At 68.1% G+C, this 43,154-nt stretch carries 44 protein-coding genes and 1 pseudogene (1 of these 45 cut by a window edge); 26 read left to right on the top strand and 19 right to left on the bottom strand.

Annotated elements, in window-relative coordinates:
* The 6 genes and pseudogenes from CDO46_RS26280 to fliF form a co-directional block, all read right to left on the bottom strand.
* Window positions 1–310 (bottom strand): annotated as a pseudogene (locus tag CDO46_RS26280) (fimbrial protein FimV); the annotation flags it as partial.
* On the bottom strand, window positions 307–762 hold the full coding sequence (fliJ, locus tag CDO46_RS26275) for a flagellar export protein FliJ (protein ID WP_087841505.1): 456 nt from the start codon (window positions 760–762) through the stop codon (window positions 307–309). The gene fliJ and the pseudogene CDO46_RS26280, both read right to left, overlap by 4 nt.
* Window positions 763–782: 20 nt before the next feature.
* Window positions 783–2,150, bottom strand: coding sequence for a flagellar protein export ATPase FliI (gene fliI / locus CDO46_RS26270; protein ID WP_303395860.1), 1,368 nt, complete (start codon window positions 2,148–2,150; stop codon window positions 783–785).
* A gap of 46 nt (window positions 2,151–2,196) precedes the next feature.
* The gene (locus CDO46_RS26265) at window positions 2,197–3,009 is read right to left on the bottom strand and encodes a flagellar assembly protein FliH (protein WP_087841503.1); all 813 of its coding nucleotides are present in this window, start codon (window positions 3,007–3,009) and stop codon (window positions 2,197–2,199) included.
* Window positions 3,002–4,015, bottom strand: a complete 1,014-nt coding sequence (gene fliG / locus CDO46_RS26260) for a flagellar motor switch protein FliG (RefSeq protein ID WP_087841534.1) — start codon at window positions 4,013–4,015, stop codon at window positions 3,002–3,004. Before fliG ends, CDO46_RS26265 begins: the two co-directional genes overlap by 8 nt.
* Before the next feature lie 156 nt (window positions 4,016–4,171).
* The gene (gene fliF, locus CDO46_RS26255; protein WP_087841502.1) at window positions 4,172–5,827 is read right to left on the bottom strand and encodes a flagellar basal-body MS-ring/collar protein FliF; all 1,656 of its coding nucleotides are present in this window, start codon (window positions 5,825–5,827) and stop codon (window positions 4,172–4,174) included.
* A gap of 202 nt (window positions 5,828–6,029) precedes the next feature.
* Here fliF and fliE point away from each other — a divergent pair, with 202 nt between their 5' ends.
* Window positions 6,030–6,383, top strand: a complete 354-nt coding sequence (gene fliE / locus CDO46_RS26250; RefSeq protein ID WP_087841501.1) for a flagellar hook-basal body complex protein FliE — start codon at window positions 6,030–6,032, stop codon at window positions 6,381–6,383.
* A 9-nt stretch (window positions 6,384–6,392) separates the two neighbouring features.
* Here fliE and CDO46_RS26245 read toward each other — a convergent pair whose 3' ends face one another.
* From CDO46_RS26245 to CDO46_RS26210, 8 genes are all read right to left on the bottom strand, one after another.
* Window positions 6,393–6,734: an EscU/YscU/HrcU family type III secretion system export apparatus switch protein gene (locus CDO46_RS26245; protein ID WP_087841500.1), complete on the bottom strand. Its 342-nt coding sequence runs from the start codon at window positions 6,732–6,734 to the stop codon at window positions 6,393–6,395.
* Complete coding sequence (locus CDO46_RS26240; RefSeq protein WP_087841499.1) at window positions 6,731–8,008, bottom strand: flagellar hook-length control protein FliK; 1,278 nt, start codon at window positions 8,006–8,008, stop codon at window positions 6,731–6,733. Before CDO46_RS26240 ends, CDO46_RS26245 begins: the two co-directional genes overlap by 4 nt.
* Window positions 8,009–8,105: 97 nt before the next feature.
* On the bottom strand, window positions 8,106–8,450 hold the full coding sequence (locus CDO46_RS26235; protein WP_087841498.1) for a flagellar protein FliT: 345 nt from the start codon (window positions 8,448–8,450) through the stop codon (window positions 8,106–8,108).
* Window positions 8,450–8,857 carry a flagellar export chaperone FliS gene (gene fliS, locus CDO46_RS26230; protein ID WP_243724574.1) on the bottom strand — a complete coding sequence of 136 codons (408 nt, stop codon included), beginning with the start codon at window positions 8,855–8,857 and terminating at the stop codon, window positions 8,450–8,452. The genes CDO46_RS26235 and fliS overlap by 1 nt, the downstream gene beginning before the upstream one ends.
* A gap of 136 nt (window positions 8,858–8,993) precedes the next feature.
* On the bottom strand, window positions 8,994–10,454 hold the full coding sequence (gene fliD / locus CDO46_RS26225; RefSeq protein WP_087841496.1) for a flagellar filament capping protein FliD: 1,461 nt from the start codon (window positions 10,452–10,454) through the stop codon (window positions 8,994–8,996).
* Window positions 10,455–10,486: 32 nt separating this feature from the next.
* On the bottom strand, window positions 10,487–10,849 hold the full coding sequence (locus CDO46_RS26220; RefSeq protein WP_087841495.1) for a flagellar protein FlaG: 363 nt from the start codon (window positions 10,847–10,849) through the stop codon (window positions 10,487–10,489).
* Between the two features lie 272 nt (window positions 10,850–11,121).
* Window positions 11,122–12,537, bottom strand: a complete 1,416-nt coding sequence (locus CDO46_RS26215) for a flagellin (protein ID WP_087841494.1) — start codon at window positions 12,535–12,537, stop codon at window positions 11,122–11,124.
* A gap of 258 nt (window positions 12,538–12,795) precedes the next feature.
* Window positions 12,796–13,917: an ATP-binding protein gene (locus tag CDO46_RS26210; protein WP_165963216.1), complete on the bottom strand. Its 1,122-nt coding sequence runs from the start codon at window positions 13,915–13,917 to the stop codon at window positions 12,796–12,798.
* A 324-nt stretch (window positions 13,918–14,241) separates the two neighbouring features.
* On the opposite strand from CDO46_RS26210, the gene flhD reads away from it, so the two are divergent.
* The 12 genes from flhD to CDO46_RS26150 all read left to right on the top strand — a co-directional run bounded on the left by flhD (window position 14,242) and on the right by CDO46_RS26150 (window position 27,058).
* Window positions 14,242–14,556: a flagellar transcriptional regulator FlhD gene (gene flhD, locus CDO46_RS26205; RefSeq protein WP_087841533.1), complete on the top strand. Its 315-nt coding sequence runs from the start codon at window positions 14,242–14,244 to the stop codon at window positions 14,554–14,556.
* A 36-nt stretch (window positions 14,557–14,592) separates the two neighbouring features.
* Window positions 14,593–15,150: a flagellar transcriptional regulator FlhC gene (gene flhC, locus CDO46_RS26200; protein ID WP_087841492.1), complete on the top strand. Its 558-nt coding sequence runs from the start codon at window positions 14,593–14,595 to the stop codon at window positions 15,148–15,150.
* A 252-nt stretch (window positions 15,151–15,402) separates the two neighbouring features.
* Complete coding sequence (gene motA / locus CDO46_RS26195) at window positions 15,403–16,263, top strand: flagellar motor stator protein MotA (RefSeq protein ID WP_087841491.1); 861 nt, start codon at window positions 15,403–15,405, stop codon at window positions 16,261–16,263.
* A gap of 23 nt (window positions 16,264–16,286) precedes the next feature.
* Entirely contained in the window at window positions 16,287–17,195 is a 909-nt protein-coding gene (gene motB / locus CDO46_RS26190) for a flagellar motor protein MotB (RefSeq protein WP_087841490.1), read from the top strand.
* Between the two features lie 39 nt (window positions 17,196–17,234).
* A complete protein-coding gene (locus tag CDO46_RS26185) occupies window positions 17,235–18,197 on the top strand; it encodes a chemotaxis protein (RefSeq protein ID WP_087841489.1) in 963 nt (320 codons plus the stop codon).
* A complete protein-coding gene (gene cheY / locus CDO46_RS26180) occupies window positions 18,187–18,582 on the top strand; it encodes a chemotaxis response regulator CheY (RefSeq protein ID WP_087841488.1) in 396 nt (131 codons plus the stop codon). Before CDO46_RS26185 ends, cheY begins: the two co-directional genes overlap by 11 nt.
* Complete coding sequence (locus CDO46_RS26175; RefSeq protein ID WP_087841487.1) at window positions 18,582–19,334, top strand: protein phosphatase CheZ; 753 nt, start codon at window positions 18,582–18,584, stop codon at window positions 19,332–19,334. The genes cheY and CDO46_RS26175 overlap by 1 nt, the downstream gene beginning before the upstream one ends.
* A 12-nt stretch (window positions 19,335–19,346) precedes the next feature.
* The gene (locus CDO46_RS26170; RefSeq protein WP_087841486.1) at window positions 19,347–21,173 is read left to right on the top strand and encodes a chemotaxis protein CheA; all 1,827 of its coding nucleotides are present in this window, start codon (window positions 19,347–19,349) and stop codon (window positions 21,171–21,173) included.
* A 194-nt stretch (window positions 21,174–21,367) separates the two neighbouring features.
* Complete coding sequence (gene flhB / locus CDO46_RS26165; RefSeq protein ID WP_087841485.1) at window positions 21,368–22,537, top strand: flagellar biosynthesis protein FlhB; 1,170 nt, start codon at window positions 21,368–21,370, stop codon at window positions 22,535–22,537.
* Window positions 22,534–24,621, top strand: coding sequence for a flagellar biosynthesis protein FlhA (flhA, locus tag CDO46_RS26160; protein WP_087841484.1), 2,088 nt, complete (start codon window positions 22,534–22,536; stop codon window positions 24,619–24,621). Before flhB ends, flhA begins: the two co-directional genes overlap by 4 nt.
* 37 nt (window positions 24,622–24,658) lie before the next feature.
* The gene (gene flhF, locus CDO46_RS26155) at window positions 24,659–26,293 is read left to right on the top strand and encodes a flagellar biosynthesis protein FlhF (RefSeq protein ID WP_087841483.1); all 1,635 of its coding nucleotides are present in this window, start codon (window positions 24,659–24,661) and stop codon (window positions 26,291–26,293) included.
* Window positions 26,294–26,335: 42 nt separating this feature from the next.
* Window positions 26,336–27,058, top strand: coding sequence for an RNA polymerase sigma factor FliA (locus CDO46_RS26150; protein ID WP_087841482.1), 723 nt, complete (start codon window positions 26,336–26,338; stop codon window positions 27,056–27,058).
* A 9-nt stretch (window positions 27,059–27,067) separates the two neighbouring features.
* Here the strand turns inward: CDO46_RS26150 and CDO46_RS26145 are convergent, their stop codons facing one another.
* From CDO46_RS26145 to flgA, 3 genes are all read right to left on the bottom strand, one after another.
* Entirely contained in the window at window positions 27,068–27,424 is a 357-nt protein-coding gene (locus CDO46_RS26145) for a hypothetical protein (RefSeq protein WP_087841481.1), read from the bottom strand.
* Between the two features lie 2 nt (window positions 27,425–27,426).
* Window positions 27,427–27,711: a flagellar biosynthesis anti-sigma factor FlgM gene (gene flgM / locus CDO46_RS26140; RefSeq protein ID WP_165963218.1), complete on the bottom strand. Its 285-nt coding sequence runs from the start codon at window positions 27,709–27,711 to the stop codon at window positions 27,427–27,429.
* A 178-nt stretch (window positions 27,712–27,889) separates the two neighbouring features.
* A complete protein-coding gene (flgA, locus tag CDO46_RS26135) occupies window positions 27,890–28,609 on the bottom strand; it encodes a flagellar basal body P-ring formation chaperone FlgA (RefSeq protein WP_087841479.1) in 720 nt (239 codons plus the stop codon).
* Between the two features lie 176 nt (window positions 28,610–28,785).
* Here flgA and flgB point away from each other — a divergent pair, with 176 nt between their 5' ends.
* The 12 genes from flgB to CDO46_RS26075 all read left to right on the top strand — a co-directional run bounded on the left by flgB (window position 28,786) and on the right by CDO46_RS26075 (window position 40,429).
* Window positions 28,786–29,205, top strand: coding sequence for a flagellar basal body rod protein FlgB (gene flgB, locus CDO46_RS26130; protein ID WP_087841478.1), 420 nt, complete (start codon window positions 28,786–28,788; stop codon window positions 29,203–29,205).
* Window positions 29,206–29,221: 16 nt separating this feature from the next.
* Entirely contained in the window at window positions 29,222–29,632 is a 411-nt protein-coding gene (gene flgC / locus CDO46_RS26125) for a flagellar basal body rod protein FlgC (protein ID WP_087841477.1), read from the top strand.
* A 52-nt stretch (window positions 29,633–29,684) separates the two neighbouring features.
* On the top strand, window positions 29,685–30,344 hold the full coding sequence (locus CDO46_RS26120) for a flagellar hook assembly protein FlgD (RefSeq protein WP_087841476.1): 660 nt from the start codon (window positions 29,685–29,687) through the stop codon (window positions 30,342–30,344).
* 57 nt (window positions 30,345–30,401) lie between these two features.
* Complete coding sequence (gene flgE / locus CDO46_RS26115) at window positions 30,402–31,661, top strand: flagellar hook protein FlgE (RefSeq protein ID WP_087841475.1); 1,260 nt, start codon at window positions 30,402–30,404, stop codon at window positions 31,659–31,661.
* Entirely contained in the window at window positions 31,661–32,404 is a 744-nt protein-coding gene (gene flgF / locus CDO46_RS26110; RefSeq protein WP_087841474.1) for a flagellar basal-body rod protein FlgF, read from the top strand. Before flgE ends, flgF begins: the two co-directional genes overlap by 1 nt.
* Window positions 32,405–32,475: 71 nt before the next feature.
* Window positions 32,476–33,258, top strand: coding sequence for a flagellar basal-body rod protein FlgG (gene flgG / locus CDO46_RS26105; RefSeq protein ID WP_087841473.1), 783 nt, complete (start codon window positions 32,476–32,478; stop codon window positions 33,256–33,258).
* Window positions 33,259–33,268: 10 nt separating this feature from the next.
* Window positions 33,269–33,976: a flagellar basal body L-ring protein FlgH gene (locus CDO46_RS26100; RefSeq protein WP_087841472.1), complete on the top strand. Its 708-nt coding sequence runs from the start codon at window positions 33,269–33,271 to the stop codon at window positions 33,974–33,976.
* An 11-nt stretch (window positions 33,977–33,987) separates the two neighbouring features.
* Window positions 33,988–35,109, top strand: coding sequence for a flagellar basal body P-ring protein FlgI (locus tag CDO46_RS26095; RefSeq protein ID WP_087841471.1), 1,122 nt, complete (start codon window positions 33,988–33,990; stop codon window positions 35,107–35,109).
* A complete protein-coding gene (flgJ, locus tag CDO46_RS26090) occupies window positions 35,109–36,194 on the top strand; it encodes a flagellar assembly peptidoglycan hydrolase FlgJ (protein ID WP_087841470.1) in 1,086 nt (361 codons plus the stop codon). Before CDO46_RS26095 ends, flgJ begins: the two co-directional genes overlap by 1 nt.
* 126 nt (window positions 36,195–36,320) lie before the next feature.
* Window positions 36,321–38,222, top strand: a complete 1,902-nt coding sequence (gene flgK / locus CDO46_RS26085; RefSeq protein WP_165963219.1) for a flagellar hook-associated protein FlgK — start codon at window positions 36,321–36,323, stop codon at window positions 38,220–38,222.
* A 20-nt stretch (window positions 38,223–38,242) separates the two neighbouring features.
* On the top strand, window positions 38,243–39,457 hold the full coding sequence (gene flgL / locus CDO46_RS26080) for a flagellar hook-associated protein FlgL (protein ID WP_087841468.1): 1,215 nt from the start codon (window positions 38,243–38,245) through the stop codon (window positions 39,455–39,457).
* A 72-nt stretch (window positions 39,458–39,529) separates the two neighbouring features.
* Complete coding sequence (locus tag CDO46_RS26075; protein ID WP_087841532.1) at window positions 39,530–40,429, top strand: response regulator; 900 nt, start codon at window positions 39,530–39,532, stop codon at window positions 40,427–40,429.
* 256 nt (window positions 40,430–40,685) lie between these two features.
* Here CDO46_RS26075 and CDO46_RS26070 read toward each other — a convergent pair whose 3' ends face one another.
* Both CDO46_RS26070 and CDO46_RS26065 read right to left on the bottom strand, forming a co-directional pair.
* On the bottom strand, window positions 40,686–41,318 hold the full coding sequence (locus CDO46_RS26070; protein WP_087841467.1) for a response regulator transcription factor: 633 nt from the start codon (window positions 41,316–41,318) through the stop codon (window positions 40,686–40,688).
* Entirely contained in the window at window positions 41,315–42,937 is a 1,623-nt protein-coding gene (locus tag CDO46_RS26065) for a response regulator (protein WP_087841466.1), read from the bottom strand. Before CDO46_RS26065 ends, CDO46_RS26070 begins: the two co-directional genes overlap by 4 nt.
* A 74-nt stretch (window positions 42,938–43,011) precedes the next feature.
* On the opposite strand from CDO46_RS26065, the gene CDO46_RS26060 reads away from it, so the two are divergent.
* A protein-coding gene (locus tag CDO46_RS26060) for a protein-glutamate O-methyltransferase CheR (RefSeq protein WP_243724575.1) crosses the window boundary here: on the top strand, window positions 43,012–43,154 show its beginning. 736 nt of this gene lie beyond the right edge of the window; 143 of the gene's 879 nt are visible here — the first part of the coding sequence; its start codon is at window positions 43,012–43,014; its stop codon lies beyond the right edge, outside the window.

The following is a 43,154-nucleotide window of genomic DNA, read 5'->3' as shown; positions in this document are numbered from 1 at the left end:
TGGCGGCGGCCGGCGTCATGGCCGGGTCCACGGGCGGCGCGGCCGCGGGAGCGAGGTAGCTCGCCCACTGCGACAGCCAGGGCAGGTCCGGCGCGATCGCCGGATCGGCATCGTCCTGGCCGCTGGCGGCATCGGCGTCCGCCGCCTCGGGCTGGGCCGGGGGTTCCGTCCGGGCGGGGGCCGGGGCCTCGGACGCCGTCGCCAGCACGTCCTCGAAGGGAAGGCCGGCGGGCGTGCCGTCGCCGGACCCCGCCGAGGCGGGGGCGGGCGCCGCGGCGGGCTGGACGAAGGAGACGGGCAGCGCGCTCACAGCGCGTATCCCGTCGCGGCGCCGAAATGCCGGCGATGGGCGAATTCGTCGATCTGCTTCTGTACGCGCCGGGCCTCGGTCGACTCCTGGCGCTGGGTTTCCCGCTGGGCCAGGATCTCCAGGGACTTGAGCTTGCGCTCTTCGTCGAAGAACGCCGCCCGGGTGGCGTTCATGTGGCCGGCGCAGCGCTCGACTTCCTGCGCCTGTTGTTCGACGGCGTCGGTCAGTTGCTGGATGAAGCGGGCGTAATTGCCGACCAGCGTGCCGTCCAGGCCTATGCCTGTCTGGTTGCGCATGCGCGATTCGTAGTCCGAGCGGTAGTTCTCGATCAGCACCAGGCGTTCCCGGGCGCGCGAATGTGCCGCGGCGGCCTGGGCGAATTCCTGGGCGGCCTTGTTCTTGCGTGCTTCCGCAAGTTCGATCAGCGTGGCGAGCGTGGTGGTGGACGTCATGGCGGGCCTCTGGAGGCGGGTCAAGTGCCGGCGCCGAAGTGTTCGGCGATGGCGGTCATCAGGGTCAGGCTGTCGGCATAGGGCGCGCGCGCCTGCATGTCCTGCTGCAGGAAATTGCCGATGGTGGCGTGCGCGGCGATGGCCTGGTCGAGTTCGGGATCGGTTCCCGGCACGTAGGCGCCCACCTGGATCAGGTCGCGCGAGCGCTGGTAGCGCGAGAACAGCTTTTTCAGGGTGCGCGCATGGCGCTGCTGCTCGGCGCCCACGATGTTGTGCATGGCCCGCGAGATCGATTGTTCGATGTCGATCGCGGGATAGTGGCCGGTGTCGGCCAGTGCCCGGTTGAGCACGATATGGCCGTCCAGGATGGCCCGGGCCGAGTCGGCGATGGGGTCCTGCTGGTCGTCGCCTTCGGTCAGCACCGTATAGAAGGCGGTGATCGAGCCGGCGCCGTGGGTGCCGTTGCCGGCGCGTTCCACCAGCGCGGGAAGCTTGGCGAATACCGATGGCGGATAGCCCTTGGTGGCGGGCGGTTCGCCGATGGCCAGCGCGATCTCCCGCTGGGCCATCGCGTAGCGGGTAAGCGAATCCATGATCAGCAGCACGTTCTTGCCCTGGTCGCGGAAATGCTCGGCCAGCACGGTGGCGTAGGCCGCGCCTTGCAGGCGCATCAGCGGCGCGGCATCGGCGGGCGCCGCGACCACGACTGACCGCGCCAGTCCTTCCGGGCCCAGGATGTGGTCGATGAATTCCTTGACTTCGCGGCCGCGTTCGCCGATCAGGCCCACCACGGTCACGTCGGCCTCGGTGTAGCGCGCCATCATGCCCAGCAGCACGCTCTTGCCGACGCCGGAGCCGGCGAACAGGCCCATGCGCTGTCCGCGTCCCACCGTCAGCATGGCGTTGATGGCGCGCACGCCGACGTCCAGCGGGCGCTCGATGGGCTGGCGTTCGATGGGATTGATGGGCCGCGCGGCCAGCGGCGCGCGCTGGGCGGAAGTGATGGGGCCCAGCCGGTCCAGGGGGCGCCCGGCGCCATCCACCACGCGCCCCAGCAATGCATCGCCCACGGGCAGGTGCTTGGTGATTTCCTCGGCCGGGAGTTCCGCGTCGGCTGCCTGGTCGGCCGGCGGGTAGGAAGGGGGCGACCGCTGCGGCTCCAGCGGCATCACCAGCGACCCCGCCGTCAGTCCATGGACTTCGCTGGATGGCATCAGGAACAGGCGCTCGCCGTTGAAGCCCACTACTTCGGCCTCGGCGGCGCGATCGTGGGCCTGCACGATCCGGCAGGTGCTGCCCACCGGCAGCTTCAGCCCCACGGCTTCCATGACCAGTCCGGCCACGCGCGTCAGGCGGCCCGATGCGGCCACGGGCGACGCGGTCCGCACGCGGGCGGTGCAGCCTTCGAGGAAACGGGCCAGGCTGGCGGGGGCGTCATGCACGTTCGTCGCTCCAGGCGCTGTCCTGTCCCAGCGTGGCCAGGGTCCGTTTCCAGCGCGTGCCCAGGGTGGCATCGATGTCGGACTGCTGGGTGGAGATCCGGCAGCCGCCGGCCTCGACGCCGGCGTCCTCGACGATCTTCCATTGGCCCAGTTCCAGTTCCTCGCCCAGGTGGGCGCGCACCAGTTGCACGTCGGACGGGTGCAGCAGCAACTGCTTGCCGGTTTCGCCGCCCATGAGCTGGTTGAAGGCGTCGCGCACGACCGCCAGGATCACATTGTTGTCCAGCGCCAGTTCGCGCTGGATGACCTGGCGCGCGATCTCGGCGGCAAGTTCCAGCAGCCGGGGAGCCAGGTCGGTCTCGAAGCGGTCGAACACACCCGAGGCGGCGTGCGCCATCGCCTGCAGTTGCTCGGCCTCGCGCCGGGCCGCGGCGCTGCCATGGTCGTAGCCCGCGGCATAGCCTTCGTCGAAGGCCGCCGTCTTGATGCGTTCGACCTCGGCCGGATCGACGGCCGGTGCCGGTGCCGGCGCCGGGGCTACGGGCGGCTGGGCCGCCTCGGCCACGGCAGGTTCCGGCGCCGTGGTTTCCTGCCGCGCGGCCTGTTCGCGCGCGCGGCGGTCGGCTTCTTGCCGGGCGGCGGCCAGCGCCGCCTCGATGGCGCGTTTTTCGTCGGGGGTCTGCGGCCGGCGCCGGGTCTCGCCCTGCATGGACGCATCGCCGAAGGTATCCAGGCGCCAGACGGGCAGGTTGCGGCCCTCGTCGGCGCGCAGGATGCGGCGGGCGCCCAGCAGCGGCTCAGACATACTGTTCCTCGCCCATGCCGTTGATGGCCAGGTCGCCGGACTCGGTCAAACGGCGCGCGATCTTCAGGATTTCCTTCTGCTGCGCCTCGACCTCGGATATCTTGACCGGGCCGCGCACGTCCAGGTCCTCGCGCAGTTGCTGCGCGGCGCGGGCCGGCATGCAGCGGAACACCTTGGCGCGCATCTCGGCGCTGGCGCCCTTGAGCGCGAGGATGAGCGAGTCGGGCGTGACCTCGCGCAGCAGGAGCTGCATGCCGCGGTCGTCGGCGTCGATGAGATTCTCGAAGGTGAACATCTCGTCGATGATGCGTTGCGCCAGCTCCGTGTCGACCTGCTTGACGATGGACAGGATCTGGTGCTCGGACGACGAACCCACGTAATTGAGGATGTCGGCGGCGGTCTTGACGCCGCCCAGCTTGCGGCGCTTGATCTGCTCGTTGCCCGACAGCATCTTCAGCAGCACGTCGTTCAGCTCGCGCAGCGCGGCCGGCTGGATGCCGTCCAGCGTCGCGATGCGCAGCAGGACGTCGCCGCGAACGCGTTCCGCCAGGTGATTGATCACCCCGGCCGACTGGTCGGCCTCCAGGTGTACCAGGATGGAGGCGATGATCTGCGGATGCTCGTGGCGGATCAGTTCGGCCACGCTGGCCGGATCCATCCACTTCAGGCTCTCGATGCCCGAGGTGTCGCCAGTGTGCAGGATGCGGTCCAGCAGGAACCCCGCCTTGTCCGCGCCCAGCGCCTTGGTCAGCACGCTGCGCAGATAGGCGTCGGCATCGGCGCCCAGGCCGGTGTGCGCGCCGATGTCTGTCTCGAAGCGCTGGATCACCTGGTCCATCGCCTCGCGCGGGATGCCTTGCATCCCGGCCATTGCCGTGCCCAGCTTCTGCACCTCGCGCGGCGACAGATACTTCAGCACCTCGGCCGCTTCTTCCTCTCCCAGCGACAACAACAGGATCGCCCCATCGGCCACCCCCTGGTCGGGTTCGGTATTGACCACGTTCATCATCGGCATATCACTTCGTTGCACCCGCCGGCAGCCAGCGACAGCACCGACGCAACAATCCAAGAAACGGGTACTAGACCCAGGATGCGGTGGATCCGGCTCCGCCGGTCCACCCGCATCGCCCCCTGGGGGGCGCGCGAAGCGCGTAGGGGGGGGCTAAACATCGTTCACCCACTGCCGGATCACCGTGGCCACGACCTGCGGGTTCTCGCGTGCGAAGCGGCGGACCTTCTCCAGCGGATCTTCCGGTTGTTCCCCGGCGGCATCGGCGGCCTGGGCTTCGGCCATCATCGTGGGACCGTCGGCCGCGAAGACGGGCTCGGGCGGCGGCGGAGGAGCGGTCATCTGCTTGATGGCCGGACGGATCACCCCGATGATCAGGTACAGCACCGCCAGCGCAAGGACCATCGCCACGCCTATGTCGCGTGCCAGGTTGACGAACTCCGGCTGCTGCCAGAATGCCGGCTCGGAAGCGGCTTCGGCGGTGGCTTCGTTGAACGGGATGCTGATGACCGATACCGAATCGCGGCGCTGCGCGTCGAAGCCGACGGCCTCGTTGACCAGGGCCTTGATCTGGGCCAGTTCGGCATCGCTCAGCGGCGTGCTGACCGTCTCGCCCTTGACCACGCTGGTGCGGTGGTTGACCACCACGGCGGCCGACAGGCGCTTGATGCGGCCCACGGGCTCGCGCACGTAGCGCACGGTCTTGTCCAGCTCGTAGTTGGTGGTGTCGGCCCGCTTCACGTTCTGCGCGGGTAGCTGGGCCTGCGCGCCGGGAGCGGGCGGATTGGTGGCCGCGCCCCCGGTCGTCGGGGCGACGGCGACGCCCGGCGGCGTGTTGCTCAACGTGCCCGGTACGCCTCCGTCCATGCCCTGCGCCGGTTCGCGCGACTCCGAGCTCTGCCGGCTGCGGATCGCGGCCTGGTCGGGCGAGGCGCCATTGGGACGGTAGATCTCGTCGGTCTGCTCGTGCCGGCTGAAGTCCAGGTCGATCGCGACCTGCGCGCGCAGGTTCTGGGCGCCGACGATGGGCGAGATCAGTTCGGAGATGCGGCGGGTGTACTGGCGCTCCAGCGTGCGCAGGTATTCCAGCTGCGTGGCGTCCAGGCCGTTCGGATCGCTATCGTTGGCCGACAGCAGGGTGCCGGTCTGGTCCACCACGCTGACCGCGCCGGGCGCGAGTTCGGGAACGGAGGACGAGACCAGGTGGACGATCCCGGCGACCTGGCCGCGTTCCAGCACGCGGCCGGGTAGCATCTGCACCAGCACCGACGCCGTGGGCCGGTTTTGCTCTCGCATGAAGATGCTGGGCTTGGGAATGGCCAGGTGGACCCGGGCGCTCTTGACGGTGCCCAGGCTCTGGATCGAACGGGCCAGTTCGCCCTCCAGCGCGCGCTGGTAGTTGACCTGCTCCTGGAACTGGGTGAGGCCCAGGCGGCTGTTGTCCATCAGCTCGAAGCCGACGTTGCCGGCGCGCGGCAGGCCCTGCGAGGCCAGGCGCAGCCGGACTTCGTGGACCTGGTCGGGCGCCACCAGGATGACGCTGCCACCGTCGGCGACCCGGTAGGGCACTTTCTGCTGTTGCAGCGCGGCGACGATGGTCCCGCCGTCCTGGTCGGACAGGCCGCTGAACAGGACGCGGTACTCCGGGTCGCGGCTCCACAGCAACGCGGCCACCACGATGGCCACGAGCAGGGGGATGCCGATCAGCAAGGCGAGCCGGTGGCGCGTGGGCAGCCTGCCGAACGACTCCAGGAGCTTGTTACCCCGTGATGCCCCGGCGGCGGGTTGGTTCTGCGTGTCGTCGGCCATGTAATGAAGCGGGGCGTTGAATGCCAGATAAGAAAGAAGGGGCGCCGGAGCGTCCCATTTCCCAGGACTTGTATTATTTGATGCAGAATGTCACAGCCAAGGAAGGAATAGACGGGTTTTGCCCCGGTACTTCCCGGTCTGGATCCTTCCCGCCGCGGCTACCATCGCAGTCTCCAAAGAATTGCCCCATGGGAAACCGCATATGGACCGCATCCAGGACGTGCTCGCATCCTCCACCGGGCAAGCCGGCTCCACCGGCATGGCGCGCGCGGCGCAGATGCTGGCGCGGCCCGATGCCCTGATGGGCGGCGGTGCGGCCGCCGGCGCGGCGCCGGCATCCTTCGCCAACGTCCTGGTCGACGCGATCCAGGGCGTGCAGCGCGCCCAGTCCGAGGCCAGCGCCGTCCAGAAGGCCTACCAGCAAGGCGATCCCGAGGTCGGCCTGGAAACCACGATGATCGCGATGAACAAGGCCAGCCTGTCGTTCCAGATGCTGGCGCAGGCGCGCAACCGCGTGATCGCGGCCTACAACGAAGTCATGAACATGCAGGTCTGAGCCCGGCCTCTACGGGACCTGGCGTCCGTCCGGACCGGCGCCCGCGGCGGCGCCGGCTTCCTCGTCCTGCCTGTACACCCAGGCCAGCACCTCCGCCACCGCCACGTACAGCGAGGGCGGGATGCGGGCATCCAGGTCCACCTTCATCAGCAGATCGATCAGCTCGCGCGAGCTGTGCACGAACACGCCCGCTTCCTTGGCGCGGCGCAGGATTTCCTCGGCGATCGCGCCGCTGCCCTTGGCCACCACGATGGGCGTCTTGCGCTCCTTTTCATAGCGCAGCGCCACCGCCTGGATGCGCTTGGGGTCGAGCGGGTCGTCGGCGGGCGATTCGGCGGCGGGGTGGGTCATGTGCGGGCCGGCGAGCGGGACGCCGTGGCGATCTTGAGGTCGGACATGCGCAGGCCCCGGCCATCCAGCGCCTGCTGCAGGTCCAGGCCGCTGGCGGCAAGGCGGGCCTGCAGGTCGCGCAGGCGCTGGCCGCGCAGTGTACGGGTGTCGGGCTGGATGGCGATGCGGGTATCGGTGCCGTCGAGCGCGATGTCTACCTGCATCGTGCCCAGATTGCGTGTCTGGACCGAGATGCGGACGCGCCAGGCCAGCGGCAGCTCGGGGTCGGCGCCCCTGCCTTCGTCGGGCTCGATTTCCAGCGTGAAGGGTTGTTCCGCCCAGGCGCCTTGCAGGAACAGGCGGCCGCTGGCCAGCGCCGCGATCTGGTCGTGCACGACCTGGCGCACGTCGGGCGGGATGGCGGCCAGGGCCGCTTGCAGACCCTTGGCCGCGCTTTGCTCGGGCGTGGCGGGCTCGGCCGCGGGCGTGGGAGTGCCGGCCTGGGGAGCCGGGTCGCGGGCCTGCGGCGCGGGCGAGAGCGCCGCCTGCGGTTCGGCGCGCAGCGCTTCGATGGGCAGGCGCCCTTCGCGCCACTCCTGCAGGTGGGCTTCGTAGAACAGTCCGGACTGCTGCACGGCCTGCCGGATCTGGCGCGCGGCTTCGTCCGGCAGCGTGCCCGCCGGGATGCGCAGGGCGTCCAGGGGCACGCTGCGCTGCGTCCCGCCGGTCTCGTCGACCAGCGCGAGCAGCAGGCGGGCCGAGCCGCTCAGCATCACCTTGGTGTCGCCGGTCTCGAGCTTGAGTTCTGCCAGCGACGGCATGGGCACCGGCGAGACCCCGCGCACCGCGCGCGCGGCCATCTCCGGTGAAGCCGCCTCGGTGTCGGCCGTGGCGGCAGGCAGGGGGCTTTGTCCCCGGCCGCCGCCATCGCCCGGCGATCGCGGGCCGCCGATACGGCCGCCGTCCTCGCCGTGCAGGAAGGTGCGGTCGTCCAGCAGCCGCAGCACCACGGTCATGCCCGGACTCAGTGCCTGGCGTGTATTGATCAGATAGGGCTTGCCCGCGATGTTGACCAGCGCTTCGGTATCGCTGTTGGCCTGCAGCACCGTGGCCCGGACCAGCCCGTGCGGCAGTCCCGGCGAGCCGGGAGGGCGCGTGCCGCCTGCCGCGCTGCCGCCGGACACGTTCAGCAGCCGCGCGAGCACCGCCTCGCGGGCGTCTTCGCGATAACGCTCCCAGCTCTGCGCGGGGGAGACGCCGCTGATCGGCTGCGTCTGGCGAGTGTCCGCTACCAAGCGCCGTCTCCAGATATGTCGGGGCTATGCATGTCGTTCCGTCCCATGGACGCCCGGCCTGGCGGGCTGCGGCCCGCCAGGCGCGGCGTCGGCCCGTTCAGCGGTACATCTGCACGCCGAAGGCATGACGCCGGGGCCGGAGTATCTGCTCCAGTTCCCGCATCCACGGCTCGGCGATGTTCCGGGTGGCGGCGTCGTTGGCAAGGATCTCGCGTATCAAGTGCATGCAGGTTTCGCGTTCGGCGGGCGGGCAGGTCTCGATGGGGCATCGGCGCAATTGTCCCACGAGCCCGGCACAGGCCGATTCGCTGGCCGTGACGGCATCCCAGTCGCCCCGTTGCGCCGCGGCCAGCATCGTGCGGCTGATCTCGGCCAGCTGACCGTAGAGCACCGCCAGCTGGGCGGGATCGGGCGCCATGCCGTTGTCCTTGTGCATCGTCATCAGGCGGCCGCCTGGCTGTCGGGCTGGATCGAGGCCCAGGCCTCGCGCAGGCCGTCCAGCAGGCGCACGCTTTCCAGGATGGGGGCGGGGTCGTTGTCGATGCCGGCCTGCATCGTGCGCCGAAGCATGTAGTCGTAGAGGGCGTTCAACTGCCCGGCCAGGTCGCCGCCGGCCTTGTGGTCCAGGCTCGCGCGCAGGCCTTCGTCCAGGATGCGCGTGGCGCGGCTGAGCGCCCGGGTCTTGCCGAGCGGGTCGTTGGCCTCGATGCAGCCGATGGCCTTGCGCAGCGATTCCAGCGCGCCATCGTAGAGCATCAGGATCAGCGCATGGGGACTGGAGCTGGATACCCCGGTCTCCACCCCGACGCTGGCATAGGCTCTTGCCCCGAAATTTCCGAATCCCGACACGTGCGACTCCTGCTGAACGCATAGGGGCATGCCGCGTGCGCGGCAGCCCTGACGGATTTAACGGCCTGGCGCGCCGGGCTTAAAGCGGGAATTGGCGTGGCAAAACCGCCGAGTTCCCATTGGCGCGCCCGCCACGTTACTTGTTGAGGTTCTTCAACGCCTCGATCTGCTGGGTCAGGAAGCTGCCGGTGTTGTTGAGCTGGGTCAGCAGCGAATCGAGCGCCGTGAACTGCTGGCGGTAGCGCGCCTCGATCTGTTCCAGGCGATTGCTCATCTGGTTCTGCTGGGTCTCCAGGGTCTTGATCGTGCTTTTCAGGCCGTCGGTGCGGCTGTCGATCACGCCCTTGCTGTCGGTGTAAGGCGACAGCTGGGCGGTGAAGCGCTCGACCAGGCTTTGCGAGCCTTCGCCAAAAGGCTTGGGGGTGAACAGCCTGGACACGGCGCTGGGATCCGCCGCCATGGCCTTGTTGAACTTGTCGGTGTCCAGCGTCAGCGCCCCGTCCTGGTCGAAACCCACGCCCAGCGAGGCCAGCGTCGTGTAGGGGCCGGTGGCGCCCTGCATCGGCGAGAAGACTTCATTGCGCATGCGGGCGGTCAGGTCGCGCACCAGTCCGTCGCCGGCCAGCGGCCCGGTGGTGCCGGCCTTGCCCCGGGTCTCGCTGGGCGCGTTGGCCGATAGCGCCGCCGCCACGTTCAGGAAGGAGTTGTAGGCGGTGACCAGCGATTGCAGCGCCGCCGCGCCGCCGCTGGGTGACGGATTGGTGGCGATCGTGGTGGTGCCGGACTTCTGCAGGGTGATGGTGACGCCGTCGAGCACCGATGTGACGGTGTTGGTGGCGCTTGTCACTTCCATGCCGTCCAGCTTGAATTGGGCGTCGGCGCCGGCTTGAAGCCGGCTCATGCCGGCTGGCGAGCCGCCGCTGGAATAGGACGGGGCGGTGGCCGGGTCGTAATCGAAGAAGTCCAGCGAACGGGTACCGCCCGCACCCGAGTCCGAACTGGTCACCTGGAAGGCATTGGCCGCGCCGGTGGTGGTGGACGTCAATACCAGCCGCGATCCGGAGCCGTCGGTGACCAGCGAGGCCGTGACGCCCATTTCCGCCTTGTTGATGGCATCGCGCAGGCCGGACAGGGTGTTGTTGGTGGCATCGATGACGATGGACTTGGCCTCGGCCTCGCCGGCGACGAAGCTGCCGTTCTCGACCTTGCCGAGTTTGAAGGTAAGGGTGCCCGCGTTCAATTGCGCATCGTTGGCCAGCGCGCCGCTGACGGCCTTCTCGGCCTGGGCCAGCGACGTGACGTCGAGCTTGTGGCTGATCTTGCCGGCCTTGTTGTCGGCCGTGATGAAGGCGACCGACGAGTCCGACGAGCTGCCGACCAGGCCCGTGAATTTTTCCGGCGTCAGGCCGGAGGCCGCCGTCAGCAACGAAGACAGTGAGCTCTTGAGCTGGCCCAGCGCAGAGATCTTGGTCTGGGCCGAGGTGGCCTGGGCCTGCAGCTTGGTCAGCGGCACCTTTTCGGCCGCCATCAGGTTGGTCAGGAGGGTGGACAGTTCGAGGCCGGAGCCCACGCCAAGGGCGGATCCTACGCTAGCCATGGAGTATTCCTGGTATCGGGTTGGCGGGCGGTTCAGGCCTTGCGGCTGAACAGGGCGCCCTTGATCTGGTCCAGCGAACGGCTGAGCGCCAGCGCTTCCTCGGACGGGATCTGCCGGATCACGTCCTGGGTGTCGCTGTCGATCACCTTGACCACGACCTTGCCGCTGTCGTCGTCGATGCTGAAAGTCAGGTTGTGCGCCGCCAGCGGAACGAAGCGGTTGAAGGCGTCGACCGCGGCCCGCAGTTCCCCCACGTCCGGCACTTGAGCCGTGGCCGGCAGCGACGGGTCGAGCAGGTTGGTCGAGCCCGCGGGCGCGATGGGCCTGGCGGCCGACGCGGCGGCCGTTGCCAGGCTGCGCAGGTCGGCGGCGGTATCGATGGCGTTGATGCTCATGTGGGTTCCGTGGCGTTGAGGGGCGATGCCGCCGGGGGCGACGCGATACGTTGATTAACGGGAAGGAGAAGGAAAACTTGAGGGAAGGGAGCTTGCCCCGGAGGATGGCCGCAGGCAAAAAAATGCCCCCACGCTTGCCGCTACGCGGCGGCGCTGCCCCCCGAGGGGGCGCTTTTTGCCTTGGGGCGGCCCGGCGGCAAAAAAATCCCCGCCCGGCGCAAGGCGGGGCGGGGACGGCCGCCGGAAGGAAACCGGCGGAAGTGCCGCAATGCTTAGCCGCGGAGCAGCGTCAGCACGTTGTTGGGCAGCGAGTTGGCCTGTGCCAGCATCGCGGTGCCGGCCTGCTGCAGGATCTGGCCGCGGGTGAGCGCAGCGGTTTCCGACGCGAAGTCGGCGTCCTGGATGCGGCTGCGCGACGAGGACAGGTTCTCCGAGGTGGTTTCCAGGCTGGAGACCACCGAGGTGAAGCGGTTCTGGATCGCACCCAGCGAGGCGCGCGCGTCGCTGACCGTGGACAGGGCAGCGTCCAGCGCGGACAGGGCATTGGAGGCGCCGGCGACGGTCGAGATGTCGATGGCGTTCAGGGCGGTGCCCGTCTGGGTGATGGTGCCGGTCAGCGCGAAGACGCCGTTGCTGCTGATCGAGCCGGTCACGCCGGTGGGAGCCTTGTACGAGACGTTCAGCGTAGCGCCCGTGATGCCGGCGGCGGCCAGGCCGAAGTCGGCCAGCGTGGAGCCGACGGCGGTGCCCAGCGTCAGGGCGCCGATCGTGATGTTGCGGCCGTCGGCGGCTTCGAGCTTCAGGCCCGAACCGGTGTCGATGGCGCGCACGCCGGTGGTGGCCGATTGCGCGTTGATCGCGGTCAGGGCGTTTTCACGGTTGGTCGCGGCGTTGGTGGTCGCGGTCAGGTTGATCGTCAGGCCGTTCAGCGTGAAGCTGGCGGTGCCGGCGGTCGTGGTCGTGACCGCCGACGTGCCGGTGGCTTCGGTGGCGTTGGCGGTGACGCTCAGGCCGGCGATGCCTTGCGTGTTCAGGGCATTGGCGATGGCCTTGGCGTCGTTGGCGATGCTGCCCAGGTCGAACGTGCCGGCCGAACCGAAGGTGACGGTCTGCGCCGCGGCGGTATCGCTGGCGGTACCGATCGACAGGTTGGTCGCGTTGAAGCCGTTGTACTGGCCCAGCGTCGAGGCCCTGGCATCGGCGATGTTGGAGATGGTGATGGTCTGGCCGGCGTTGGCGCCGACCTGGAATTTCTGGGCGGCGAACGAGCCGTCCAGCAGCTTGGTGCCGTTGAAGTCGGTGTCGCGGGCGACGCGATCGATTTCGGCGGTCAGCTCGGCCACTTCCTTCTGCAGCGAGGCGCGGTCATCGGCCGAGTTGGTCGAGTTGGCCGATTGCACGGCCAGCGTGCGGATGCGTTGCAGGTTGGTGCCGATCTGGCTCAGCGCGCCTTCGGCGGTCTGTGCCAGCGAGATGCCGTCGTTGGCGTTGCGCACGGCCTGGTTCAGGCCGTTGATCTGCGTGCTCATGCGCTCGGAAATGGCCAGGCCGGCGGCGTCGTCCTTGGCACTGTTGATGCGCAGGCCGGTCGACAGGCGCTGCAGGGCGGTGTTGACGGCGCTCTGCGAGCTGTTCAGGTTGCGCTGCGCGTTCAGCGAAGCGATGTTGGTGTTGATGACTTGTGCCATGACCTATCTCCGTGAGGGTGAGTCATATGGTGTTTCAGGGAGGGGCCCTGGGGGCCCGACGATGCATCCGCGGCTGGAGGTCCTTCCGCAATTGCGCCAGGGCCATCGCTGGCTGCATGCAATGCCGGCGTGGCCGCGTTGAGGCAATTAACGGGGCGGCGATTTGAAAACTTTAGGCGGGGAAGGGGGCGGGATGGAAAAAAATACCGCTAAAGTTTCGCCGCCGCGGTCCGATTGCGGGCGGTGCCGGAGCGGGCTTCAGGCCGGTGTTTCCAGCGTGAAGTAGAAGGTCGCGCCTTGTCCGGGCGCGCTTTCGGCCCAGATCTGCCCGCCGTGGCGGTTGATGATGCGGCGGACGGTGGCCAGGCCGATGCCGGTGCCGGGAAAGTCGCAGGTGCGGTGGAAGCGCTGGAAGGCGCCGAACATGCGTTCGGCGTTCTGCGCATCGAAGCCGGCGCCGTTGTCGCGTACGAAATAGATGGTGCTGTTGCCACGCAGGAGGCTGCCGAACTGGATGTGGGCCTCGGCCCGCTTGCCGGTGAATTTCCAGGCATTGCCCAGCAGGTTGTCCAGCACGATGCGCATGAGCCCGGCATCGCACTCGGCCAGCGCCGAGGCGGGCAGTTCGTACTCGACCTGGCGGTCGGGCTGGCTGCGGCGCAGGCTGGCCAGGACCTCGCGAGCGATGGCCGCCAGGTCGACCCGGGCCTTGAGCAGGCTGCTCTGGTTGATGCGGGCGAGCTGAAGCAGGTCGCCGATCAGGTCCTCCATGCGCTGTGCGTTGTCCACGATGTGCCGCAGGTGCTTGGCGTCGGTTTCGTTGGCCTGGCCGGCCAGCCCGCGCTCGAGCAGCCCGGCGAAGCCGGCGATCTGGCGCAGCGGCGCGCGCAGGTCATGGGAGACGGAGTACGAGAAGGCTTCCAGTTCCTCGTTGATCACGCTCAGCAGGTGGGTGCGCTGGGCCACCCGCTTTTCGAGTTCGTTCTGGATGCGGCGGGCGGCTTCCTGCTGTTCCATGTGCTGCGTGATGTCCTGCGCGTAGCCGGACACGGCGATCGACTCACCCTCGTCGTTGCACAGGCAGCTCATCTGGATCTCGAACCAGCGCGGCTCGCCCTTTACCGTCCAGATCTGCTCGAAGCGCTTGCGCGTGCGGGATTCCAGTAGTTGCCGATGGCGTAGCGCGTGGACGCGGGCGATCGAGGCAGGCATGAGCTCTTCCATGGCCTTGCCCAGGCAGTCTGCCGCCCGGGCGATGCCGAGCATGTCGGCGTAGGCCTGGGAGACGTACCGGTAGCGGCCTTCCCGGTCCACGACCCAGGTGGCGACCGGGAGCGATTCCAGCGCGGCTTCCAGCAGGGCATGGTCGTTCCCGGCCAAGCTCGCTACCTGCTGGATGGGTGGAACCGCATTTCGCATTTACGTGTTCAAATGAAACAAGTGATACAGAATCTGTAAGAAAAATTCTTACATGCGGAGTTTACCTAAGCAGACGCGAATTCCAGCGGGGTTCCAATGCCAATTTGGTAACAAGTGTCCAATAATTTACATATTGAATTGGTCCCTGCGCCGGCGGAAATAGCCGGCCAGGATACTTGTTTTTTCTTTCCCGTTTGCGGGATTACCCTGAAAGGAATCGCGATGACTCAAGTTTGCGACGTGGTCGATGTGGACGTATCGGCTCCCCAGGCCGCGACTTCCCCCATGTCCCGGCTGAGCGAAGAGATCCGCGATGCCAATCTGACCTATCTCATGCTGGCGCAGCAGATGCTGCGGGTCGATCGCAGCGAGGCGCTCTATCGCCTGGGCATCACGAGCGAGGTGGCCGATATCCTTTCTTCGCTGACCACGGCCCAGTTGCTCAAGATCGCCGGCTCCAGCATGCTGCTCGCCCGATTCCGCTTCGACGACTCGCTGGTCTGGAACCTGCTGTCCTCGCCCAAGCGCGACGATGTTTCCCCCCGTATCCATGCCGCCATTCTGATGGCCGGACGTACCGCCGCGATGGCCGCATCCTGAGCCACGCCATGTCTTGCAGCAGTATCCGGAGGCAGCATGGCTCGCGCTAAGAGCGTGCTGTCCGAGGCGCGCCAGATCGAGATCGCGTCCGAACTCATCCGCCTCGATGCCCGGTTGCAGGTGCTCGAGGCGGAGGTGCAGCTGTCGCGCGAGCGCCTGCTGCGCCTGTACCGCGAGATCCGCGGAAAATCTCCCCCCAAGGGCATGCTGCCGTTCTCCACGGACTGGTTCATGACCTGGCAGCCCAACATCCACGCTTCGCTGTTCATGAACATCCACCGCCACCAGGTGGGCCTGGACGACGCGACGGCGGTCGAGGCGCTGATCCGTGCCTATCGCCTGTACCGGGAGCAGATCGGGCAACTGGGCCTGCCCGAGGTCCTGTCGATCACGCGGGCCTGGCGCCTGACCCGGTTCTTCGACGCCGGCATGCTGGGCATGACGGCCTGCACCTGCTGCGGCGGCGAATTCGTCACCCATACCTTCGAGCTGGCCCACCAGTACGTCTGCGGGCTTTGCCATATGCCGTCCCGTGCCGGCAAGACCCGGCGCACGGCCAACGCCGCGCAGGCCGCCAAGGCGGCCCCCCGCTGATGCCGGCCACGGGAGCTTCCGCTCTCAAGTTTTGTTTTTGCCGGCCGAAAACCCGTTCATGGCTTCGCGCAATGTGCCACCGAAGCCTGATTGCCCCACGCACGTCGTTCCCCAGACTCCTGGCCCGGCAAGGCCCCGATGCTCCGCATCGAGGCCCTTTGCCCAGACCCAGGATGCGGTGGATCCGGCTCCGCCGGTCCACCCGCATCGCCCCCTGGGGGGCGCGCGAAGCGCGTAGGGCGGGACATCCACATGCTCGTCATCATCGGCTACATCATCGTTGGGGCGTCTGTGCTGGGCGGATATGCCATGCATGGCGGCTCGCTGGGCGCGCTGTTCCAGCCGTTCGAACTCGTCATCATCGCCGGCGCGGCCCTGGGCGCGTTCGTGTGCGGCAACTCCAGCAAGGTAGTGCGGGCGACGCTGAAGGCGCTGCCGACCACGCTGCACGGCTCGCGCTTCACCAAGCAGCGCTACCTCGACCTGCTGGCGCTGCTGTACGAGATCCTGAACCGGGTGCGGCGCGAAGGCCTGATGTCCATCGAGGCCGACGTCGAGGAGCCCCACAACAGTCCGTTGTTCCAGAAATACCCCGCGCTGGTGGCCGACGAGCACCTGGTCGAGTTCGTGACCGACTACCTGCGGCTGATGGTAAGCGGCAACCTGAATCCGCTGGAGCTGGAAGCCCTGATGGACCAGGAAATCGACACCCACCACCAGGAGGCCAGCGTGCCGGCGCATGCCATCCAGCGTATCGCCGACGGGCTGCCGGCCTTCGGCATCGTCGCCGCGGTCATGGGCGTGGTCAACGTGATGGGATCGGTGGGCGAGCCGCCGGCCGTGCTGGGCGCCAAGATCGGGGCGGCGCTGGTCGGCACCTTCGTCGGCATCCTGCTGGCCTACGGCATCGTCGGTCCGCTGGCCTCGGTGCTGGAGCAGAAGGTAAGCGAAAGCAGCAAGCAGCTCGAATGCATCAAGGTGGCCCTGCTGGCGAGCCTGAACGGCTATGCGCCCGCGCTGGCCGTGGAGTTCGGCCGCAAGGTGCTGTTCTCGACCGAGCGTCCCACGTTCGGCGAGCTGGAGGACACGGTGCGGGGCAAGTCCGCGGCATGACGGCACGGTAGGGAGTCGCGATCATGGCAGGCAAGGACGGCGCAGCGCCGATCATCATCAGGCGGTCCCGCAAGCGGGCCGGCAAGGCCCATGGCGCGGGCATGTGGAAGATCGCCTATGCGGACTTCGTCACCGCCATGATGGCCTTCTTCCTGCTGATGTGGCTGCTGACGACGTCGGCCCAGGCCGACCTGGAGGGCATCTCCGAATATTTCCGTACGCCCCTGCGCGTGGCGGTCACGTCCGGGAGCGTGGCGGGCGATCCGGTCAGCGTGCTGACGGGCGGCCAGCATGTGAGTCCCCGCATCACGCCCCAGCGCCGGGCCAGCGACGAAGAGCAGGAGGCCCGCGAGCGCCGCAAGCTGGAGGGCCTGAAATCCGAACTCGAGAGCCTGATCTTCACGCAGCCCACGCTGACCCAGTTCAAGGACCAGATCCTGCTGGATTTCACCGACGAGGGGCTGCGGATCCAGATCGTGGACGAGAAGAACCGGCCCATGTTCGATACCGGCAAGACCGTGCTGAAGGACTACAGCCGCGTCATCCTGGACGAGCTGGCCCGCGTGCTGAACGGCGTCGAGAACAAGATCTCGATTTCGGGCCATACCGACTCGACGCCCTATGCTGGCGGCAATGGCGGCTACAGCAATTGGGAACTCTCGGCCGACCGCGCCAATGCGGCACGGCGCGAAATGCTGACCGCCGGGATGCAGGAGGACAAGGCGTTGCGCGTGGTCGGGCTGTCCGACTCCGTGCCCTTCAACCGTGCCGACATGAAGGCGGCCGAGAACCGGCGCATCAGCATCGTGGTGCTGAACAAGCGCAGCGAGGAATTTCTCAAGAAAGGCGGCGTTTATGTCGATGTACCCGCCATTCCCGGCAGGTTGAACGACGGGACGCCGTTGCGGGTGTCCGCTCTGGAATCGCAATGATCACTGGGCCGGCTTGGGCCGGCCGGTATGGAGGATGCTATGGGTGCCGGTGACAATCGGTTGATGGAAATGGTGGACGAGAAGGCCCGGCTGGCCGGTTCCAACAAGATGGAGCTGCTGCTGTTCTCGCTGGGGGGCAGCGAGGTCTTCGGCATCAACGTGTTCAAGGTGCGCGAAGTGTGCGAGACGATTCCGATCACCCGCACGCCGAACGTGCCGCGCGGGGTGGAGGGCATCATTTCGCTGCGCGGCGCGATCCTGCCGGTCATCGATCTGGCCACCACGATCAACATGAAGGTCGACGCGCCGCGCACCAAGCTGCTGATCACCGAGTTCTCCAGCCATACGCAGGCCTTTCTCGTGGCGGACGTGGACCGCATCGTGCGCATCGACTGGGACAAGGTCAAGTCGCCGCAGTCCATGCCATCGAACAACACGTCGTTCATGACGGCGCTGACCGAGCTGGCCGATGGCAAGCTGGTGTCCATCCTGGACGTCGAGCAGATCCTGGCCTCGGTCATCGGCGAGGACAAGATCCCGTCCGAGATCCAGCAGGTCGATGCCGACATCAAGGCGAACGTGTTCTTTGCCGACGATTCCTCGCTGGCGCGCAAGAAGATCACGGAGGTGCTGGACCGGATGGGGCTGCCGCACCAGCATGCCACCAACGGCGCGGACGCCTGGGACAAGCTCAAGGGCATCGCGGCCCGGGCCGAGGCCGAGAAGCTGCCGCTCGACCTGATGCTGGGGCTGATCCTGGTCGATGCCGAGATGCCCGAGATGGACGGCTACGTGCTGACCCGCCACATCAAGTCCGATCCCCGCTTCGCGAAGATTCCCGTCGTGATGCATTCGTCGCTGTCGTCGGTCGCCAACAAGAAGCTCGGGCAGCAGGTGGGCGTCGATGCCTATGTCGCGAAATTCCACCCCTCGGAACTGGCTAGTATGATCGCCGCTCAACTCACACACATCAAGGCCAGAAAGGGAGCAAATGAAGCCTGACGATTTGAAGTTCCTTATCGTCGACGATTTTTCGACGATGCGGCGCATCGTCCGCAATCTCTTGAAGGAACTCGGCTACAACAACGCCGACGAGGCCGAGGACGGCCAGATCGCATTGAGCAAGCTGCGCAGCGGCCTGTTCAATTTCGTGGTCAGCGACATCAACATGCCGAACATGAACGGCTTCGAGCTGCTGCGCGAGATCCGCGCCGACGACCAGCTCAAGAAGCTGCCCGTGCTGCTGGTGACCGCCGAGGCCAAGAAGGAAGACATCGTGCTGGCCGCCCAGATCGGGGCGAACGGCTACATCGTCAAGCCCTTCACCAAGGCGACGCTGGAAGAGAAGCTGACCAAGATCGTGCAGAAAATGAGCGGGAGCACGTAATGGCCCATACCGGCGATACCGAAGACCTCGAAGCGTTGTTCGACCAGATTTCGTCCGAGACCCTGGCTCGGCTCGACGCCGAACCGGCGGCCGACGCGGCCCCGGCCGCGGATCCCGCCGCGAGCGCGGGCGAGGCGGCGGCCGAGCAGTCGCCGGAGTTCTACCAGCGGGTCGGCATGCTGACCCGGCAGTTGCACGACGCGTTGCGCGAGCTGGGCTACCACCAGAAGGTGGAGCAGGCCGTCCACTCGCTGCCCGACACGCGCCAGCGCCTGGACTACATCGCGCGGCTGACGGGACAGGCCGCCGAACGCGCCCTGTCCAACGTCGAGAAAGGCCAGGAGATCCAGGAGGGCGTGGAGCGGGAAGGCGCTCGCCTGAGCGGGCGGTGGCGCGAGCTGTACGAGCGCCGGCTGGGCGTCGACGACTTCAAGCAGGTGGCGGCCGACACCAGTGCCTTCTTGGACCGTACCCAGGAGGATGCCCGAGCCACCCAGGCGCTGCTGACCGACATCATGATGGCGCAGGATTTCCATGACCTGACGGGCCAGGTCATCCAGAAGGTGCTCAAGCTCGCCCAGGACTTCGAGGACGAGCTGGTCAAGCTGCTGATCGAGAGCACGCCTCCCGAGAAGCGCAATGCCGCGCACAGCGAATGGATGAACGGCCCCGTCATCGACGCCTCCAGCCGCGACGACGTGGTGACCAACCAGGCGCAGGTCGACGACCTGCTGGAAAGCCTGGGATTTTGAGCGAGTAAACGAGTGTCAGCCTTCTCCGACATGCAGGACCTGCTTGCCGATTTTCTGACCGAGGCTTCGGACCTGCTCGACGACGTCGACATCGGCCTGGTCGAGCTGGAGCAGCGTCCCGACGACGCCGGCCTGCTCAACCAGGTGTTCCGGGGTTTCCACACGGTCAAGGGCGGGGCCGGGTTCCTCGAGGCGACGCCGCTGGTGGAGTTGTGCCACCGGGGCGAGAACCTGCTGGACCTGCTGCGCGGCGGCTCGCTGCGCATCACGCCGGAAATCATGGACGTGATCCTGGCCGCGACGGGAGAAGTGCGGCGCATGTTCTCGGAAATGGAGCGCGGGGCGATGCCCGAGCCGGCGCCCGCCGGGTTGCTGCTCGCGCTCGAGGCCGCCGCCATGGGCGAGACGGTCGACACCAGCACGCTGCGGACGGATTCCCTGCCGGCCGCGGCCGCGGCCGAGGCCTCGCGCGTGCTGGCCCACGCCGCCGCGCCGGCCCCGCGGGCGGACAGCGAGCCGGACTGGCTGGGCTACTACCGCGCCGCATTCGGCGACCCCCCGGGGATGCAGGTCGAGGCCCCGGCGGCGGCCGAGGCAGGCGCGCCGGCATCGTCGCGGCCCTATCGCCCCGAGATGCTGGCCCCCGCGGGCGGCGCGCAGGCCGTGGCCAAGGACGCGACGATACGCGTGGATACGGCGCGCTTCGACCAGATCCTGAACCTGTCGGGCGAGATCGGCCTGACCAAGAACCGGCTGTCGTGCCTGCGCGACGCGCTCCTGGGCACCAGCCGCCGGGACGACGCGGCGGCCGAGACGCTGGATGCGGTCTTCAGCCAGCTGGATACGCTGGTTTCCGACCTGCAGTCGGCCGTCATGATGGCGCGCATGCAGCCGGTCGGCCGGGTGTTCCAGAAGTATTCGCGCCTGGCGCGCGACCTGGCCCGCCAGCTGGGCAAGGACGTGGAGCTGAACATCACCGGCGGCGAGACCGAGGTCGACAAGACCATCCTGGACGAGCTGAACGACCCGCTGGTGCACCTGATCCGCAACGCCGTCGATCATGGCATCGAGACCATGGTCGAGCGCCGCTCGGTCGGCAAGCCCGCGCGCGGCACGGTCCACCTGTCGGCCCGCCAGACGGGCGATTCCATCGTGATCGAGGTATCGGACGACGGCCGCGGCATGGATCCCGACGTCATCCGCCGCAAGGCCATCGAGAAAGGCGTCATCAGCGCGGAAGACGCCGCCGTGCTGGACAACGCCCATTGCCTGCAACTGATCTTCCTGCCGGGGTTCTCCACCCGCAGCGAGGTCAGCGACCTGTCGGGGCGCGGCGTCGGCATGGACGTGGTCAAGACCAACATCGAGAAGCTCAAGGGGCAGATCGACATCCAGTCCGCGCCGGGCATGGGGTCGCACATCGTGATCTCGCTGCCGCTGACGCTGGCCATCCTGCCCGTGCTGATGCTCAAGCTGGTGGACCAGCCCTACGCCATTCCGCTGTCCGTCGTGCGCGAGATCATTCCGCTGCGCCAGGAGGAAATGCACACGGTGGGCAGCAACCAGGCCTTGACCATACGCGGCGAGATCCTGCCGGTCATCGACCTGGCCGTCCTGCTCGGGCGCCAGCGCGAAGAGCCGCCGTCGCTGGCGGTCGTGCTGGCCTACGGCGAACGCCAGCTGGTCCTGGGCGTGGACGGCTTCATCGGCCAGGACGAGGTCATGATCAAGCCGCTGGAAGGCATCCACCCCAAGGGCGTGGCCGGCGCGACCCTGTCGGGCGACGGCACGCTGGTGCTGGTCCTGGAGATGAAGCAACTGCTGGAAGGGGTGTTTTGACCCCCGGGCGCCGGCAGGCCTGCCGCGGGCGCGAGTAGCGGCGCTTTCCGGGGTCTGTTTCGGGCTTTGTCCGCGCAGGCCATCGCGAATAATCCATACGCCTACATGGCTGGGGCGGCGCGCGTTCGCCTGGCTGGCGTGAGGCCGCCGGGGGCGCGGATAGCGCGCCGGCGTTCGTCGATATCCGGAATACCGTGGCAGATAACCAGGAAAGCGGCCAGGAAAAAACCCTGGCACCGTCCCAGCGGCGGCTGGACCAGGCCCGCGAGGAAGGGCGCGTCGCGCGTTCGCGCGACCTGTCGGGCGCGGTCGCGACCTTCGCCTGCGTGGCGGCGCTGGCCTTGGCGGGGGCGGGCATCGCCGATCGCGCCATGACCTGGATGAAGACTGCTTTCGCCACGGCGGCGGGAACGGCCGCCGTCACGCGCGACGATGCGATGCTGCTGAAGTCGTTGAACGAAGTGCTGGCCGATGCACTGCTGGCGATCGCCCCCATCCTGGCGGCCGGCATGGCGGCGGGTATCCTGGGTTCGATCGGGTTGGGCGGGCTGGTGCTGTCCGGCAAGGCGCTGGGCCCCGATTTCAGCCGGCTGTCGCCGCTCAAGGGCTTCGGCCGTATCTTTTCCCTGGCCGGGCTGGGCGAACTGGGCAAGTCCATCCTGAAGGTCCTGGTGCTGGGCGGCGTGGCCGGGCTGCTGGTCTGGCATGGCTCCCAGGGCTGGCTGGCACTGGTCCTGCCGTCGCCTCCGCGGGCCCTGGCCGAGCTGGGCGGGATGCTGTCGAATCATGCGCTGGTGCTGGCTGGCGCGCTGTTCGTCATCGCGGCGGCCGACGTGCCGCTGCAATGGTGGAACCACCACAAGAACCTGCGCATGACCTTCGAGGAAGCCAGGCAGGAGAACAAGGAAACCGAGGGCGACCCTCACGTGAAGGGGCGCATCCGCCAGTTGCAGCGCGATCGGGCGCGCTCGCGCATGATGCAAGCGGTGCCCACGGCCGACGTGGTGGTGACCAATCCGACCCACTATGCGGTCGCGCTCAAGTACGACGACAAGCGAATGGGGGCGCCGCGCGTGGTGGCCAAGGGGACGGACGGCGTCGCCGCGCGCATCCGCGAGCTGGCCGGGCAGCACAAGGTGGCGGTGCTGGAGAGCCCCAGGCTGGCCCGCGCCCTGTATCGCCACGCCGACATCGACCAGGAAGTCCCGGTGGCGCTGTACCGAGCGGTCGCGCAGGTGCTGGCGCACGTCTACCAATTGCGGGACTACGTGTCCGGACCGCCGCCCGAGCTGCAGCCGGTCGAGATCCCCGCGGGTTGGGATCCGCTGGATGACGCGCCGCTGCGTCGCGGAGGGCGGGCATGAGCGGCCGCAGCCTCAAGCTGGGCGGGTTGGAGTTCAATTCGGCGCAGCTGCGCGAACTGCGCATGCCGGCCTTCATCCTGCTGGTGCTGGGGATGATGCTGCTGCCCCTGCCGCCGCTGATGCTGGACCTGCTGTTCACCTTCAACATCGCGATCTCGCTGCTGGTGCTGATGGTGGCCACCTATACGAAGCGGCCGCTGGATTTCGCGGTATTCCCCAGCGTGATCCTGGTCACCACGCTGCTGCGCCTGTCGCTGAACGTGGCGTCCACGCGCGTGGTGCTGCTGCACGGCCACAGCGGCCCCGATGCCGCGGGCAAGGTGATCGAGGCCTTCGGACAGTTCCTGGTAGGCGGCAACTTCGCCGTGGGCGTGGTCGTTTTCCTGGTGCTGGTCATCATCAACTTCGTCGTGATCACCAAGGGCGCGGGCCGGATCGCCGAGGTGTCGGCGCGGTTCACGCTGGACGCCATGCCGGGCAAGCAGATGGCGATCGACGCCGACCTGAATGCCGGGCTGATCGACGAAGCCACCGCCCGCAAGCGCCGTAGCGACGTGGCCCAGGAAGCCGACTTCTACGGCGCGATGGACGGCGCGTCCAAGTTCGTGCGCGGGGACGCCATCGCCGGCATCCTGATCCTGTTCGTGAACATCATCGGCGGCCTCCTGATCGGCGTGGGCCAGCACGGCCTGAGCTTCGCGGAGGCCGGACGTGCCTACGTGCTGCTGTCCATCGGCGACGGCCTGGTCGCGCAGGTGCCGGCGCTGCTGGTGTCCATTGCCGCCGGCCTGATCGTGTCCCGCGTGGGCGAGGGCGAGGACATCGGCACCGAGGTGGGCAAGCAGTTGCTGGGCACGCCGCAGGCGATCGCCCTGTCGGCCGCGATCATCGGCATGCTGGGCCTGGTGCCGGGCATGCCCAACCTGGCATTCCTGACGCTGGCGGCGGGCCTGGGCGGGCTGTCCTGGCGCATGGCGCGGCTGCGCAGGCGCCAGGCCGAGACGGCGGCCGCGCCGCCCGTGGTCGACGAGCCGGCGGAGGCGCAGGAGGCCAGCTGGGACGACGTCACCCAGGTCGATACGGTGGGGCTGGAGGTCGGCTACCGGTTGATCCCGCTGGTGGACAAGACCGGCGACGGCGACCTGTTGAAACGCATCAAGGCCCTGCGCAAGAAATTCGCCCAGGACGTCGGCTTCCTGCCAGCGGCCGTGCACATCCGCGACAATCTCGAATTGCGCCCTGGCGGCTATCGCATCACGCTCAAGGGCGTGGCGATCGGCGAGGGCGAGGTGCAGACCGGCGGCTTCCTGGCCATCAACCCGGGCCGTGTGACCCGCGAGATCCCGGGTTCTCCCACGCGGGATCCGGCGTTCGGGCTGCCGGCGCTGTGGATCGAGGCCACCGCGCGGGAGGCGGCGCAGGCCGCCGGCTATACCGTGGTCGACATCGGCACCGTCATCGCGACCCACCTGTCCCATCTGCTGCACAACCACGCCGCCGACCTGCTGGGCCGCGCCGAACTGCAGGCGTTGTGCGACCACTTCACGCGCGGCACGCCCAAGCTGCTGGAAGACCTGGTACCCAAGCTGATCTCGATGGCTACGCTGCAACGGGTCCTGCAATCGCTGCTGGACGAGGGGGTCCACATCCGCGACTTCGGCACCATCGTCGAGACGCTGTCCGAGCACGCGGTCCATATCCAGGATCCGGTCGAACTGGTCGGGGCGGTGCGAGTCGCGCTGGGGCGGGCCATCACCCAGGGGATTTTCGGCGCCAACGGCGAAGTCGACGTGCTGGCGCTGGACCCCGAGCTGGAGCGCATACTCCAGACCATCAGTTCCAAGGCCGGTGAGATCGGCGCCATCGAGCCCGGCCTGGCCGAACGCCTGTTGAGCGAAGCCGCCGCCGCGGTCGAGAAGATGGATGCCGTGGGCAAACCCGCCGCGCTGCTCGTGCCCGACCGCCTGCGCCTGGCCCTGGCTCGTTTCTTCCGCCGTTCCGTGCCGCGCCTGAAGGTGCTGGCGCATTCCGAGATTCCCGAATCCCGCCTGATCCGCGTCGCATTGACGCTGGGAGGGCGCTGAGCATGTCCATCCTCTCTAGCTTCCAGGTATCCGCTCCATGAAGTTCCGCAAATTCATTGCTGCCTCCACGCGGGATTGCCTGCGCATGATGCGCGAAGCCCTGGGCGCCGATGCCATGATCGTGTCGACCCGGCGTACCACGGCAGGGGTCGAGGTGGTCGGCATCCGCGCGCAGGACATGCCCACGGCAGACGAGGTCGCGGGCGAGGTGGCCCACGTGGCCGTCGCCTCGGCGTCGGCAGTCGATCCTTCTCGGGAGGAACAGGCTGCCCGGCCGGCCCTGTGGGACGACATGGAGGACGAATCGGTGCGCCTGTCGCCGGCGGCCCGGGTGCTGGCGCAGCATGACGAGACGCCCGGGCGCGCGACACCGGCCACCCAGGCGCAGCCGGACGCCGCCGCGGCCGAGCCGCCGCGCGTCGAATGGCCGCGCCTGCAGGAAGGCCAGATTCCGCACCTGGTACGCGCGGGCGGCGACTATGCCGATCCGGCGCACGCCATGGCGGTGGCCGCCGCCGACGGCGGCGCGGACAAGCCCGTGCTGCGCCTGGGCGTGAGCCGTCCGGCCGCGGACCGGCGCGCGGCGCCCCGCGCCAACGGGACTGCCGATCGTCCGGCGCGGCCCACGGGGCAGGCTGCGCCCGCCAAGCCGGCGGCTCCCGCGACGGTGACCGCCAGGCTGGATGAACAGGATCGCGCCGAACTGGCGAGCCGGGTAGCCGATCCCATCGTCAGCGAGATGCGCTCGATGCGCGGCTGGCTGGCGCACCAGATGGACGCGATGGCCTGGCGCGACAGCACCCAGCGCCACCCGCTGCGCCGCGAGCTGTGGCGGCGCATGGTCGACTGCGGTTTCACGCCGGAGCTGGCACGCAGCGTCGCGTCGCGCCTGCCGGCCTCCCAGGGCGTGGACGACGTCGAGCGCTGGCTGGCCGAAGTGCTGGTCCGCAATCTTGCCTGCGTCGACGCCGAAGCCAGCATCGTCGCCCAGGGCGGGCGCTACGCCATCGTCGGCCCCACGGGGGTGGGCAAGACCACCACCACCGCCAAGATCGCGGCCCACTGCGTGGTCAGGTACGGCGCTGGCGCGCTGGGATTGATCTCGACCGACCAGAACCGGATCGGCGCGGTGGACCAGCTTCACACCTTCGGCCGCATTCTCGGCGTCGAGGTCTATGCGGCCAAGGGCGCCAGCGATCTCGACGTCCTCCTGGCCAGCATGGCGGACCGCAAGCTGGTCCTGATCGACACGGCAGGCATGAGCCAGCGCGATACGCAGATCGCGCGCCACCTGCAGGCCATCTCTGGCGAAGGAGTCAAGCGGCTGCTGGTGATGCCCGGTGGCTCGCATGCCGAGCAGGCGGAGGACATCGTGAACGGCTATTCGGCCGGCGGGCTGGCGGGCATGGTGGTGTCCAAGCTGGACGAAGCCGTGCGCCTGGGCGGCGTGCTGGACGCGGCCATCCGCCATCGCGTGCCGTTGCACTACATGACCAACGGCCAGCGCGTGCCCGAGGACATCCATGTCGCCAACGCGCGGCTGCTGGTGCACCGGGCGCTGCGCGTGCGCAACGCGCCGGTGTTCGCGCTGGAGGCCGAGGAGCTCGACTGGGCGTGCGCGGCCGCGATGCCGCCGGTGGAGTCCGCATCGTCGCAGCCGGCGCAGGCCTGACCATGGGACACCCCCGTCCCGAATTTTCCCCGCGAGAGATGAATGTATACGCGTGAAGGAACCCTGGCGCGCGAGACCAACGTCGAACAGTACGTGCCCATGGTGCGCCGGATGGCCCATCACATGGTGGCACGGTTGCCCGCCAGCGTGCAGATCGAGGACCTGATACAGGCCGGCATGCTGGGCCTGCTGGATGCGCTGGGCCGCTTCGAGGAAGGGCTGGGCGCGCAGTTCGAAACCTACGCGACCCAGCGCATACGCGGCGCCATGCTCGATGAGCTGCGCCGGGGCGACTGGCTGCCGCGCAGCGTCCGGCAGGTCCAGCGCAAGATCGAGGCGGCCATGCATCGCAGCGAGCAGAAGCTCGGCCGCTCGCCCACCGACACCGAGATGGCGGCCGAGCTGGAGGTGGGGCTGGCCGAGTACCAGCAGATGCTGGTCGATGCCCGCGGCGTGCAGTTGTTCCACTACGAGGATCTGGAGAGTGGCGAGGATGCCGACGACTACCTGGATCGGCATATGTCCGCCGACGGTTCGGGCGATCCTCAATCGAGGCTGTCGGACCGCCGTTTCCGCGAGGCGGTGGTGAACGGCATTGAGCGCCTGCCCGAGCGCGAAAAGCTGGTGATGGGTATGTACTACGAGCAGGAAATGAACTTCAAGGAGATCGCCGCGGTGCTGGGCGTGACCGAGTCGCGGATCTGCCAGTTGCATTCGCAGGCGGTTTCGCGTTTGCGCACGCGCCTGAAGGAGTGGGGGCGCTGAGGCTCGTGTTCAGCGCGACAACTGGCCGGAGGCGGAGTAGGACAGCTCGGCCCCGCTGATGCGCGCCAGTGCAGCGTAGCGGGCCGAGGCCGACACGGTATTGAGCGTGGACAGTTCGGCGCCTATTTTCAACGGGAGCGCTGCTTCGGCCAGGCGTTCGCGCCAGGCCTGCCGCACTTGCGGCTCGGCGGCCTGCAGGCCGGGCAGGGCACGCGGGATGGCGCGCTGCACTTCCAGCACGCGCAGGCTGAGGTCCTGGGTGGCGGCGTCGATGCGCTGGGTGTCCGCGCCGGCGACGGCCTGGGCCAGCGACTTGCCGGCGGCGCAGCAGCGTTCGACGATCTGGGAGAATTCGTCGGGGGTCATGATTAGCGCGCCAGGCCGCTTTCGATTTCCAGCAGGCGGTCGGCGACGACCTCGGCGTTCACGGTGAATTCGCCGTTGCGAATGGCCTGCTTGATGCGCTCGACGTTCTCGGCGTTGAAGGGAGCTTCGCCCGCCGGCACCTGGTTGGTGGCCAGCGCCGACAGCTGGACCTGGTCGAGCCCCGATCCGCCGGCGGGCGCCGGGGCGGGCGTCGCGGGACGGGCTTCCGTGCCTGGGGCGGACCGGGAAACCTTGATTGAATCGGGACCCTTTGGGGTGATCTTCACGTTGACTCCATCTTGCTGCCGCTGTGGAGTGGTCGCGCCAACCCCGGCAGATGAGGCAATTATCGGCGCCTGCGTCCCGAACTTTAGCATCGGCGCGCCGGGCGCGGGCGTATTGCGCTACAGGATGTAAGCACTGCGTGGGCGGCTTCAAGAGCCGGCGCCGCCCGGGGAACATGCCCTAGAGATTGACTTCGATTTCCCGGTCCTCGCGCAGGATGCCCGCCACGGTGCGGCCCGAATCGAGCTGGACGCGCGCCGTCTGGCCCGGGCTGGCCGGGTGCAGCATCCGGCCGGTGGCCTTGATGACGAAGCCCGCTCCAGTCAGCACCACCTGCACGGGGTCTCCCGGTCCGAGGTGGGCACGCGACTGCACGGCCGATGGCGGAATGGGTTCGCCCGCCTTCAGCGGACGCGTGACGGTCGAGCCCTCGAGCTGGCGTGGATCGGTGGCGACGCCGCGGGGCCAGGCCGCCACGTTCACCTCGGCCAGCGACCAGTCGCTTTCGCGCAGCACGGTCCCGGCGGGCAGGGGGCGGCTGGGAACGGGCACGGGCACGAGCAGCGCGACCTCGGCCGGGATGCGGATCTGCCAGGGCTGGTGCGCGCAGCGCAGGCCGATCGAGGTCTTGCCGGTGGGCCTGCCGCCGGCAGGCAGGAACACCTGGGGCGCGCAGGGGGCCTGGGCGATGCGTTCAGCGGCCTGCTCCTGGATGTGGATGTCCAGGCGGCCGCCCAGCGTGGCGGCCGCGGCGGCGGCGCGCGCTTCGAGCAACTGGCGGCCGCGCTCGAGCAGGTCGGCGGCGGACGGCGAGGTGCCGGGCGTATCCGCCCAGGCGGGAAGCTGCGCCAGGCAGGCCAGCAGGAGCGCCGCGACGGTCGCGCGGCCGGACCGTTTCATGGAGCGGCTCTCCGGGATTTTCGAGGGACGCGACACTCTATCGCGCCCCGGGCGGCCGGAAGGTGAAAACAAGGATGAAAAAGATGCCTTACTCCGCCTTTGTTCATGGCAGGGAATCCGAATAATGGCGATACCTGCGAAAGGGCCCGGTACCGCACGCAAGGACAGGAGGTCATGTGATCAGCCGCATAGGCGACGAACTGATGTTCAACGCGCAAGCCCTGGAGCTGCGTGCCCGCCGCCAGGAGGTCCTGGCGGCCAACCTGGCCAATGCCGAGACGCCCAACTACAAGTCGCGGGACTTCGATTTCGGCGCCGCGCTGCGGGCCGCCACGGGCACGCCGGAGCCCGATGCCGCGCAGGCGCCGCTGCGGATGGCCGCCACCGATGCCCGGCACCTGCGGGGCGACGCCGGGGACGGCCTGCCGGTGGCATTGAAGTACCGCACGCCCACGCAGGCCTCGATCGACGGCAATACCGTCGATCCGGACCTGGAGCGCACGCGCTTCGCCGACAACGCGCTGCGCTACGACGCCGCGCTGCGCATGTTGAACGGGCAGGTCCAGACGCTCCAGCGTGCGATCCAGAACAACTGAACGAGGCACTATCCCCATGTCCATGAGCAAGGCATTCGAGATCGCCGGTTCGGCACTGACCGCCAACAGCCAGCGCCTGAACGCGGTGGCCAGCAATCTCGCCAACGCCGAAAGCGTGAGCGGGCCGGACGGCCAGGTCTACCGTGGCCGCAAGGTGGTGTTCGAGTCCTATCTCGTCCCGGGCGCCGTGGCCGGCGGCAACGGCGTGCGCGTAAGGGAAGTGCTGACCGATCCCTCGCCGCCCAAGCGCATCTACGATCCGAAGCATCCCATGGCAGACGCCGAGGGCTACATCAGCATGCCCAACGTCGAGGTCGTCGATGAAATGGTCGACATGATCGCCGCCTCGCGCGCCTACCAGACCAACGTCGAGGTCATGAACACCGCCAAGACCTTGATGCAGAAAACACTGACGCTGGGCACCTAGCCCCAGACGCCGGGCCGCCCGCGGAACGGGCGCCCTTTAGCAAGGAATCCGCATGGCCGTTTCCAACGTCAACAGCAACACCGGGGCCGGAGCCTCGGGCAACTCCCTGGCCGCGTCGTCCGCGGAGGAGCTGTCCAACCGCTTCCTGACCATGCTGACCGCGCAGATGCGCAACCAGGACCCGCTCAACCCGCTCGACAACGCCGAGCTGACGTCGCAGCTGGCCCAGATCAGCACGGTCACCGGCATCAGCCAGCTCAACACGACCATGCAGTGGCTGGGCTACAGCATGGGAAGCCTGCAGGCCACCCAGGCGGCATCGTTGATCGGCCGCAAGGTCATGCTGGCCGGCGACGGCCTGACCCTGGCCGACGGCAAGGCCGAAGGCGGCTATGTGCTCAGCATCCCGGTCGAGAGCGCCGAGCTGGTCGTGAAGAACGCCGACGGCATCGAGGTCGCGCGCAAGAAGCTGGCCGACGTCGATGCCGGCGTGCATGCCTTCACCTGGGACGGCAAGAATGCGAAGGGCGACACGCTGCCCGACGGCGACTACAAGTTCGAAGTGCAGGTCGGAGAAGGCACCAAGGTGGGGGCGGCGCCGCCGCTGAGCGTGACCCAGATCACCTCGGTGCGTCCGTCCTCGGGCTCGACCACGGTGGTCGATGCCAAGGGCAATCTCGTCAACCTGTCCGACGTCTACCAGGTCTGGTAGTACGGCGCGTCCCGCCCCGCTTCCGGATACAAATCAGATAGTGCAAGGAATCCAGCGATGAGCTTCCAACAGGCATTGAGCGGCCTGAACGCCGCCGGCAAGAACCTCGACGTGATCGGCAACAACGTCGCCAACGCCAACACCGTGGGCTTCAAGGCCGCGCGCGCCGAGTTCGCCGACGTCTACGCGTCGACGGTGCTCGGCACCTACTCGAACAACATCGGTATCGGTACGAAGCTCAACTCCGTCACCCAGATGTTCACCCAGGGGGCGATCTCGGTCACGTCCAATCCGTTCGACGTCGCCATCTCGGGAGAAGGCTTCTTCCGCATGGACAACGCCGGGTCCATCGTGTATTCGCGCAACGGCCAGTTCCACCTGGATGCCAACGGCTATGTGGTCAACGCCAACGGCCTGCGCCTGACGGGCTATGTCGCCGACGCCAACGGCAACATCAATGCCGCCCAGCCCCAGCCGTTGCGGCTGACGGTCAGCTCCATCGAGGCACGCGGCACCTCCGAGGTCACGCAAGGCTCGGTGCTCGATTCCCGCGCCGACGCGATCGACCGCATCGTCAAGCCGTTCAATCCCGAGGACTCGACCACCTACACCCATGCCACGTCCATCGCGGTCTATGACTCGCTGGGCAATACGCACACGCTGTCCACGTTCTACGTGAAGCGTGGACCGGGCCAGTGGGAGGTCTATACCGCGTTGAACGGCAAGGTGACCAACACCGACACGGACGGCGACGGATTGCCGAACGGCGCGCCGCTGGTATTCGACGCATCGGGCAAGATCGACCTGGCTGCCTCGAACAACGGCGTGTTCCAGGTCAACGTCGACGCCGCCACGCTGGGCACCGGCGCGACCGGGCTGAGCATCAACTACAACATGGCGTCCACTTCGCAGACCGGCCAGGCCTTCAGCAACGAGCTGCAGCGCCAGGACGGCTACACCTCGGGCCGCCTGACCAGCTTCACGATCGACGAGAACGGCATCCTGAAGGCCAACTACTCCAACCAGCAATCGCGGGCGCAGGGCCAGATCACGCTGGTGTCCTTCGTCAATCCCCAGGGCCTGGTCTCGGCCGGCAGCAATAATTTCCTGGAAACGATCTTGTCCGGCGGCCCGCGCATCGGCGTCCCGGGTTCGAGCAACTTCGGCACCGTGACTTCCGGCGCGCTGGAGGATGCCAACGTCGACCTGACCGGCGAGCTGGTGAACATGATCACCGCCCAGCGGGTCTACCAGGCCAACGCGCAAACGATCAAGACCCAGGATTCGCTGATGCAGACCCTGGTCAACATGCGCTGATGGACAGGGCCCTCTACATTGCCGCGACCGGCGCCCGCGAACTGATGCGGCGCCAGGACGTGCAGACCAACAACCTGTCGAACGCGCTGACGCCGGGGTTCCGCGCCGAGATCGCGGCCCAGCGGACGGCGCCGGTGGTCGGCGGCCCGGGCCTGCGGACGCGGGCCTATGCGGTGGAATCGACACCCGGCGCAGACCTGTCGGCCGGCGCGATGATGGCGACCGGGCGCGAACTGGACGTCGCGATCCAGGGCGACGGCTGGTTCGCCGTGCGCACGGCGGATGGCGGCGAGGCCTATACCCGCGCGGGCGGCTTCCAGACCACGGCGGACGGCATGCTGGTCGACGCGGCCGGGCGCCCGGTGCTGGATCCGAACGGCGAGCCCATCCTGATTCCGCCCGATACCAAGGTGCAGGTCAATACCGACGGCTCGATCTCCTCCGTCCCCGAGGTCGACCGGGTGCAGGCCGCCCAGATCGCCAACCTCAAGCTGGTGAACCCGCCGGGGAATACGCTGGCGCGCGGCGCGGACGGCCTTTTCCGCCTGCGCCAGGGCGGCATCGCGCCGGCGGCCGACGGGGTGCGCGTGGCGGGCGGCATGCTCGAGGGCAGCAACGTCAACGCGGTGGAGACCATGGTGGGCATGATCGCGGCGGCGCGTCACTACGACGTGCAGATACAGCTCATGCAGAACACCGACCAGAACCAGCGCTCGGCCACACAGATATTGAGCATGACCTGACCGCGGGGCCTCCCCGGGCGGTGAAGGAATTTTGCGTAGTGCGGCGCACGCCGCGATAAGGATCGAACATCATGATGCGTTCCCTCTGGATCGCCAAGACCGGCCTGGATGCGCAGCAGACCCAGCTGGACGTCATCTCGAACAACCTCGCCAACGTCAGCACCAATGGCTACAAGCGTTCGCGCGCCGTGTTCGAGGACCTGCTCTACCAGACCATGCGGCCGGCCGGCACGCAGACCACGCAGCAGAACCAGGTGCCCGCGGGGCTGACGCTGGGAACCGGATCGCGGCCCGTGGCCACGGTGCGCAACTATGCGCAGGGTGCCCTGCAGCAGACCAGCAGCAGCTTCGACCTGTCGGTCAACGGCGCCGGCTTCTTCCAGGTGCAACTGCCCGACGGCACGCTGGCCTACACGCGCGACGGCAGCTTCCAGATCGACAGCCAGGGCCAGCTCGTGACCAACAACGGCCTGGTCATCGATCCGGGCATCGTGGTGCCGGAGGGCGTCAAGGAAGTCGCCATCGGCCAGGACGGGGTGGTGACCGCGACGGTGGCGGGCCAGACCCAGCCGGTCCAGCTGGGCCAGCTGCAACTGGCCACCTTCATCAATCCGCCGGGCCTGCAGCCGCTGGGCCAGAATCTTTTCGGCGAGACCGCGGCCTCGGGCGTGCCGGTGGTCAACGTGCCGGGGTTGAACGGGGCGGGCCTGATCAACCAGGGGTATGTCGAGGCGTCCAACGTCAACGTGGTCGAGGAACTGGTCGGCATGATCCAGACCCAGCGCGCGTACGAGATCAACTCGCGGGCCATCACCACCGCCGACCAGATGCTCCAGCGCATCTCGCAGCTCTGAGGAAGGCGGGATGAAGCAAGCGTTCAGGCCCCGTCGTGTCCGTGGCGCCAGGGCCCTTGCCGGGATGACGATCCTGGCGGGGCTGGCCGCGTGCGCCACGCCCAAGGTAGACATCGACGGGCCGACCACCGCCCGGCCGCTGGACCCGGTGGCCTACAACGCGAATCGCCGGCCCACCGGCGGCATATTCGGTTCCGCACCCGGCTATCGCCCGCTGTTCGAGGATGTGCGGGCGCGCAACATCGGCGATACGCTGGTCGTGCGGCTGGAAGAGCACATCAATTCGTCCCAGCGCAACAATACCTCGGCGCAGCGCTCGGCTTCGGCATCGGCCGGAATCCCTTCCATCAACAAACTGCCAGGGTCCGGCATCCTGCGCGGCCTGGGCGTGGAAGGCGAGAGCGAGAACCGCTTCAACGCCCGGGGCGAGACCGGCGCGTCCAACATCCTGTCGGGCACGATCACCGTGACCGTGGTCGAGGTGCTGTCCAACGGCAACATGCGCGTCTCGGGCGAAAAGCAGATCGGCACCAATCGCGAGACCGAACGCGTGCGCTTCTCCGGCGTGGTGAATCCGGCCCACATCGTGGGCGGCAATTCGGTCAGTTCGACCCAGGTTGCCGACGCACGCATCGAATACCGGGGGCAGGGCGCGATCGACGAAGCCCAGACGGTGGGCTGGCTGTCGCGTTTCTTCTACTCGTTCCTGCCGTTCTGAGCGCGCGCATCATGAATCGTCATCCGTTCACCGCCGCCTGCCTGCGCCTGGCCGTGGCGCTGCTGTGCGCGTTCCTCGTGCCGGCGGCCCAGGCGGCGCGGGTCAAGGACCTGGCCAATGTCCAGGGAGTACGCAACAACCAGCTGGTGGGCTACGGCCTGGTCGTGGGCCTGGATGGCACGGGCGACCAGACCACGCAGACGCCGTTCACCACCCAGTCCCTGATGTCCATGTTGTCCAACCTGGGCATCAACGTTCCTCCCGGCACGCGGCTCCAGCTCAAGAACGTGGCGGCGGTGATGGTGACCGCCATGCTGCCGCCGTTTTCCCAGCCCGGCCAGCAGGTCGACGTGACGGTCAGCTCCATGGGCAACGCCAAGTCCCTGCGCGGCGGCACGCTGCTGCTGACGCCGCTCAAGGGGCTGGACGGACAGGTCTATGCCATGGCCCAGGGCAGCGTGTCGGTGGGCGGGGCGGGCGCGTCGGCGGCGGGCAGCCGCGCCCAGATCAATCATTTGAGCGCGGGCCGCATTCCGGCCGGCGCCACGGTGGAGCGCGACGTGCCGACGCCGTTCTCCGACGACGGCGCCCTGCGGCTGGAATTGACCACGGCCGATTTCTCGACGGCGCGCGCGATGGTGGAGACCATCAACCGCCGCATCGGTCCGGGCACCGCGACCGCGCTCGACGGCCGGGTCATCGAGTTGCGCGCGCCTTCGTCTCCCGACGCCCGGGTCGCCTTCATGGCGCAGGTCGAGGACCTGGAAGTGGCGGGCAGCCGCGCGCCGGCGCGCGTCGTCATCAATGCGCGTACCGGTTCGGTGGTGATGAACCAGAGCGTGCGCCTGGCGCCGGTGGCCGTCGCGCACGGCAACCTGAGCGTCACGGTCAGCGCGGCGCCGGTGGTCAGCCAGCCAGCGCCTTTCTCGGGCGGACAGACGGTGGTGACCGAGCGTGCCGACATCGAGATCAAGCAGAGCGGCGGCGCCATCGTGCACCTGGATGGCGGCGCCCAGCTGGCGGAGGTGGTCAAGGCGTTGAACCTGCTGGGCGCCACGCCGCAGGACCTGATCTCCATCCTCCAGGCGCTCAAGACCGCGGGTGCGCTGACCGCTGAACTGGAGATCATCTGATGACCAAGATGGACAGCGCGATGCAGCGGGGCGGCATGGCGATCGATGCCCGCTCGCTGGAAAACCTGAAGCTGCAGGCGCGGCGCGACCAGGCGGGTACCGTCAGGCAGGCCGCCCGCCAGTTCGAGGCCCAGTTCGCCCAGATGCTGCTGTCGCAGATGCGCCAGTCGTCGATGGCGGGCGATGGTCCGCTGGCCCAGGCGCTGAACAGTCCCGCCTCGCAGACCTGGCGGGGAATGCTGGACCAGCAGCTGGCGCAGAAGCTGGCTGGCGTGGCCGAGGCGGGCAGCGGTCCCGCGCCGGCGCGCAGCGGCCTGGGGCTGGCCGACATGCTGGAGAAACAACTGACGCGTCCTGTCGTGTCGCCGGAGTCCCTGCGCCGCACCGGACTGCCGCTGTCGATGTCCACCCTGGAGCTGGCGCGGGGCCGCGCCACGGGCACCCCTGCCACGGCGACCAGCGGCATGATAGGCGGGATGGAAGCCGCGGCGCTGGCGGGGGGATCGGCCTCCCCGCGGCGCATCCAGAACGGCCGGTTCGGCACCCAGGCCGTCTATGCGCCGCCCCCGGCGGCGGCCGCCAGGCCAGCGGCCGAAACGCGTGCCGCGCCCGGGTCGGCGGAAGAGGTGCGCGCCGAGTTCCTGGGGAAGTTCCTGCCCGCGGCCAGACGCGCGGAAGCGGCGACGGGGATCCCCGCCGCCTACATCCTGGGCCAGGCCGCCCTGGAGTCCGGCTGGGGACGACGGGAGATCCGTGGCGCCCAGGGAGAGGCCAGCCATAACCTGTTCGGCATCAAGGCCACGGGCTGGGACGGCCGCACCGTGCGCACGCGCACGACCGAATACCGCAACGGCACGCCGGAGCGCGTGACGGCGGAGTTCCGCGCCTACGACTCCTACGAGCAGGCGTTCGAGGACTACGCACGCCTGCTGGCGTCGAATCCCCGCTACGCCAAGGTGCTGCAATCGGCCGGCAGCGCGGAGCAGTTCGCGCAGGGCCTGCAGCGGGCCGGCTACGCGACCGACCCCAGGTATGCCGAAAAGCTGGGCAGCACCATCCGGCGGGCCATGCAGATCGTCGTCTAGCGGCGGATCCGTTCCCGACCGGGCAGAAGGCCGCCGGCATGCTCAAGCTTGGACGCCGGCGTCCGTTAAGAGAGACATCAGCCGTGCATGGCGCCGCCGCGCACGCCAGGCAGCCCGCATGAAACCATGACCACGAACATCGCCAACATCGCATTGACCGGATTGCGCGCCGCCCAGGCCGGGCTGGCCGTGACCGCCAACAACATCTCCAACCAGGGGACGCCCGGGTACTCGCGCCAGCAGGTGATGCTGCAGTCGGCCATGTCGAACTTCAGCGGCGCCGGCTATTTCGGGCAGGGAGTGGACGTCGTCACGGTCCAGCGCGCCTACAGCGATTTCCTGTCCAGCCAGGCCAGCCAGTCGGCATCGACGCTCAGCTATCTCTCTACCTATTCGGACCAGATGAGCGGCCTGATCAACCGGCTCGGGTCGGTGGACACCGGGATCAACCAGAGCCTGAACGCGCTGTATTCGGCCTTGGGCCGCTTCAGCCAGAATCCCGCCGAGACCGCGTCGCGGCAGGCCGCGCTGGCGGCGGCGCAGTCGACGGCGGCGCGTTTTCGCGCCATCAGCGAGGATCTCTCCACCCTGAGCCAGGGCATCGACAACCAGGCCAGCGCCACGGTGGGACAGATCAACCAGCTGGTGCAGAGCATCGCCGCCTACAACGCCAAGATCGGCGACGCCTATGGCACCGGCCAGGGCCAGGCGCCCAACGGCCTCCTGGACCAGCGCGACGTACTGGTGCGCGAGCTGGGCAGGCTGACGGGCATCACCACCAGCACCCAGGGCACGAGCATCAACGTCTATCTGACCAACGGCCAGCCGCTGGTCATGGAGCAGGTGGCCGCGCAGTTGCGGATCGACACTCGCGACCCGGCGTCGCCCACGGGTACCAGCCTGTCGCTGACCGTCGGCAGCCACACCATGCAGCTCAAGCAGGACGACATCGACGGCGGCCAATTGGGCGCACTGCTGCAATTCCGCGACAACGAGCTGGCCCAGGCCCAGTCCGAACTGGGGCGCCTGGCCATTGCCATGGCGGCGGCCTACAACCAGCAACAGCAATTCGGCATGGACAGCAACGGCCAGCCGGGCCAGGCCCTGTTCCGCATCGGCAACCCCGTTGCCGTGGGACAGCGCGGCAACACCGGCGATGCGCGGCTGGCGGTGGGCATCGCCGACACGCGCTCGCTGACCGGCAGCGACTATCAGCTGACCCGGGTGGGTAGCGAGTACGTCGTGACCCGGCTCGACGACGGTACCGAACTGGGCCCGTTCTCGTCGCTGCCGCAGAACGTGGACGGCCTGAGCATCGGCCTGGCCGACGGCGGCCTGGCCGACGGGGACACCTTCACCATCAAGGTCGCCAGCCAGGCCGCGGCGGGCGTCGAAGTGACCCTGGCCGATCCCGGCAAGCTGGCCGCCGCCGCCCCCATGGGCCTGGTGACGGCGGACACCAATACCGGCACGGCGCAGGCGTCGCGCCTGCGCTCGGTCGAGTCGGGCAGCCCCGACTACGGCACTTCGGTCACCGTCCGCTTCACGTCCGCCACGGGCTACGAGCTGCTGGGCGAGGACGGCAGCGTCCTGTCGACGGGTTCCTTGCAGCCGCCGCAGCAGACCATTTCGTACAACGGCTGGGCCTTCGACGTGTCCGGCATCCCGGCCGCCGGGGACCGGATCACCGTCAAGGCCGACCCGGGGGCCCCCGCGGGCGACAACCGCAACGCGCTGGCCATGGCCGGGCTGGGGACCACCAAGATCGCCGGGGGCAGTACGCTGACCGATTCCTATGCCGGGCTCATCTCCAGCGTCGGCACGCGCGCGGCTTCGCTGAACATCAGCAAGGCCGCGCAGCAGACCGCCTTCGACCAGGCGGTGGCCAGCGAACAGTCGCTGTCGGGCGTGAACCTGGACGAAGAAGGAGCCAACCTGCTGCGCTACCAGCAGGCCTATGCCGCCGCCGGCAAGGTGCTCGGCATGTCTTCCGAGCTCTTCGACCAGTTGCTCGCCGCCATCCATTAACGATACGCCTACGGACCGCCATGAGAGTCAGCACCAACCAGTTCTACGACAACAGCATCCGGGCCATCACCAGCCAGCAGAGCGCACTGCTGCAGGTCTCGCAGCAGCTCTCCGCCCAGCGCAAGCTGCTCAGTCCGTCCGACGATCCGGTCGCGGCCGGCCGCGAAGTGGCGCTGGACGCCACGCTCAAGGCCAACGAACAGATGCTGAAGAACCAGGCGGACGCCAAGGGCCTGCTCGAGGGCACCGAGAACTATCTGGTGGAGGCGGGCGGCACCCTGCAACTGGCGCTGACCCGCGTCGTGCAGGCGGGCGGCGGCGGGCTGAACGAGGAAAACCGGCAATCCATCCTGGCCGATCTCAAAGAATTGCGCGACCAGCTGATGAGCGTGGCCAATACCCAGGACGAGAACGGCAACTACATCTTCGCCGGCTACAAGCGCGACAGCCAGCCTTTCGTGCGCAACGCCTCGGGCGTGGTCTACCAAGGCGATGCCGGCGTGCGCCAGAGCCAGATCGGCCCCAACCGCGTGATCGACGTCAGCTTCAGCGGCAATTACCTGTTCGGCGACATCCCCACCGGCCGCAACGGATTGGATGTCGGCGCCGGCAGCGGCAATACCGGCAGCGCGACGCTGACCGCCAGTACGGTCACCGACCGCCAGGCCTGGTCGGCCGCGGCGGCCTACGGTCCGTACACCATCGAGTTCGACGCCGACGGCGCCTATACCGTTTCGGACAAGGACGGGGCCGAGGTGGGCACCGGCACCCTGGGCGAGGACGGCCAGGCGATAGATATCGCCGGTGTGCAGATCGGCATCAGCGGCCGGCCGGCCGAAGGCGACACGCTGAGCTTCGGCCCGTCTCGTTCGCAAAGCGTATTCGATACGCTGGACCAGGCCATCGCCGCCCTGAGCCAGCCGGCTTCCGCGACCGAATCCGTCTCGCGGGCCAACGCGCTGTACGAGGTCAACCTGAACCTGAACTCGGCCATGAACCGGCTGCTCGAGGCTCGCTCGTCCATCGGCAGCCGCCTGACCGAGATCGAGGCGGCCACCACCGCGGGCGAAACCCGCGGCGACCAGATCACCGGCGAGATCTCCCGCGTGGTGGGGTCCGACCTGGAGACCATGACGGAACTGACCGGCGAACTGGCCAAACGCACGTACACTGTGCAGGCCGCGCAGCAGACCTATACGCAGATCGCCCGGATGTCCATTTTCAATTTCCTGTAAGCAGGCAGGATCCGGCGGCGGATGGACGCGATGGCGCTGCCGGCGCGTTCACCTGGCCACACCGGATGCTTCATGTCGCAGGAACCGTTCAACATCCTCGTCGTCGACGACGAGCCGCTCAACCTGGAAATCATTTCCGAGCACCTGTCCGATCCTCGCTATCGGCTCCGGTGCGTGCAGGACGGCATCCAGGCCTGGGACGTGCTGCAGGACCCGGGCATCGACCATGACCTGATCGTGCTCGACCGGATGATGCCGGGACTGGACGGCATCGAGCTCCTGACCCGCATACGCGCGGACCGCCGCCTGGCCGATGTCCCGGTCATCATGCAGACCGCGGCCGCGCGCCCCGCCGACGTGCTCGAGGGCATACACCGGGGCGCCTACTACTACCTGACCAAGCCGTACGAGCACGACATGCTGATCGCGGTCGTCAGCGCGGCCATCGAGTTCCGCGCGCGGCAGAAGGGCCTGCGCCGGCGCCTGTCCGACGTGCACGATGTGTTCGCCCACATGCGGCAGGCCAGCTTCGGCTTCGTGTCCCTGGCCGAGGCCCGGCAACTGGCCTTCTTCCTGGCCAAGCTGTGTCCCGCGCCCGAAGTGGCGGTAATAGGCCTGGCCGAACTGATGGTCAATGCGGTCGAACACGGCAACCTGGAAATCGGCTTCGCCGACAAGGGGCGCCTGAGCATGGAAGGCCGCTGGGCGGCGGAGATCCAGCGGCGGCTGTCCCTGGTCCCGTACCGGGACCGCATCGCCAGCGTCAGCTTCGAACGCGAACCCGACCGCATCCGCTTCCGCGTCAGGGACCAGGGCCCCGGCTTCGACTGGCGAACCTACCTGGAAATCTCTCCCGACCGCGCCTTCGACATGCACGGCCGAGGCATCGCCATGGCCCGCGCCCTGACTTTCAAGGACCTGGCCTACACCGACGACGGCCGGGAGGCCATCGGAAGTATAGAGACCCCCTAGGGAAGCCCACCCCCTACCCGCTACGCGGGCCCCCTCAAGGGGGCGATGCGGGTGGACCGGCGGAGCCGGATCCACCGCATCCTGGGTCTAGTGGGGTTGTCTTGGGTTGTTGCACCGGTGCTATCGCTGGCTGCCAGCGATAGCAACTGTACTTCAGTCCAAGATGGTTTCCCTAGACCCAGGAAACCGCGGATCTGGCTTTGCCAGTCCGCCGGTTTCGCCCCCTGGGGGGGGCCGAAGGGCGTAGGGGGGGCCTCTACTCCACCAGTTTGTGTTTCAGCGCGTAGTGGGTCAGCTCGGCGTTGTTCTTGAGCTTCATCTTCTCGAGCAGGCGTGCGCGGTAGACCGAGACGGTCTTGGGCGAGAGGGAGATTTCCTCGGCGATCTGGGTCAGGGTGCGGCCCGAGGCGATCATCACCATGGTCTGGTATTCGCGGTCGGACAACAATTCGTGCGGCGGGCGCTCGTCGCCCTGGCTGAGGTGGGTGGCCAGTTGTTCGGCCAGTTCGGGCGTGATGTATTTCTTGCCGCGCGCGACGGTCCGGATGGCCTCGATCACGGTTTCGGGCGGGGAGTTCTTGTGCAGGTAGCCGGCCGCGCCGGCCTTGACGCTGCGTACCGCGTACTGGTCCTCGGGATACATGCTGAGCATGAGCACGGCGATGCGCGGCCAGCGTTCGCGCACCTGCTTGAGCCCTTCGAGCCCGTTCTTGCCGGGCATGGATATGTCCATCAGCACGACGTCGGCCTCGGTCTTGCGCAGCACGTCGAGCAGGTCGCCGCAATCGGCCGCTTCTCCGACCACCGATATGCCTTCCTCGGCCTGCGCGATCTGCCGCAGGCCGGAGCGCACGATGGCGTGGTCGTCGGCGAGCACCAGACGGATCATTCCTGGTCCTCCGGCTCGTGGTGGGGGGATTTTCCGCCAGGCAGGGAGAGCGTAGGGGGATTCAACGGGATCGAAATCATGAGTGTGGTTCCTCGGAAAGGCGGCGTGCCCGTCTGGGGCGCGCCGCCTATGTCCATCCAGCCGCCCAGGCCGTGGACGCGTTCCATCATGCCGCGCAGGCCGAACGACGTTCCCTTGCGCAGCGCGTCGGACGACAGGCCGATGCCGTTGTCGCGGACTTCCAGGCTGAGGGTGCTGTCGTCGGCGAAGAGGTCGACGTCCACGCGCGTGGCCTGCGCATGCTTGAACACGTTGGTCAGGGCTTCCTGGAAGATGCGGAAGACGGCGATGGATTGCTCCAGTTCGAGCGCCAGGTCGTCCTGGTTGGTGTGGACGTTGACGGTGATGCCCGTGTGCTGCGCGAAATCGCGCGCTTGCCACTCGATCGCGGCAACGATGCCGAAGTCGAGCACGGGCGGCCGCATGGCCCGGGCGATACGGGAGATGGCCTCGCCCAGCGAAGCGACCATCTGTTCGGCTTCGTCCAGCAACTGCGCCGTTTCCTTTTCGCGGGAGCGGCGGCGGGCCAGCGCGAGGTCGGCGCGTATCCGGGTGACCAGGGCGCCCAGATCGTCGTGGATCTCGCGCGCGAGTTCGGCCCGTTCGTTCTCCCGCACGCGCTCGGTGTGGCGGGAGAGTTCGCGCAGCTGGCTTTCGGAACGGCTGAGTTCCGCCTGCGCATGGGCCAGGTGAGTGACGTCGGACAGCGCGACCACGCATCCCGAAGGCGGAGAACCGCTGAGCGGACTGGCCGATACCAGCAACTCGCGCTTTTCGCCCCGGGTTTCTATGCTGAACGGCAGGCCGCGTACCTCGGAACCGTCCAGCGCCGGGGCGATCAGGGTCAGCAGCTTCCAGGTGTCGGGCTGCGAGGGCAGGGCGAACGAGCGGGACAGCGTGTCGGCCGAGCCCAGTCCGGTCAGGTCTTCGCAGGCCGGGCTCCACATGGTGACGGTACGCTCGCGCGAGATGGCGAACAGGGCGACCGGCGTGGCCGAGAAGACCGCGTTCAGCTGATCGTGGGCCGAGGCCAGCGCGGTTTCCGCCCGTTGCCGCTGGTCGCGGGTCTGCACTTCGCGCAGGCCGCGTTCCAGCGCGGGAGGGAGCCTGCGCAGGTTGTTCTTCATGACATAGTCGTCGGCGCCGGCCCGCATAGCCTCGACCGCGGTTTCCTCGCCGATGGCGCCGGACACGATGAGGAAGGGGCCGCGGAACCCGACTTCCTTGGCCACCTTCAGCGCGCGCAGGCCGCTGAAGGTCGGCAGGGAATGATCGCTGATGATGGCGTCCCAGGCTCGTTCGGCCAAGGCCTGCCGCATGGTCGTTTCGGTGTCCACGCACTGGGCCGTGACGTTCAGCCCCGCGTCGACCAGCACGGCGCGCATCAGCGTGAAGTCGGCGAGCGAGTCCTCGATGAAGAGGATGGCGAGTTGCGAGGCTTCGCGGGCGTCGGGGCCCAGCGCGGCCGGGGCCTGGCCGGGCGCGGCCGTCATGAAGCGAGGCAGGCCGGCCTGCGGGGGGCTGGCGTTCTGCACGGAGACGGGGCCGCGATTGAACATTGCTTAATGAATCAGTAAGTGTTGCCGATAATCCCGTCAATGATAGCGTGGGGGCTTTTCCTTTAGGGCCAAGCGTGACTTCCAGAACCAGCCTCCTGGCCATGACCGACGCCATGCCGGGCACGGCCGACTCTCTCGTCGGCACCGAATTCGCCTTCAGCGGCCAGGATTTCGACCGGATACGGACCCTGTTGCGGCAGCACACCGGCATTTCGCT

The sequence above is a fragment of the Pigmentiphaga sp. NML030171 genome, assembly GCF_002188635.1.
Taxonomy (GTDB): Bacteria; Pseudomonadota; Gammaproteobacteria; order Burkholderiales; family Burkholderiaceae_B; genus Pigmentiphaga; species Pigmentiphaga daeguensis.
The sequence above is the reverse complement of the archived record's forward strand: the minus strand, read 5'-3'. Positions and strand labels throughout refer to the sequence as shown.

Bases quoted from the DNA above. Each gene is read 5' to 3' on its own strand.
- fliJ (WP_087841505.1), bottom strand. From the start codon at position 762: ATGACGTCCACCACCACGCTCGCCACGCTGATCGAACTTGCGGAAGCA.
- CDO46_RS26265 (WP_087841503.1), bottom strand. From the start codon at position 3,009: ATGTCTGAGCCGCTGCTGGGCGCCCGCCGCATCCTGCGCGCCGACGAG.
- fliG (WP_087841534.1), bottom strand. From the start codon at position 4,015: ATGAACGTGGTCAATACCGAACCCGACCAGGGGGTGGCCGATGGGGCG.
- fliF (WP_087841502.1), bottom strand. From the start codon at position 5,827: ATGGCCGACGACACGCAGAACCAACCCGCCGCCGGGGCATCACGGGGT.
- fliE (WP_087841501.1), top strand. From the start codon at position 6,030: ATGGACCGCATCCAGGACGTGCTCGCATCCTCCACCGGGCAAGCCGGC.
- CDO46_RS26245 (WP_087841500.1), bottom strand. From the start codon at position 6,734: ATGACCCACCCCGCCGCCGAATCGCCCGCCGACGACCCGCTCGACCCC.
- CDO46_RS26235 (WP_087841498.1), bottom strand. From the start codon at position 8,450: ATGACGATGCACAAGGACAACGGCATGGCGCCCGATCCCGCCCAGCTG.
- fliD (WP_087841496.1), bottom strand. From the start codon at position 10,454: ATGGCTAGCGTAGGATCCGCCCTTGGCGTGGGCTCCGGCCTCGAACTG.
- CDO46_RS26220 (WP_087841495.1), bottom strand. From the start codon at position 10,849: ATGAGCATCAACGCCATCGATACCGCCGCCGACCTGCGCAGCCTGGCA.
- CDO46_RS26215 (WP_087841494.1), bottom strand. From the start codon at position 12,537: ATGGCACAAGTCATCAACACCAACATCGCTTCGCTGAACGCGCAGCGC.
- flhD (WP_087841533.1), top strand. From the start codon at position 14,242: ATGTCCCGGCTGAGCGAAGAGATCCGCGATGCCAATCTGACCTATCTC.
- flhC (WP_087841492.1), top strand. From the start codon at position 14,593: ATGGCTCGCGCTAAGAGCGTGCTGTCCGAGGCGCGCCAGATCGAGATC.
- motA (WP_087841491.1), top strand. From the start codon at position 15,403: ATGCTCGTCATCATCGGCTACATCATCGTTGGGGCGTCTGTGCTGGGC.
- motB (WP_087841490.1), top strand. From the start codon at position 16,287: ATGGCAGGCAAGGACGGCGCAGCGCCGATCATCATCAGGCGGTCCCGC.
- CDO46_RS26185 (WP_087841489.1), top strand. From the start codon at position 17,235: ATGGGTGCCGGTGACAATCGGTTGATGGAAATGGTGGACGAGAAGGCC.
- cheY (WP_087841488.1), top strand. From the start codon at position 18,187: ATGAAGCCTGACGATTTGAAGTTCCTTATCGTCGACGATTTTTCGACG.
- CDO46_RS26175 (WP_087841487.1), top strand. From the start codon at position 18,582: ATGGCCCATACCGGCGATACCGAAGACCTCGAAGCGTTGTTCGACCAG.
- flhA (WP_087841484.1), top strand. From the start codon at position 22,534: ATGAGCGGCCGCAGCCTCAAGCTGGGCGGGTTGGAGTTCAATTCGGCG.
- flhF (WP_087841483.1), top strand. From the start codon at position 24,659: ATGAAGTTCCGCAAATTCATTGCTGCCTCCACGCGGGATTGCCTGCGC.
- CDO46_RS26150 (WP_087841482.1), top strand. From the start codon at position 26,336: ATGTATACGCGTGAAGGAACCCTGGCGCGCGAGACCAACGTCGAACAG.
- CDO46_RS26145 (WP_087841481.1), bottom strand. From the start codon at position 27,424: ATGACCCCCGACGAATTCTCCCAGATCGTCGAACGCTGCTGCGCCGCC.
- flgA (WP_087841479.1), bottom strand. From the start codon at position 28,609: ATGAAACGGTCCGGCCGCGCGACCGTCGCGGCGCTCCTGCTGGCCTGC.
- flgC (WP_087841477.1), top strand. From the start codon at position 29,222: ATGTCCATGAGCAAGGCATTCGAGATCGCCGGTTCGGCACTGACCGCC.
- CDO46_RS26120 (WP_087841476.1), top strand. From the start codon at position 29,685: ATGGCCGTTTCCAACGTCAACAGCAACACCGGGGCCGGAGCCTCGGGC.
- flgE (WP_087841475.1), top strand. From the start codon at position 30,402: ATGAGCTTCCAACAGGCATTGAGCGGCCTGAACGCCGCCGGCAAGAAC.
- flgF (WP_087841474.1), top strand. From the start codon at position 31,661: ATGGACAGGGCCCTCTACATTGCCGCGACCGGCGCCCGCGAACTGATG.
- flgG (WP_087841473.1), top strand. From the start codon at position 32,476: ATGATGCGTTCCCTCTGGATCGCCAAGACCGGCCTGGATGCGCAGCAG.
- CDO46_RS26100 (WP_087841472.1), top strand. From the start codon at position 33,269: ATGAAGCAAGCGTTCAGGCCCCGTCGTGTCCGTGGCGCCAGGGCCCTT.
- CDO46_RS26095 (WP_087841471.1), top strand. From the start codon at position 33,988: ATGAATCGTCATCCGTTCACCGCCGCCTGCCTGCGCCTGGCCGTGGCG.
- flgJ (WP_087841470.1), top strand. From the start codon at position 35,109: ATGACCAAGATGGACAGCGCGATGCAGCGGGGCGGCATGGCGATCGAT.
- flgK (WP_165963219.1), top strand. From the start codon at position 36,321: ATGACCACGAACATCGCCAACATCGCATTGACCGGATTGCGCGCCGCC.
- flgL (WP_087841468.1), top strand. From the start codon at position 38,243: ATGAGAGTCAGCACCAACCAGTTCTACGACAACAGCATCCGGGCCATC.
- CDO46_RS26075 (WP_087841532.1), top strand. From the start codon at position 39,530: ATGTCGCAGGAACCGTTCAACATCCTCGTCGTCGACGACGAGCCGCTC.
- CDO46_RS26070 (WP_087841467.1), bottom strand. From the start codon at position 41,318: ATGATCCGTCTGGTGCTCGCCGACGACCACGCCATCGTGCGCTCCGGC.
- CDO46_RS26065 (WP_087841466.1), bottom strand. From the start codon at position 42,937: ATGTTCAATCGCGGCCCCGTCTCCGTGCAGAACGCCAGCCCCCCGCAG.